Origin of the sequence: Actinomadura darangshiensis, assembly GCF_004349235.1 — a bacterium.
GTDB classification, from domain to species: domain Bacteria; phylum Actinomycetota; class Actinomycetes; order Streptosporangiales; family Streptosporangiaceae; genus Spirillospora; species Spirillospora darangshiensis.
Genome location: NZ_SMKY01000011.1, coordinates 1 through 57671 on the forward strand (window position 1 = coordinate 1; position 57671 = coordinate 57671).

The following is a 57671-nucleotide window of genomic DNA, read 5'->3' on the forward strand; positions in this document are numbered from 1 at the left end:
GCTGCGGCACCTCGTAGCCCTGGTAGCCGGCCGCGTACGGCGGCGGCAGCATCCCGCCGTCGAAGGGCTGCGGCATCGGGGCGCCCTCGTAGGGCGGGGGCTGCGGGGGGCCGAAGCTCTCCGGTGGCCCCTGGAAGGCGGGCGGCGCAGCCAGCCAGGGGCTGTTGTTCGGGTCGGTCTGCTCGGCCGGAGGCGGCGCGTTCTCCTGCTCCGCGGGCGCCTGCTGGGCGGGCTGCTCGCCTTCCGGAGGCGTCGTTTCGCCGCTCATCGCGTCCAGAGAGGCCAGCCGCTCCTCCAGCGAGCGCCCGTCGTGCTCGTTCCTCGCCACCGTTCTTCCCCCTCGGGCACGCCTCTGATGATCAACACGCTGATGGTGGGCAAAATGGCCCCCCGTCAGGGTACCGGTGCGCCAATACCATGTATCCCCCACGGAGATCGACGTTGCCGCGATGTTGTACTGGGACGCGGCCGGTAGCGTGGCCGGTATGCAGGCGATCGTGATTCGCGAGCCGGGGGACCCCGCCGTCCTGGAGTGGACGAAGGTGCCGGACCCCGTGGCGCGGCCGGATGAGGTGCTGATCGACGTGGCGGCGAGCGCCGTCAACCGCGCGGACGTGATGCAGCGCAAGGGCTTCTATCCGCCGCCGGACGGCGCTCCCCTGTATCCGGGCCTGGAGGTGTCCGGGCGGGTCGCGGAGCTAGGCACGGACGTCTCCGGCCTCGCCGCCGGGGACGAGGTGTGCGCGCTGCTCGCGGGCGGCGGCTACGCCGAGCGGGTGGCGGTGCCCGCCGGGCAGGTGCTTCCGGTGCCGCGCGGCGTGGACGTCGTGGACGCGGCCGGCCTGCCCGAGGTCGCCTGCACGGTGTACTCGAACGTGTTCATGCTGGCGGGCCTGCGCGAGGGCGAGACGCTCCTGGTACACGGCGGCGGCAGCGGCATCGGGACGTTCGCCATCCAGCTCGCCAAGGCCCGCGGCGCGCGTGTGGTGACGACGGTCGGGAGCCCGGAGAAGGCCGGGAGATGCCGCGAGCTGGGCGCGGACGTGGCCGTCGACTACCGCGAGGAAGACTTCGTGGAGAGCGGCCCCTACGACGTGATCCTCGACCTGATCGGCGCCAAGTACCTGGAGCGGAACGTCGACGCGCTCGCGACCGGCGGGCGGCTGATGGTGATCGGGCTCCAGGGCGGCGCGAAGGCGGAGCTGGACCTCGGCACGATGCTGCGCAAGCGGGCGCGGGTGCACGCGACGGCGCTGCGGAGCCGTCCGCTGGCGGAGAAGGCGGAGATCGTGGCGGGCGTCCGGGAGCACGTGTGGCCGCTGCTGGAGTCGGGGGACGTCCGGCCCGTGGTGGACCGGCGGATCCCCATGGCGGACGCGTCGCGCGCGCACGAGTTGCTCGAAGAAAGCGGTCACGTCGGCAAGATCCTGCTGACCGTGTGAGTATGGGGGAATTATGAGCGAGCCTTCGAAGAACCAGTCCGAACAGGAACCTCAGGTGCTCGTGCTCGGCCCGAACGGCATGGCCGTCGAGGGCGGCGGTGAGGGCGAGTCCGAGGGCAAGTCGGTGACCGAGATGGTCGAGCAGCCGGCGAAGGTGATGCGGATCGGCGGGATGATCCGGCAGCTGCTGGACGAGGTCAAGGCCGCCCCGCTGGACGAGGCGAGCCGGGCCAGGCTGCGGGAGATCCACAAGTCGTCCGTCAAGGAACTCGAGGACGGCCTGGCGCCCGAGCTGGTCGAGGAGCTGGAGCGGCTGTCGCTGCCGTTCACCGAGGGCACGGTGCCGAGCGAGGCGGAGCTGCGGATCGCGCAGGCGCAGCTCGTCGGCTGGCTGGAGGGCCTGTTCCATGGCATCCAGACGACGCTGTTCGCCCAGCAGATGGCGGCCCGCGCGCAGCTTGAGCAGATGCGCCGCGCCCTGCCCGCCGGGATGATGCCGCCCGGCGCGGACGAGGAGCAGAGCTCCGGCCCGCGCTCGTCCGGCCCCTACCTGTAACGACGCCCCGGACCGGCCGCACCCGCCACCCGGGGGTGCGGCCGTTGTCACGGGAAGAGGCGTTCCAGGACCTCGGCCACGCCGTCGTCGTCGTTGCGGGACGTCTTGTGCGTCACGGCCGCGAGCACCAGCGGATGCGCGTTCGCGACCCCGTACGAGATGCCCGCCCAGGTCAGCATCGGCAGGTCGTTGGGCATGTCGCCGAAGGCGGTGACGTGGTCGGACGCGATGCCGTGCTCGGTGCAGAGCGTCGCCAGCGCGCTCGCCTTCGTGACGCCCAGCGCGCTCATCTCCAGCAGCGCCGCCTTGGACGAATGCGTGACGGTCACGAGGTCGCCCACGGCCTGGATCGCCTTCTCGGAGAGCGTGTCGGGGTCGGCGTCCGGGTGGAAGGCGAGCAGCTTGGTGCCGCCGCGGCTGACGAGTTCGGCCGCGTCGACGGGACGTCCGCCGAGCGCCGCCGCGTTCGCGTCCCACCGGCCGACGTCGTAGCTGGCCTCGAACACGAACCCCTCGGGGTACTCCACCGAGAACCGCAGCTCCGGGGAGATGCCGCGCAGCCGCCCGATCGCCTCGGCGATCACGTCCGGCGGGATCTCGCTGGCGTGCAGGACGTCCTCGGTGTGCAGGTCGTACAGGACGGCGCCGTTCGCGCAGATCGCGACGCCGCGGTGGCCGACGGCCGCGGCGATCTCCGTCATCCAGCGCGGCGGCCGGCCGGTGACCATGACGAGCATCGCCCCGGCGCGCTCGACCCGGGCGAGGGCGGCGACGGTCCGGGCGGAGATCGTTCCGTCGGAGCGCACGATCGTCCCGTCGAGGTCGGTGGCGATCACGCGCGGCGAAGACTTGGACATGTCACCTTCCAGGGCAGATGAGACAAACCCTAGGCCAGCCGCGCACACCGTCCGACCGGGGCCCCTGGACTGAACGCCCTTCAACGGCAAGGGCCCGTCCTAGGACAGGACGGGCCCTTGTACGAGAAGGTCATCGCTTGACGGGCTCCAGGACGTCCTGCCCCAGGAACTTCTGCAGCGCCTCAGGGACGCGCACCGAACCGTCGGCCTGCTGGTGGTTCTCCAGGATCGCGACCATCCAGCGGGTCGTCGCCAGCGTCCCGTTGAGCGTCGCGACCGGCTGGTTCTTGCCGTCCGCGTCGCGGTGCCGCACCGACAGGCGCCGCGCCTGGAACTCGGTGCAGTTCGACGTCGAGGTGACCTCGCGGTAGGTGTTCTGCGTCGGCACCCACGCCTCGCAGTCGTACTTGCGGGCCGCGCTGGAGCCGAGGTCGCCCGCCGCCACGTCGATCACCCGGTACGGGAGCTCGACCTTCGCGAGCATCTCCTTCTCCCACTCCAGCAGCCGCAGGTGCTCGGCGTGCGAGTCGGCCGGGTCGCAGTAGGAGAACATCTCCACCTTGTCGAACTGGTGGACGCGGATGATGCCGCGCGTGTCCTTGCCGTACGAGCCGGCCTCCCGGCGGAAGCACGACGACCACGCCACGTACCGCCGCGGCAGCTCGTCGATGATCTCGTTCATGTGGTACGCGGCGAGCGGGACCTCCGACGTCCCGACCAGGTACAGCTCGTCCTGCGGGAGCTGGTACACCTCGGCGGCGTGCGCGCCGAGGAACCCGGTGCCCTCCATCGCCTCCGGCTTCACCAGGACCGGCGGGTACATCGGGACGAATCCGCTCGCGACGGCCTGCTCCATGGCGAGGTTCAGCAGCGCGTACTGCAGCCGCGCGCCCACGCCCGTCAGGTAGTAGAACCGCGCGCCCGACACCTTCGCGCCGCGCTCCATGTCGATGGCGCCGAGGCTCTCGCCCAGCTCCAGGTGGTCCTTCGGCTCGAAGCCGAACGCGGTCGGCTCGCCGACGTGCTCCAGGACGACGAAGTCCTGCTCGCCGCCGGGCGGGGCACCGTCCTCGATCAGGTTCGGGACGCCCTTCAGCAGCGCGTCCAGCTCCTCGCCGAGCCGGTCGGCCTCGGCCTCGCGCTCCTTCACCTGCTGCGCCAGCTCCTTGGCGCGGGCCAGCAGCGCCTGCCGCTCGTCGCCCTGCGCCTTGGACACCGACTTGCCGAAACTCTTCTGCTCCGCGCGCAGCCGCTCGAACGACGTGAGCGCCGACCGGCGCCTCCCGTCCAGGTCGATCAGCTTGCCGACGACGGCGTCATCCTCACCGCGGGCGTGCTGCGAGGCGCGCAGCCGCTCGGGATCCTCTCGAAGAGCTCGCAGGTCAATCACAGACCCGAGGCTACCGGCCCGGACCCCGCTGCGCGCGCGAGTATCGCCGCTTCTACCGGACTCCGCCGGCCAGCAGCGCGTGCGCGGGCAGCGCGACCTTCCCGTCGGCGACCGCATACCCAGCGATGATCTTGTCGTACTCGGCCTTGATGCGGGCGACGGTCGCCGCGTCCTGCCGTCCGACGATGACGCCGTTCGTGCCGACCCCTGACAGCGCGCCCGTCTCCCACCAGTGCTCTGCGTCGGTGACGTGCTCCCAGGTGACCTCCTCGACCGCCACCTCGGTGAGCCCCGCCGCCGCGACCAGCCGCCGGAACGCCGCCGGCTCGCCGTGCTCCAGGAAGGGCGGCTCGGGGATGTCGTCCGGCCACGGCACCCCGGCCGCCAGGATCGCCTCCCTGACGATCGCGAGCGCCCCGCTGCCCGGCATCACCCAGCAGGTCAGCGCCAGCCGCCCGCCGCCGCGCAGGACGCGCCGCAGCGCGCCGATCGCCGCCGCCGGGTCGCCCACGTGGTTGATGACGAAGTTGCCGGCGACCGCGTCGAACGTCCCGTCCTCGAACGGGACCTCCGGCAGGACGGCGACCCGCACGTCCAGCCCGGGGACGTTCCGCCGCGCCGTCTCCGCCATGCCGGGCTCGGCGTCCAGCGCCGACACCCGCGCGCCGCGCTCGACCGCCGCCCGCGACACGAACCCGGGGCCGGTCCCGACGTCCAGGAACCGCGTCCCGTCCGTCACCCCGGCCGCGTCCAGCAGCGGACCGACCATGTACCGCGTGACATGGGCGAACCCCCGCTCGTACGCGGGGGCCCGCCCGGCCCACAACTCCCGCTCGTAAAGATCGAACTCCTCGGCCACCCCCGCAGCCTACGTCAGCGGACGTCCACGTAGTCGTCCCGATACGTCTTGATGTAGCTGGTCGCGGCGCCGCTGTACGCACGCCAGGTGCCGTCCTTGGACGCCTTGAAGCCCTTGCGGAAGCGACCGAGCCCGTCGGTCTTCTGCGAGCCCAGGTAAGTCCAGGTGGACGAGCCCTTGGGCAGGAAGTAGAACTTGATCGTCTTCGAGGCGTAGGTCTTCCACTTGTCGGTCTCCCGGTAGAGCGACCCCATCACGGTGACGGTGCCCCCCTTCTTCACCGGCTCGGGCGCCGCGTTGAAGTCAAGGATCTTGGTGCGGTACCTGACGTCGATGTAGTCGGTGCCGCTGACGGACGGCTCGGCGTAGTCGCCCCGCGGGACGACCAGCCGCCAGTACCCGTCCCGGTCCGCGCGTCCCTGGACGTTGAAAGTGCCGTCGCCGTCGACGTTCACGAGACCCTTGGCGCTCCACTTCTTGCGATCGGTGGAGAACTGCAGCTGCACGGTCGCGTTCGCCGGGGCGCCCACCCATCGGCCGTCCGCCAGCTTGTTCATCACGCGCCCGTACCCGGTGACGAGGTTGCCTCTGCCGACCGGCTCGGGTCCCGCGTTGCCCCCGGTGATGGACGTCCGGTAGGCGACCATCCGGACGCTGGTGTGCGCCTCGGACGACCCATAGGAACGGTAGTCGTCGGGCTGACCGGACGGGTCGTTCGCGAACTGCACCGACCACGCGCCGTTCTCGGTGACGGTCACCTGCGTGCTGTAGGCGCCGCTGGCATCGGTCAACGGGGTCGCGACCGTCCGCCAGTCGCCGCCCGTCGCCGGGTCGAACTGGAGGACGAGCCGCTTGCCGGCCACCGGAGCCCACACGCCGTTCCGGTCCTCCCGTTCGAGCCGCCCGCTGACGGTGACCTGGTCGCCCACGATGAGGCGGTCGGGCATGCTCAGCGTGACCCGGGTCTGGAGCCGCCGCTTCAGGACCGGAAGCTCCGCGCTGCTGCTGGGCCGGTGCAGGAAATCGCCGCCGTAGCTGAGCTTGGCGTTCCCCGACCAGAGGAACTTCGCGGTCCCCTGCACCCGGCCGTCCGCTCCGGTCACCGCCGTGGGAGTCGACCCGCTCGCGCCGTACAGGCGCAGCGTGGCGCCCTGCACCGGTGCCAGGTCACCGTCGGCGGTGCGGCTCATCAGCCGTCCGCTGAACGTGACGTCGGGGTTGTCGACGTCGACGATGTCCGGGTTGACCGCGAAGCCGTCGATCACCGTGTCGAGGCCGTTGTCGATGGTGGCGCGCTGGGGCCACAGCTTGGTCTCGTCGGCGGTGGTCAGCTCGACGTCCATCATCCAGCGGCCCTGCTCGACGGTGACGGCGGACTTCGTCCGCCACACCCCGTCCACCGCCGTCCCCTCGACCAGCTCGAAGTCGTCGACGCTGAGCGTCTGCGGGGAGCCGTGCGAGTACGCGTACACGACGGCGCGCACCTTGGTGATGTCGGTGGCGGCGTAGGCCGCCACTTCGATCTTCGTCGTGGCGCCGGGCGTCAGGACCCGGACGGCACGAATCCGCGGCGGAACCGCCGCGTCCGCGGGAACCGCGGCGAGCGAGAACGTCACGGCGAGAACCGTGAGTAAAGCGAGCAACCGGCGCACCGGAACCTCCATTGGCAGGTACATCAGAAAACGACAGTTAGCGGACGTCGACGTAGTCGCCCTGGGATGTGGACTTCAGGTAGCCGGTGGTCTCCGTGTAGACCGCCATCCAGGTGCCGTCCCCGGACGCCTTGAAGGTCTTCTTGAACCAGCCGTTGGAGTCGGTCGTCGCGGTGGCGACCTGCTTGTAGGTCGTCGTGCCCGCCTTCTTGAAGTAGACGAACACCGGCGCGTGCGGCCCCGGACCGGCCTCGGCCCGGAACCGGTAGAGCTGCCCCTTGACCGTGATGGTCCCGCCCTTTTTCACGGGCTCGGGCGAAGCGTTGAAGTTGTACCACTGCGTCCGGTACTTGATGTCGATGTAGTCGGTACCGCTCACGGCCGGCATGTACTCGGCGCTGCCCGCGTAGCGGGCGCGCCAGTACCCGTCCTTCTTCGAGTCGTAGGTCGTGAGGTAGAACGACCCATCGGAGTAGGTGTTGGCGGTCGCCATCTTCTTCCACGTCGTGCGGTCCGTGGAGAACTCCATGACCATCGGCACGCCGGCCAGGCCGTTCCCGCCGCTGACAAGCCGCCCGACGACGTCGAGCGCGTCACCGTAGCGTCCCGGCTCCGGGCGGGCGTTGCCGTTGGTGATCTGCACGGGCTGCCGGGCGTCCAGCGTGCCCGCCGGCGCCTGGCTGCCCGTCAGGAACGCCGTGTCCGCGGCCACCACGGTCAGCGGACCCGACTTCTGAACCGTCGGCTCCAGCGTGAACGTGCCGTCCGTGCTCGTCCACCCTCGTGCCACGAGCTTCTGCTCGGGCTTGCCGTGGTCGAGGTATCCCTCGACCGTGACGCCTGCGGCCGCGACGAGGCCCGCAGCCCCGTGGCGGAGCACCGTGCCCTGCACGGACGCCTTGGTTCCGATCGCGACGGGCTGCGGTGTCGTCAGCCGCGCGGACGTCTCCGTCGCCTGCTTGTCGATCGCGGGAGTCTTGCCGTACGCGCCCGTGTCGCAGCGCGGGGACTGCGCGGGAACCCTGACGTACAAGGGGTTGAAGGCGTTCAGGGTGACGCCGAACGATCCATCCGCCCCGGTCGTCACCTTCTGGGCGCCGCCTTCGACGACGGTGCCCGGCACGGGCGCGGGCGCGACGTCGCGCGATTTCTGCACCATGACCCTGCCGTGGAGGTCCACTTCGGGATGGTCGGCGTCGATGCCGTCCGGGCCGGTCGTGACGTCGGTGACGGACGTCTCGTAGCAGTCGAGGAAGCCCGAGTTCCCGGTCACCGTGGCGCCGTCCGCGGACGTGACCAGCAGCTCGATTCCGCTCCTGCCCGGGCGCTTGTCTATGTCCGGGTGAAACCGCGCCTGCCAGGTGCCGTCGTTGGCCGTCCCGGCAACGCGCTCGAACGTCAGCGTCGCGTACAACTCTGGCTGGGCGCCCGCATACCGGAGGTTCGCCCGGACGTCCGTCACGCCGCTTGCCGACTTGGCCGTGACCGTGAGGGTGAGAACCCGCTCCGGGTCGAGCCGGTCGAAACTCTTGGTCAGCCTGAGTTCGGTGACGTCGGCGTGGGCGGTGGCGGGGACGGTCAGGAGGCCGGCCGTGAGGGCGGCGGTGGCGAGCAGGGCTGAAGAGCGGCGCAAAGGGGGGACCTCTCCACTAATTACTGGTGTGGAGATGACGCCCAAGATCCATTAACGGTTGACCGGCCCGGCTCGGTGGACGGTCACGGTTGGGTTACGCGGGTGCGGAGCCCTTCTCGGGAGGCGCGCAGGTGTCGTCCGTGCAGGTGGCGCCGGTGTCGCCGACCATGGTGGGGGCCGGGTGGGCGTCCGCCCACACCTGGTCTAGGACCTGCGTGAACGTCTCGGTGGGCTGCGCGCCCGAGACGCCGTAGCGGCGGTCGATCACGAAGAAGGGGACGCCGGTGGCGCCGATGTCCTGCGCCGCCTGCTGCTCGGTCTTCACCTGGTCGGCGAACTCCCCGGACGCCAGGACGCCGCGCGCCTCGGCCGCGTCCAGGCCCGCCTCCGCCACGACGTCCACCAGGGAGTCGTGGTCGAACACCGAGCGCCGGTCGGTGAAGTGGGCTTTGAAGAGGGCCTCCACGACCGCGTCCTGGACGCCGCGCAGGCCCGCGAGGTGGATCAGCCGGTGCGCGTCGGCGGTGTTGCCCGCGCGGCCGCCCTCCAGGTGGTACTCCAGGCCCGCCGCGGCGGCGCGCTCCTCCATCTGCCGGTTCATCTCGACCGCCTGCTCGCGCGACCTGCCGTACTTCTCCGCCAGCATGTCGGCCACGTCGACGGTCTCGCCGGGCGGGAAGGACGGGTCGAGCTGGAACGCGCGGTGGACGACTTCGACCCGGTCGCGGTGCGCGAACCCGTCCAGCGCCTGCTCGAAATGCCGCTTGCCGACATAGCACCAGGGGCAGACGACGTCGGACCAGATCTCAACACGCACGGGGACACCTCTCTCGGGGACGGTCCACCGTGCAACAAGCGTCCGCCGCGAATGATTTCCGGTGCTCAGGCGTGGCCGTTGCGGATGGCCCGCACCCAGGCGGCGGCCTCGGTGAAGTCGTTGTCGTGGGTGCCGCGGCGGATCTCGGGACGGGCCTGGTCGGCGCGCGTGTAGGAGCCGACGAAGCGGACGTCGGAGCAGACGCGGCGCAGTCCCATCAGGGCCTCGGCCACGCGGGAGTCGGCGACGTGGCCCTCGAAGTCCATCCAGAAGAGGTAGGAGCCGAGCCCGGCGCCGGTGGGGCGGGACTGGATCAGCGTCAGGTTGATGCCGCGGACGGAGAACTCGGTGAGGATCTCCAGGAGGGCGCCCGGGTGGTCCTCGCCGATGAACGCGACGACGGTCGTCTTGTCCATGCCGGTGGGGGCGGGCGGCGTGCAGGGGCGGTGCAGGACGACGAAGCGGGTGACGGCGTCGGCGACGTCGTGGATGTCCTCGGCGAGGACGGCCAGCCCGTAGCGGGAGGCCGCGAACGAGCCGGCGAGGGCGGCGTCGTAGTGGCCGTCGGCGACGTGCTGCGCGGCCTCGGCGTTGGACGTGGCGGCCCGCCACTCGGCGTCCGGGACGTTCTCCAGCAGCCAGCGGCGGCACTGCGGCTGCGCGATCGGGTGGGACGCGACGGTCTTGATGTCGTCGATGCCCGTGCCGGGGCGGACGAGCAGCGCGAACGAGACCGGCAGGTGGATCTCGCCGACGATCTGGAGCGGCTCGCCGGTGGCCAGTTCGTCCAGCGTGGTCGGGACCGAGCCCTCGACGGAGTTCTCCAAGGCGACGACGGCGGTGTCGGCCTCTTCGCGGCGGAGGGCGTCGAGGACGGCCGGGACGGTCGCGTACGGGATGTGCTCGGCGCCGGCCGCGCCCGGCAGGGTGAGGAGCGCGGCCTCGGTGAACGTGCCCTGCGGACCCAGGTAGGCGTAGCGCGCTGTCCTGTCGTCTGCGGTCACGAAGTCCCCCGGGTGCGTCTGGTTCAGGTGTGCGCAAGGCGCCTTGAGGTAGCCGAGTTTACTTCCCGGCAGCGTAAGGCGTGCGTCGCACCGTCAAGCGCGGGGCGCGGTCAAGCCCGTGCGGTGGGGGTGCGCTCGCTGCTGCCGAAGTCGGGCAGCGGGTCGTCCATCGAGATGACGGGGCCCTTGCCGAGCCGGGCCGCCCGCAGGACCTGGTTCTCCTCGGGGGAGAGCGTCTCGACGGCGTGCCCGGCCTGGACGGCCTTGGCATAGGTCCGCGTCTCGGTCCGCCCGTTGATGGAGCTGACGACGACCCCGTCCCCGACCGCGTTGATCAGGGCGAGGGAGAAGGACCGGTGCCCGGACATCTCCTTGAGGGCGTCGTAGTGGACGATGGCGAGATCGCGCAGCGCGCGTTCGTCCATCGCCCCCGAGCCGCTCGCTACCTGGAGCTGGCGCCTGAGCATTTCCCCGCACTCGTCGACGACCTGGTTCACCCGGTTGTGCGCGACCACCGCGATGGACAGCCCCGCGACACCGGCGACCACACCCGCGACGGCCACCGCGACAAGCATCACGCGCCGAGCGTACCCATCCCGACCTGCCGTTGCGAAGGATCTTCGCGCTCGGTGACCGGATCGAGCCGTTTCACGAGCCACGTCCCGAGCAGGAGGATCGAGCCGAGGGCGGCGATCCCGAACGCGTCGCGGAGCACGCCGCCCGCGAAAACCTCGGCCACGGAGTGATCCGGGCCGATCAGCGCCCGCGCCCACCACGGGATCGGGAACAGGAACAGCAGCCAGAGGCCGAACGCGAAAAGACATCTTCGCGTGTCCCGGCCATCACCGGCCAAAGCACCGAAGACCGCGATCATCCACACAAGGTGGTGGATCCACCCCACCGGGGACAGGACGACCGACAGCAGCCCGACGATCGCGACGCCCGCGAGGAGCAGGCTGGACGAGGCGGTCCCGGTCGCGGCGTCGGCGGCGAGGGTGGCGCGGCGGGCCCACGTGAAGCCGAACCAGGCGACGGCCGCGGCGAGGACGAGCCACACCAGCGTCCGGGCCGGCCCCTCGTCGATGATCCGGGCGACGATGCCCTGGATCGCCTGGTTGGTGGTGCCGTCGACCGCGCCCGTCCGGTCGCCGCCCTCCAGCAGCGCGCCGAACCAGTAGCCGGACGAGTCGGACGGCAGCAGCGCGAACCCGCCGAGCGTGGCGACGACGGCGGTGAGCAGCGCGTTGCCGAACGCCTCCCGCCGCCCGGTGATCAGGAAGTAGATGAGGAAGACGCCCGGCACCAGCTTGACGGCGAGGGCGAGGCCGACGAGCATGCCGCGCGGCCAGCGGGGGGTGCGGGCGCAGCAGTCGGCCAGGCACATGGCGAGCAGGAACAGCCCGACCTGCCCGAATCTGACCTGGTCGCGGACGGGGTCGAGCCAGGCCGTCGCCGCGACCAGGACGCCGGCGGTGAGCGGCGCCCAGCGTCCCGTCCGGCGGATGAGGTCGCGGAAGGCGTACCAGACGACGATCGCCAGCGAGACGTAGATCAGCCCCGTCCACGCCCACTGCGCCGCGCGCCAGGGCAGCAGCGTGAACGGGACGGCCAGCGCGGCGGCGATCGGCGGATAGGTGAACGGCAGCAGCTGCGGCGGCTGGGTGAGGAAGTCGTACAGCGGCGCGCCGCGCAGGACGGCCAGCCCGCCCTCGCGGTAGACCTCCAGGTCGACGAGCCGCTGGTCGGGCTGGTTGCCGAGCCACCGGGTCACGATCGGGGCCGCCGCCGCCACGGCGACCGCGACCCCGGCCAGGATGATCAGGTAGTCGAGGGGGCCCCGCCGAGGGGTGCCGGACACGGCCTCGGCACGGGCTTCGCCGGCTTCTTGCGCCATGAGACCGTCCACAGCCGCAGGATATGGCCCCTGCCCCATGGTGCGGCTCTTGTAGCCTGAACGCCATGACGCCCCGGGGAACGAAGATCGCCATGTTCCTCGCGACCCTCGTCACGGTGCTGACCGCCGTTCTCGCGCCGTCCCCGGCGGAGGCCGCGACCCCGGCGGCGGCGCCCACCGGGCGCGTCGTGATCATCGGGGTGCCGGGGCTGATGTGGAGCGACATCACCCGGGACGGCACCCCGGCGCTGTGGGGGCTGACGTCGCAGGGCTCCGCCGCGGGCCTCAGCGTCCGCACGACCCGGGTCAACACGTGCCCGACGGACGGCTGGCTGACGCTGTCGGCCGGGCAGCGGTCCCGGCTGCCGCACGGCGACTGCGCGCTGCCGTCCGCGCCGATCCTGCCCGGCGCGGACTCCCCCACCGGGGCGCCGCCGAAGGGCGGCGCGATCGCCGCCGGCTGGCCGGCGATCAAGACCGACAACGCGGGCACCAACTACCACGCGCAGATCGGGCTGCTCGGCGACGAGGTCCACCGCGCGGGCGGCCGCACGATGGCGGTCGGGCCCGGCGCGGTGTTCGGCGCCGGCGACGGCGGCGGCCGGGTCGACCGGTACGTCGAGTCCCCCGACAAGGTCACGGCGGCCGACTGGGCGGGCTCCACGCTCGCCGCCGTCGACGTCGACGACCTGTTCCGCGCCTACATCGACGCCGGCGTCGACCCGCACGGCGACCAGGTCCCGCTGTCGGACGACAAGCGCGCCGCCGCCGCGGCCGCCGCCGACCGCCGGGTCGGCCAGGTCGTCGCCGGGCTCCCCGAGGGCACCGGCGTCCTGGTCGCGGGGCTCTCCGACACCGGCGTGAACCCGCACCTCCGGGTCGCCGTCGCCAAGGGCGACGGGTACGGGCCCGGCTACATGACCTCCAGCGCCACCCGGCAGGACGGCCTGGTCACGCTGACCGACCTCACCGCCACCACGATGAAGCTGCTCGGGCTGAAGCAGCCGAAGCAGGCCGTCGGGTCGGCGTGGAAGTCGCAGCCGTCGGCGAAGTCCGCGCACGACCGGATCGACACCCTCATGGACGAGGACGTCGCGGCGCAGGCGATCCGGGCCGTCCAGACGTCGTTCTACTGGGTGCTGTTCGCGACGCAGCTCGTCCTGTACGGGATCGCGGTGATCGCGCTGCGGCGCCTCGGCGGCGACCGCCGCTCGCGGGCGCGGATCCTCGGCGGCACCCGGGTGATCGCGCTGCTGGGCGGGGCGGCGCCGGGCGCGTCGTTCCTCGCCGGGCTGCTGCCGTGGTGGCGGGCCGACCACCCGACGCCCGTGCTGATCTGCACGGTGCTCGGCTTCGCCGGGCTGCTGACCGGGGTGGCGCTCGCCGGGCCGTGGCGCCGCTCCATCGTCGTCCCCGGGCTGGTGATCACCGGGGTGACCGCGCTGGTCCTCGCGCTGGACGTGATGACCGGGTCGTCCCTGCAGCTCAACACGCTGATGGGCTACACCGCCCTGGTCGCCGGACGGTTCTACGGCTTCGGCAACCAGGCGTTCTCGCTGTTCGCCGTCGCCGCGATCCTCACCGCGGCGTGGCTGGCGGAGTACCCGCTGCGCAAGGAGCGCAAGGCGATCGCGGTCGGGGTCGTCGCGGTGATCGGGGCGTTCACGGTCGCGGTGGACGGGCTCCCCGCGTTCGGCAGCGACTTCGGCGGCGTGCTCGCGATCGTCCCGGCGTTCGCGATGCTCGGCCTGATGGTCGCCGGGCAGCGCGTGTCGGCGCTGAAGCTCGCCCTGTTCTTCGCGGCCGGCGTCGTCATCGTGCTGGTCATCTCCTACGTGAACGCGCAGAGCGCCAACCCGACGCACCTCGGCCGGTTCTGGCAGGACCTCATGGACGGGGACGCCTGGGGCATCATCGTCCGCAAGTTCAACGCGATGGTGAACAGCCTCGGGTACTGGGCGTACACGTGGGCGCTCGCCGCCGCCGTCGTGTTCCTGTTCTTCGTCCTGGCGCGGCCCACACGGTGGCGGGTGTCGCTGCTGCAGGGCGCCTACGAGCACAGCATGACGATGCGCCCGGCCGTGATCTGCGCGCTGACGGTCGGCGTCATCGGCACGCTGGTGAACGACTCCGGCGTGGTGATCCTGTCGGTGGCGCTCAGCCTGGCGACCCCGCTGATGCTCGCCGCGGGGCTCCGGTCGCTGGAGATCGATCTGCGGAACGCAGACACGCCGCGACCAGCGCCGTCAGGATCGCCAGCAGCGTCCACGGAATCACCGTCGGCCGAACGACGGTGAACAGCCACTCCAGGTCGTCCGGGAGCCGGATGCGGGCGGGCGCGCGGGCCGGCAGGTAGGCGAGGCTGAGCGCGGTGGTGTGGGCGAGCAGGATCCAGTCGATCCGCGTCCAGGGGAGCAGCGCCAGCAGCGCCCAGCCGAACCCGTCGTACCAGGGCAGCGCGTAGGGGGCGGCGAGGAGCCACGCGAGGACGAGCGCCGCCGCGACGCGGCGGTTCTCCATCTCCGGCGACTGCGTCTCCGGTGCCTCCGCCTTGGGCAGGGCCCGGAAGAGCAGCAGGAACACGACCAGGCCGAGCAGCATCGAGCCCAGCTTGATGATGTTGCGCTGCGACCCGCGGCCGAGTGCCTCGTCGACCAGGTGCCAGGGGGTCGCGAACGACACCATGTCGCTGGCCTCGCGGACCTGGTCGAGCGCGTGCGGGCCCGCCAGCACGTAGGACAGGGCGGTGACGCCCACGCCGCCGGCCACCAGCGCGAGCAGGCCGGCGATGGGACGCGGGCTGCGCTCCGTCCACGCCCGGTGGAGGAGCGCCCAGGCGGGGCCGCCGGCGACGAGGCCGGCCGGCAGCTTGATCGCCGTCCCGACGCCGGCGAGGGCGCCCGCGGCGAGGCCGCGCAGCCAGCCCGCCCGCCCGCCGGCGACGGCCAGCGCGGCCACCATCGGCGCGATCGCGAGGACGTCGTTGTGGGCCCCCGCGATCAGGTGGAACAGCACGAGGGGGTTGCACGTCCACAGCAGCGCCGTGCGGAGCCGCCGCTTCTCGCTCTTGGACGTCCGGTAGAGGATCAGCGACGTCACCGCGAACGCGAGCGTGTTCAGCACCGACAGGACGAACACGGTCAGCCGCACCGACCCGCTGCCGATCCACGCGGCGAACGCCTGCCCGCCCGTCGCGATCGGCCCGTACACCGACGGCGTCTTCCGCCATTCCTCGGGCGCCCCGGCGACGGGGTCCTTCGGCAGGTCGTCGGCGCTCGTCCTGTACGGGTCGTGGCCGGTCGCCGCCATCCGCCCGTAGGAGGCGTAGTTAAGGTGGTCGGTGGACCCGACCGGCGGCATGAACATGAACGCGACCGCCGCCAGCAGCCCCGCGACCACCAGCGGCAGGGCCCGCACGCGCCAGCCCTTGCGGACGGCGGCGAGGCAGAGCCCGAGGCCGAGCGCGCTCGCGATGATGCCCGCGACGACGAGGCCGATGACCAGGTACGGCGACGGGTGGACGTCCAGCGCGTAGGGCGGTTCGGCGCGCGGCCCCTCCAGGGCGGGCTCGAACACCGACGGGCCCAGCAGGGCGGTGACGGCGAAACACGCGGTGCCGACCCCGATTCCGCAGAGCCCGCCCGTCCCGAGACGGGTCACGGGCGGCTGCCGCGCACGCGGTCCAGGTTCCGGGCGACCGCCGGTTCGCGCACGGCCAGCGCTCTGGCCACGTCGCGGAACTGCCGGGCGCGGTGCATCTGGGCGCGCCAGTCGGTGCCGGTGGCGCGGTGCGCCAGCGGGACCTCCACCTCCGCGACCCGGAAGTTCTGCCGGATCAGGTCGATGGTGAGCGCGGTCTCCACGCCGAATCCGGCGGCGAGCGGCAGCGCGGCGTCGAACGCGGCGCGGGTCAGGCAGCGCTGCCCGTTGAGCGGGGCGGTCGCCTCCCAGCCGGTGGCGCGGCGGATGCCCTCCCGGGACAGCCGGACCACGAACCCGTGCCCGCCGAGCTTCACCGTCGTGCTGAACACGGCGATCGTCATGTCGGCGTCACCGGACCGGACCGGCTCGACGAGCGGCGCGGCCCCGCTCGCGGTCTCGGCCAGGTCGGCGTCGAGGAACAGCAGGTGGCGGGGCTGGTCGCGGCCCTCGTCCAGCAGCCGGACGGCCTCGGCGGCGCTCTCCATCGCGGCGCCCTTGCCCCGGTTGCGGCTGTGCCGCACGACCCGGGCCCCGGCGCCGCGCGCCACGCGGCCGGTGCCGTCGGACGAGCCGTCGTCGACGACCACGACGAGGTCGGTGCCGGGAAGGTCTTGGGCGGCCTTGACGGTGGCCGCGATGCGGTCGGCTTCGTCCTTGGCCGGGATGCATACCGCTACGTCCTGCATATCCGCGATCGTAGTCGGGGACGGGTGTGCGATGCCGCATGGCGCCGGGAACGACCGGTGCCGGTTGCCCCCGCGACCGGGCGGCGACCCCCGGGGTTCACCCGCGGGTCACCGACCGGGCGCGAGGTCGGTCGCCTGATCGGTTCAGCCTGCGTCGAGGACCGGTGCGGCCTCCGTCACGGTGAACACGGTGTCGAGCCCGGTGACCTGCAGGATCCGCTTCACGGCCGGGCGCGGGGCGGCGAGCTCCAGCGAGCCGCCCTGCTCCTTGAGGCGCTTCATGGCCGCAAGCAGCACGTTCATGCCCGTCGAGTCGCAGAACTCGACGCCGCTCAGGTCGACCACGATGTGGTCGGCCTGGTCGCGCAGCAGGCCCGCGAGGGCCGCCTGCAGCCTGGGCGCGGTGTACAGGTCGAGCTCACCCGTCGCCGTGACGACGGCGTGACCTCCCTGAGACGCGGTCGAGACGTTTAGCTCCACGTGCGGCACACTATCTCGCGAACGGCCCGGGGGCCAGGCGGTTCGCCAAGTCCCCTGCGCCCTGGGTGTTTCCGGGGCGTGTCGCCGCCTTGCCAGTCCCGTACGCTTTGAGAACTACGCACCGTAATGTCGTGATCTCGGGCCGGCGGCGGCCCGCCGATCTCGCGAGTTCACCCCGCATGGAGGGCCGGAGTAGGAGAGGCTGAGCAGGTGCAACAGCGGCATGGCCGACTGCGTGAGCGGCTGGAGACGATCCGGGCGCGCTCCGCGAAGTCCAGCTCGTGGCGGACGTCCACCCAGGTCCTGTCCCGCCTGGTGAACAAGAACGGCTTCGTCCCCATCAGGACGCGCCTCTCCCGCGAGGACCTCGCCTTCCTCACCGGCGCCCGGGAAGAGGTCATCGCCTTCGCCGACCTCGGCCTCCGCCTCATCGACCTGCACCGCCCGCAGGAGGCCGGCGGCATCACCAGCGACCCCGACCGCCCCATCCGCCGCTGCCGCGCCTGCATGTCCCGCTGGCCCTGCCCCACCTACCGCGCCATCAGCGAGGCCATCGACCCCTGACCGCCGGGTCAGGCCATGAGGGGCAAGCGGACCTCGAAGCGGCAGCCGGGGCCGTCGTTGGCGACGCCGATCCGGCCGGCGTGGGCCTCCACGATGCCGCGGGCGATGGCGAGGCCGAGGCCGGCGCCGCCGCCCGGGGTGCGGGCCGCCTCACCGCGGAACGCCACGTCGAACACCCGCGGCAGGTCGCCCTCGGGGATGCCGCCGCACGCGTCCGCCACCGTCACCCGCGCCTCGCCGCCGCGGACCTCGCCGATGATCTCGACCGAGCCGTCGCCCGGCGTGTGCCGGATCGCGTTCACCACGAGGTTGCGCAGCGCGCGGCCCAGCTCGCCCGCGTCCACCTGGACGGGCAGCCCCTCCCGGACGTCGCCGCGCAGCCGGACGCCCTTGGCGCGGGCCAGGGCCTCGGCGCCCGCGACCGCCTCCTCGACCAGGTCCGCGAGGCCGACGCGCTGCCGGGACAGCCGCAGCGCCCCCGCATGGATGCGGGACAGCTCGAACAGGTCGTCCACCATCTCCGTCAGCCGCTCCACCTCGACGCGGATGCGGCCGTGGTAGCGGTGGATCGTCTCCTCGTCGGCGACGACCTCGTCCTCCAGCGCCTCGGCCATCGCGCGGAGCCCGGCCAGCGGGGTGCGCAGGTCGTGGCTCACCCAGGCGACCAGCTCGCGGCGGCTCGTTTCGAGGGCCTGCTCGCGCTCGTGGGACGCGGCCAGCCGGTCATAGGCGGCCTCCAGCTCGCGCGACAGCTCCGCCAGCTCGGCCGGGAGGTGCGCGGCCGGGCGGCGGAACTCGTCCGCCCGGACGGCCTCCACGAGCGTCCGGTTCGCGGCCGCCAGGCGGCGGCCGAGCAGCACCGACACCGCCATCGCGACCAGCCCGGCGGACGTCACCACGGCGAGCACGACGGACCGGTCATGGTCGTTCAGCAGCATCAGATACGAGATCACGAGGATGCCGGAGATCGTCGCCAGCACCGTCGCCGCCCCGACGACGATCAGCTGCGTGCCGACCGAGCGCCCGCGCAGCCCGTGCAGGACGGCGAGGGCCGCGCCCGCGACGACGAGCGCGGCCAGCGCCGCGTAGAAGACGACCCAGAGCAGGTCCTCGAAGGGGATCATCAGTCGTTCCCGGCGGGCTCGTAGCGGTATCCGACGCCCCACACGGTGACGATCCGGCGCGGCGCGGTCGGGTCGTCCTCGATCTTCTCGCGCAGCCGCCGGACGTGCACGGTCACCGTGGAGGAGTCGCCGAACGTCCAATCCCAGACGCGTTCGAGCAGCTCGTCGCGGGTGAACGCCTGCCGGGGATGGCGCAGCAGGAACGCCAGGAGGTCGAACTCCCGGGACGTGAGCGCGAGCCGGTCGCCGTCCAGCCCGGCCTCGTGCGCGCTGACGTCCACGACCAGGCCGCCGTCCCGCAGCGGCCCGGACGGGCCCGTCGGAACCAGCGCCCCGCGCGCCCGGCGCAGCACCGACCGGACGCGCAGCGCCAGCTCGCGCGGGCTGAACGGCTTGGTCACGTAGTCGTCGGCGCCGGTCTCCAGCCCGACGAGCCGGTCGGTCTCCGCGCCGAGCGCCGTCAGCATCACGATCGGGACGGTCGAGGTCTCGCGGAGCCGCCGGCACACCTCCAGGCCGTCCATCCCGGGCAGCATCAGGTCCAGGACGACGAGGTCCGGCGGACGGTCGCGGGCCGCGCGGAGGGCGGTCCGGCCGTCCGCGACGCACACGACGTCGTGCCCGTCGCGGGCCAGGTAGCGGGCGACGACCTCGGCCACCGTCGGATCGTCGTCGACCACCAGGACGCGGCCGGCATGCGTCACGGAGTTCACCCCCCTCACGCTACGGCGCGGACGCCGTGGGCACCGCGTCCGTCATCACCTCGTAAGAACCGGGCGCGGTGAGAACCGGGCGCGGCGCATCGCCCCGGTCGGCCTGCGCAACCGGACGATCGTCGCTTTAATGGCACGATGGCACAAACACGTACCGCGACCTCCGCCGGCGGGGTCATCATGCTCATCCTGTTCGGCGGCGCGGTGGCCACGGCCGTCGGGGCGGTCTGGACGTTCGCCACGTTCGTGCTGGGTTACGGAACGGCCTTCTTCTACGCCCTGGAGTGCCTGGCCGTCGGCTTCTTCACCGCGATCGGCCTCATGCTGACCCGGCCGCGCGGCCCGGCCGCCCCGATCGTCGCGGTGATCTCCGGGTTCGTCGCCCTGTACGTCGGCACCCGCCTCGGCGTGCTCCTCTACACGCTGACCCATGGCGGGATTCCCGGCGGCCGCTTCCTCACCGAGGTGGTGAAGCCGCACTTCGCCTGGCAGGACCTGCTGGCGCCGCTCGCCGCCGGCGCCATCGCCGGGCTGCGGGTCCTGATGGTCACGAGCAGTCTCGCGCCCCGGCAGCCGGGCGGCGCGGCGTTCCCCCCGCCGGGCGGCGCCGGGTACGGTCAGCCCTACCAGCCCGGTCCCGGCCAGTTCCCTGCCCCGGGCCAGCCCCCGTACCCTGGCCAGCCTCCGTACGCCGGCCAGCCGCCCTACCCGGGCCAGCCGCCAGGCCCCTACCAGCCGCCGTCCGGGCCGGGTCAGGGTCCGCCCCTGGGAGGCCCTCAGGGTGCCCCTCCGCCGAACGGCGGGTTCTAGGTCGTCCCCGAGGCTGATGACCGCCGCGGGACGAACGCATACGGTGGGGTCATGGGTAAGACGATTCTGACCGTCCTCGGCGTGATCCTCGCGGTCTGGCTGCTGTTCACCATCGTCGGCGCGATCTTCGCGATGCTGAAGTTCTTCTTCTTCATCGGACTCGTCGCCGTCGTGGTGGTACTCGCCGTGACCGCCGTGTCCAAGATGTCGAAAAGCCACTAGCCAAGCGGCCGATTCCCTTGCCGCGATGTCGCCGGTGACCGCATGATGCCGGAACAACCAGGCGGTCATCGGCGAAGGGGCCCATCGTGCCAGGTCTTGACGAAGTGCTGCGCGAGCGCGCGCTGGCGAATCCCGACCGCGTCGCGTTCATCGCGGGCGACAGAGAGATCTCCTACGGCGACTTCGACCGCCGCGCCGACCGGGTCGGCGCGGCCCTCGCCGCCGCCGGGGTAGGGCCCGGCGACCGGGTCGCGATCCTCGACAAGAACTCCCTCGAATACGCCGAGCTGCTCTTCGGCGCCGCCCGGATCGGTGCCGCGCAGGTCCCGGTGAACTACCGGCTCGCGCCCGACGAGGTCGCCTACATCGTCAACAACGCGCAGGCGAAGGTCTTCGTCGTCGGCCCCGAGTTCGTCCCCGTCCTGGACGCGATCGCCGGCAAGCTCGAACACACCACCCGCACCGTCGTCATCGACGGCGCCGACGGCGCCCAGGACGGCGCCCGCCAGGACTATGCCGCCTGGATCGACGCGGCCCCCGCCACCCCGCCCGCCTACGCGGTCGACACCGCGGACGTGTTCGTCCAGCTCTACTCGTCCGGCACCACGGGCCTGCCCAAGGGCGTGATGCTGACGCACGACAACTTCCTCGCCGCCCTGGCGGTCACCAACGACGTCTGGGACATCGAGGAGTCGTCCGTCCTGATGATCGCGATGCCGATGTACCACGTGGCCGGCAACGTACTCACCGTCTCCACCATCTACAACGGCCTGACCGGCGTCATCACGCGCGAGCCCGACCCGACCGCCATCGCGCGGGGCATCGAGCGGCACCGCGTCACGCACATCTTCCTCGTCCCGGTGCTGCTGCAGTTCATGCAGCTGATCCCGGAGGTCGGCGCCTGCGACCTGTCCAGCCTCAAGCTGCTGCTGTACGGCGCGTCCCCGATCAGCGAGGACGTCCTGCGCGGTGCCATGGCGATGCTGCCGGGCACCGAGTTCATGCAGGTGTACGGCCTGACGGAGGTCACCGGCGCGATCACGATGCTGCCCGCCGCCGACCACGACCCCGACGGACCGAACACCCGTCGGCTGCGCAGCGCCGGCCTCGCGAACGCCACCACGACACTCAAGATCGTCGATCCGGCCACGCAGGAGGAGGTCCCGGCGGGCCAGGTCGGCGAGATCCTCTGCCGGACGCCGCAGAACATGAAGGGCTACTGGGGCATGCCCGAGGCGACGGCGACCGCCCTGTCGGAGGACAACTGGTTCCGCACGGGCGACGCCGGCTACCTCGACGAGGACGGCTACCTCTTCATCCACGACCGCGTCAAAGACATGATCATCTCCGGCGGCGAGAACATCTACCCCGCCGAGGTCGAGAACGTCCTGATGAGCCACCCGGACGTCGCCGACTGCGCCGTCATCGGCGTCCCGGACGAGAAGTGGGGCGAGACCCCGAAGGCCATCGTCGTGGCGTCAGACGCCATCACCGACCAGGACATCATCGACTACTGCCGCGACCGCCTCGCCCACTTCAAGTGCCCCACGTCAGTGGAACGCCGCACCGAAATCCCCCGGAACCCCACCGGCAAGATCCTCAAGCGCGACCTCCGCGCCCCCTACTGGCAGGGCAAGGACAGAGCGGTCTAGCCGGCTACCGGTACCGGACCACCGCGGAAAGGGGGCGGTGGTCCGAGGTCTTGGTGCGGGCGGTGGGGACGCTGCAGGAGACGGACGCCGACCTGGTGATGAACAGGTAGTCGGTCTTGCCGATCGCGGTGCCCTGCCAGCTCTGCCGCGTCTTCGCGCCCGTCCTGGACGAGCCGGTCTGGTCGCATTCCGCGTAGGCCTTGTAGAGCGGGTCGAGCGCCGCGCTCTCCGGGCGGTCGGCGAGGTCACCGCCGACGAGGACGCGGCCGGTGCCGGCGAGGGTCGTGAGCGCGCCGGCCTCCTTGCGGCGCCACGCGGCGTCCTCGGACGTGCTGAGCTGCGTGACGCACACGCGGGTCGCCCACGACGGGACCTCGCCGCACAGGGCGATCCGCGTCCGGCCGGCGGGTGCGGGGAGCTTGGTCTGCTCGTGCTGGACGAGCGGCGCGTCGGTGCCGATGGCGACGCCCACGCGGCCCTGCCCGTGGGAGCACGCCGCGCCGCCCGGAGACGGGGCGAACGCCCAGCTCCACCGGCCGAGCGTCTTCTTGAAGGTGCGCACCTGGCCCTCGCAGACCTCCTGGAGGAGGACGGCGTCGGTGCTGACCGTCCGTCCGCCGACCTCGGTCGCGCCCATCCGCTGGACGATCTCCTTCGCGAGCTCGGCGGGGGCGGCGCCGGACGGGCAGCCGGGGCCGCCGCACACGTTCCAGCTCATCGCGTTGATCGTCACGGCGGCGGGGCGGGGGGCGTCCGCACCGTCGGCGTGGGCGGGGCCTCCGCCGCCGGGAAGGCCCTCGATGCTGGCACCGGTGGCCGCGGCGGCGACGACCGCGGCGGCCGCACAGACCGAGAGGAGGGGAATCAGGGCGCGGGGGGATCGCACACATTCTCCAGATTGGGGGTATCTGCGGGGTGATGCCGGAATCCCACCACATCAAGATCGCATTCGCCAGCGGTTCACGACCACACGGTCACCCAGCGCAGAAGAATTTACCCGGACAAGGCGGAGCGGACCCGGCGGATGATTCCGCCGGGCCCGCCCGGGACCTAGTCGAGCAGCGCCGTGACCGTCCCGGCGCCGACCGTGCGCCCGCCCTCGCGTATGGCGAAGCCGAGGCCCTCGGTCATCGCGACCGGCTTGCCGAGCTCGACCGCCATCTCGACGGAGTCGCCCGGCAGCGCCATGCCGCCCTCACCGAGGTCGATGCCGCCGACCACGTCCGTCGTCCGGAAGTGGAACTGCGGCCGGTACCCATGGAAGAACGGCCTGCTCCGGCCGCCCTCGTCGGCGGTCAGCACCCGGACCCGCGCCCGGAACCGCAGATGCGGCCGGATCGCGCCCGGCGCGCTCACCACCTGGCCGCGCCGCACCTGGTCCCGCTTGACGCCGCGCAGCAGCATGGCCGTGTTGTCACCGGCCTCCGCGTGGTCCATCGACTGCCCGAACGTCTCCAGCCCCGTCGCGACGGAGCCGAACGTGTCGCCGAGCCCGACGACCTCCACGGCGTCCCCGAGCCGGACCGCGCCCTGCGCCACGACCCCGGTCACGACCGTCCCGCGCCCGGTGATCGTGAGCACGCTCTCGACCGGCATCAGGAACGGCCTGTCGAGCACCCGCCGCGGGACGGGCACGTACCCGTCGATCGCGTCGAGCAGGTCGGCGATCCGGGCCGTCCAGTACGGGTCGCCCTCCAGCGCCCGCAGGCCGGACACCCGCACGATCGGCACCTCCTCCCCCGGGAACCCGTACTCGGTGAGCAGGTCCCTGACCTCCAGCTCGACGAGGTCGAGGAGCTCGGTGTCCTCGACCATGTCGGCCTTGTTCAGCGCGACCACGATGTGCCCGACGCCGACCTGCCGCGCCAGCACGATGTGCTCGCGCGTCTGCGGCATGGCCCCGTCCTGCGCCGACACGACGAGAACGGCCCCGTCCACCTGCGCGGCACCCGAGATCATGTTCTTCACGTAGTCGGCATGGCCGGGCATGTCGACGTGGGCGTAGTGCCTGGTCGCGGTCGCGTACTGGACGTGCGCGACGTTGATCGTGATGCCGCGGTCGCGCTCCTCGGGGGCGCGGTCGATCCGCTCGAACGGCACCGGGGACGCCAGCCCGCGGTCGGCGAGCACCTTCGTGATCGCCGCGGTCAGCGTCGTCTTGCCGTGGTCGACGTGCCCCATCGTCCCGATGTTGAGGTGGGGCTTGTCGCGCTCGTAGAGCTGCTTGGCCATCGGCCTTGTCCTCACTGGTGGATCCGGTGAGAACCATGCGCTGGTCCACCCCCCTCCGCTGGTTCTCCGGAAGGGACGGAGAGGGGTCAGCTTCGCAGGCCGCCGGTGGCGGCTGCGTTCGCTGCCACTGCCGAGAAGGCAGCCGGCACCGCGCTCAGCAGGCTGAAGCCTGCGAGCGTGCGGGTGCCGGCTGCGAGGAACATGCTCCGGACACTACGGCCGCCCCTTGTGGAAGTCGACCGGTTTTCCGGCCCGCGCCGGCAGCCGCAGCAGGAGCAGGCCGACCAGGGCGCCGACCAGCTGGAACGAGGCGATGCCGAGCACCAGGCCGACCGGGCCGACCGCGTCGGCGGAGGCCGCGGTCAGAGCGGCACCGACGGCGGACGCGCCGATCTTGAGGCTGCCCGCGGTGGTGTTGACCTGGCCGAGCCGGTCCGGCGGCGACTCGCGCTGGCGGAGCATGAGCGTGGCCGCGAACACCGGCCCCTCGCTGATCCCGGCCGCGACGAACGCGGCCGTCGCCCACGGCAGGGACGGCGTCACGGCGAGGGCCGCGAGCGACGCCCCGAACGCGAAGAGCCCGGCGAGCATGACCGGTTCGGCGTGCTTCGGTGTCAGCCACCGGCTGGACGCGAGCGAGCCGATCAGCGAGCCGACCGCCATCGCCACGAGCAGCCGCCCGCCCGCGCTGGGCGCCGCGCCGATGTGCTCGGCCAGCAGGACCGCCGTGACGGCGACGCCCCCGAACCCCATCCACGCGAGCGTCGTCGCCGCCGTCAGCGCCCGCAGCACCCGCCCCTCGGCGAGCACCGTCAGCCCACCCGTGATCACCGACAGCGTCCCGGCGCCCGCCCTCGCCCCCGCATCGATGGCGGGACCACCGACCGCGCCGGTGTCGGCGGTGGCCTCCACACTGGCCGGCCCCGGGGCTGCGTCGTCCCCGCTCGCGGACGGGCGGGGGAAAGGGAGAAGCGGCAGGGTCGCTAGGCCCAGAACGCCGACGGCGACCACGGCGGCGCCCGAATACTGGCCGCCTGCCAGCGCGGCGAGACCGGCGGCCAGGCCAGGGCCCGCGATGCCGGCCAGGTTGTAGCTGGACGCCTCCAGGCCGTACGCCCGCGAAAGCCGTCCGGCCGGGACGAAGCGCGGCAGCAGGCTGGTCAGCGCCACGACGATCGGCTCGGTGCAGCCGATCACCGCGGCGACGCACAGCGCGAGGACGAGCGGCGACCGTCCCGCCATCGTCAGCAGCAGCGCGGTCGAGGCGGCGTAGCAGGCGGCGAGGACGACGGCGATCCGGCGCGGACGCCCCACCCGGTCCAGCGCGTTCCCGATCACCGGGCCGCTCAGCACGTACGGCAGGGTCATCGCGGTCTGCAGGAAGCCGGCCGTGGCGGCGTCGCCCGTCCGCGCCTGGACGGTCAGGACCAGCGCGGTGGCGACGCCCTCCGCGGACACCCGCAGCATCGTCGCCGACGTGAGGTGGAGCGGCAGCGCCGCCGTCCTGCCGATCACCCCCGAATCGTGGCATATCTCCGCCGCCTAGACTGCGGAGGGTGACGGCAGCGAAGACAGCGCACGAGCACCGGGTCACCAGCGAGGTCGGACGGCTGCGGACCGTCCTGCTGCACCGTCCGGGGGCGGAGCTGAAACGGCTCACCCCGCGCAACAGCGACAAGCTGCTGTTCGACGCGATCCCGTGGGCGGGCCGGGCGCAGGAGGAGCACGACGCGTTCGCCGAGGCACTGCGCTCACGCGGCGTCGAGGTCCTGTACGTGACGGAGCTCCTCCAGGACGCCCTGGAGTACGAGGCCGCCCGCGAACAGGCGATCGCGGACGCCATCGTCGACCTCCGCCTCGGCGACCAGCTCCGCCGCGTCGTCCAGGACTACCTGCGCGACCTCGACCCGGAGAACCTCGCGCACACCCTGATCGCCGGCCTGGCGCACGAGGAGCTGAAGTCGGGGCACGGCCTCGTCTACCGCCTCATGGACCGGCTCGACTTCATCGTCGACCCGCTGCCCGGCCTGCTGTTCACCCGCGACAACAGCACCTGGATCGGCGACCGCGTGGCGGTGACCAGCCTGGCGATGGAGGCGCGCCGCCGTGAGTCGGCTCTGACCGGCCTGGTCTACGCGCACCATCCCCGTTTCGCCGGGGTGGACCCGGTGTACACGCCGTCCCTGGAACACCTTGAGGGCGGGGACGTCCTCCTGCTGCGCCCCGGAGTGATCGCCGTCGGAACCGGCGAGCGGACCACCCCCGCGGGCGTCGAGCGCCTGGCCCGCCAGGTGATCGGCGCGGGCCTGGCGCACACCGTCCTGGCCGTCCCGATCGCGCAGGAACGCGCCACGATGCACCTCGACACCGTCTGCACGATGGTCGACGTCGACACCGTCGTCATGTACCCGCCGGTGGCGCACTCCCTGACGGCCCACACCGTCACCCTGGACAACGGCGACCTGCGCGTGACCGAACCGCGCCCCTTCCTGGACGCCGCCGCCGAGGCGATGGGCCTCGACCGCCTCAAGGTCATCGACACCGGCCTGGACCCGGTCACCGCCGAACGCGAGCAGTGGGACGACGGCAACAACACCCTCGCCGTGGCTCCCCGCCTCTGCGTCGCCTACGAGCGCAACATCGAGACGAACGCCCAGCTGGAGGCGTCGGGCATCGAGGTGATCCGCATCAGCGGCAGCGAACTGGGCACCGGCCGAGGCGGCCCCCGCTGCATGTCCTGCCCCCTCCTCCGTGACTCCCCGGCCTGACCGGCATCAGGGCGGCGACGCCCCGGCGGCCGCGCGGGCGGCGTCCGGCAGTGCGGCGGCGACGCGTTCGAGCGCGGCGTCGTCCAGGGCGGCCGAGACGAACCATGCCTCGAACGCCGAGGGCGGAAGGTAGACGCCCCGGTCGAGCATCGCGTGGAAGAACGCGGCGTACCGCCAGGTCTCCTGCCGCCGCGCGGCGGTGTAGTCCTTCACCGGCCCGTCGGTGAAGAAGACTGAGAAGAGGTTGCCGGCGTTCTGTACCCGATGGGCCACGCCCTCCTTGGTGAGCGCGTCCGACACCAGGTCGCGCAGGTCCGCGGAGACCCGGTCGAGATGGGCGTACACGCCGGGGGTCGCGGCGCGCAGCGTCGCGAGGCCCGCCGCGGTGGCCACCGGATTGCCGGACAGGGTGCCCGCCTGGTAGACGGGCCCGGCCGGCGCGATCCGCTCCATGATCGCCGCGGGCCCGCCGAACCCGGCCGCGGGGAACCCGCCGCCCATCACCTTCCCGAAGGTGACGAGGTCGGGGCGGACGCCCTCCAGCCCGAACCAGCCCGCCGGGCTGAGCCGGAAGCCGGTCATGACCTCGTCCGAGACCAGCAGGGCCCCGTGGTCGCGGCAGACCGTCGCGAGCGCCGCGGTGAACCCGGGTTCGGGCGGCACCACGCCCATGTTGCCCGGCACCGCCTCGGCGATGACGCAGGCGATCCGCTCGCCCTGCCCGGCGAAGGCCGCGGCGAGCGCCGCCGGGTCGTTGTAGGGGAGCACGATGGTGTCGGACGCCTGCGCGCCGGTGACCCCCGGCGTGTCCGGGATGGCGAGCGTGGCGACGCCCGACCCGGCGGCCACGAGGAGCCCGTCGGCGTGCCCGTGGTAGCACCCGGCGAACTTCACGATCTTGTCGCGTCCCGTGTGGGCCCGCGCCAGGCGGATCGCGGCCGTCGTCGCCTCGGTGCCCGAGTTGACGAGCCGGACCCGCTCCACCGGCCGGACCCTGGCGATGATCTCGGCGGCGAGCAGCACCTCGTCCTCGGTGGGCGCGCCGAACGAGGTGCCCAGCGCCATCGCCGCGGCGGCGGCCTCGATCACCGCCGGATGCGCGTGCCCGAGCAGCAGCGCGCCCCAGGAGCAGACGAGGTCAACGTACTCGCGGCCGTCCGCGTCGGTCAGGTAGGCGCCGCGGCCGGACGTGACGAACCGGGGCGTGCCGCCGACCGCGCCGAACGCGCGGACCGGTGAGTTGACGCCGCCGGGGATGACCGCGAGCGCCCGTTCGAACAGGGCCCGCGACGCGGGTGCCGCGCTCATCGGCCGAGCCTCTGCGCGACCTCGGTGGCCCAGTAGGACAGGACGACCGACGCGCCCGCGCGGCGGATCGACGTCAGCGTCTCCAGCACCGTCCGGTCGCGGTCCAGCCAGCCGCGGGCCGCGGCCGCCTCGACCATCGCGTACTCGCCGGACACCTGGTAGGCGGCGACCGGCACCTCGGTGGCCTCCCGGATCCGGCGGACGATGTCCAGGTAGGCGGTGGCCGGCTTGACCATGACGATGTCGGCGCCCTCGGCCAGGTCGAGAGCCAGCTCGCGCATCGCCTCGCCGCCGTTGGGCGGATCCTGCTGGTAAGTCTTGCGGTCGCCGGCGAGGTCGCTCTCCACCGCGTCGCGGAACGGGCCGTAGAAGGCGGAGGCGTACTTCGCGGTGTAGGCGAGGATCGCCACGTCCGCGAAGCCCGCCGCGTCGAGCGCGCTCCGGATCGCCCCGACCTGGCCGTCCATCATGCCGCTCGGCCCGACCACGTGGACGCCCGCCTCCGCCTGGGCCACCGCCATCGCCGCGTACCGCTCCAGCGTCGCGTCGTTGTCCACCGCGCCGGACGGGGTCAGCACCCCGCAGTGCCCGTGGTCGGTGAACTCGTCGAGGCACAGGTCGGCCATGACGACCGCGTCATCGCCGGTCTCCGCCACCGTCGTGCGGATCGCGCGCTGCAGGACGCCGTCCGGCTCGGTGGCCTGCGTCCCCAGCGCGTCCCGGTGCTCCGGGACGGCGAACAGCATGAGGCCCCCCACCCCGGCGGAGACGGCCTCCGCCGCGGCCTTCGCCAGCGACGCCGGCGTGTGCTGCACGACGCCGGGCATGGAGGGGATCGGCTGCGGCTCGGTGAGGCCCTCCTTGACGAACATCGGCAGCACGAGGTCGCTCCCCGCCAGCCGGGTCTCCCGGACCAGCGACCGCATCGCCTCGGTCCGCCGCAGCCGGCGCGGCCGCGCGGCGGGGAAGGCCGCTCCGTCGATCGTCATCGGACGCCTCCCAGCAACTCGGCCGCTCCGTCGGCGAGCAACTCGTCCGCCACGGTCCGCCCCGTCTCCACCGCCTGGACGGCCGGACCCCGGTGGCTGCGCACCAGCCGGCGCGAGCCGTCGAGCGCGGTGACCGCGACGGTCAGCTCCAGCGAGTCGTCGCGGACCACGGCGTGCGCCCCGACCGGGGCGCTGCAGCCGCCTTCCAGCCGGGCCAGCGCGGCACGCTCCGCGGTGGCCGCGGCCCGGGTTCCGGCGTCGTCGAGCCGCGCGAGCAGCGCCGCGACCGGCCCGTCGGCGGAGCGGCACTCCACGGCGAGCGCGCCCTGCGCCGGGGACGGCAGCAGCCGCTCCGGCGCGAACCGCTCCACCGCCCGGTCGCCGAGACCGAGCCGGTCCAGCCCGGCCGCGGCGAGGACGACGCCGTCCAGCTCCCCCGAGTCCACCTTGTGCAGCCGGGTGTCGACGTTCCCCCGGATCGGGACGATCTTCAGGTCGGGGCGCAGCGCGAGCAGCTGGCTCGTCCGCCGCGGCGACCCGGTGCCGATCGCGGCGCCCGCGGGCAGCGCGTCGAAGGTCGCGCCCGTGGCGGTGACCAGCGCGTCGCGCGGGTCCTCACGGGCCGGGATCGCGGCGGTCAGGATCCCCTCGGCGGGCGCGGTCGGCAGGTCCTTGCACGAGTGGACGGCGAAGTCGACCCGGCCGCTCAGCAGCGCGCCGCGCACCGCCTGCACGAACACGCCGAGGCCGCCGAACGAGGTGATGGGCGCGCCGTTGACATCGCCCTCGGTCACGACGCCGACGGTCTCGACGTCGGTCCCGGTGCGGTACGCCAGGCTCTCCGCGAACCCGGTCGACTGGATCATCGCGAGCGCGCTCTTGCGCGTGCCCATCCGCAGGACGCGGACGGTGGTCCGGACGGTCATGGTCATCCTTTGGACTCGACGTTTCCGGGGATTCCCCCGGCCGGGTGGTCGGGGTCGAACAGGTCGCGCAGGACCTGGACGTACACCGGGTTCTCCGCGGCGGCCATGCTCTTGACCCGCACCGTCGGCCGGTGCAGGAACTTGTCGACCAGCCGCCGCGCCATGCTGTCGACCTCGCTGCGGGTGTCGGCGGACAGCGACGGCACCCGCTGGTGGAACCTGGTCAGCTCCGTCTCCAGCGCGGCGAGGGCGGTGGTGCGCATGGCGACGATCGCGGGCTTGGCCGCGGCCGCCCGCTCCCGCCGCGCGTACTCCTCGACCTCGGCGTCGACCATCCGCTCGGCCGACTCCGCCGGGAGCTCGGCGCGCTCGCCGCGGAGCCGCTCGCCGAGCGCCTCCAGGTCGACGAGGAGGATCCCGTCGCCCTTGCCGACCTCGGGTTCGGCGCTGCGCGGCATCGACAGGTCGAGGACGAACATCGGCCGCCCGGACGGGAACATGCCGGCGGTCAGCAGCGCCTCGCCGGCCGCGGCGGTCGCCACGACCACGTCGCTGCGGGCGATCGCCTCGTCCAGCCCGGCCAGCCCGCGCGCCCGGCCGCCCACCTGCGCGGCGACCCGGCGGGCCCGCGCGGGCGTGCGGTTGGCGATGACGATCTCGGCGACGTCCGCGTCCGCCAGCGCGGTCGCGGCGAGGGCCCCCATGGCGCCGGCCCCGACGACGAGGGCGCGCCGGCCGCGCAGGGTGCCGAGGTGCCCGCCGCCGGCGCGCAGCCCGACCTCGACCAGGGACGCGCCCATCCGGCCGATCCCGAGTTCGCTCTCCGCGCGTTTGCCCAGCCGGAACGCCTGCTGGAACAGGTCGTGCAGGACGGGACCGACGGCCGCCTCCGCCCGCGCGTCGGCGTAGGCGTCGCGGACCTGGCCGCGGATCTGGGCCTCGCCTACGAGCATCGAGTCCAGGCCGCACGCGACCCGGAACAGGTGCCGCACCGCGTCCCGGCCGCGCCTGCCGTAGAGGTGCGGCGCCAGGGCCAGCTCGTCGGCACCGGTGATCTCGGCCAGTTCCGCCCGGATCCGGCCGAGTGCGCCGCCGGGGTCGGCGGTATCGGCGTACACCTCGACCCGGTTGCAGGTGGCGAGCACCACGACCTCGCCGATCTCGCCGGCGGCCGACAGCTTCCCGCGCAGGCCCGCCGTCTGCGCGCGGTCGAGGGCGAATTGTTCGAGCATGCCGATGTCCGTGCTGCGATGGCTCAGTCCCGTTGCGACGAGGGTCATGACGGAATCCAGTCTCGGGGGCGCAGATATCCGGCCACCGCCGCCTCCGGGCTCCCGGGTTCGGGCGTCGCGTCGAAATTCCAGCCCACCATCGGCGGCAGCGACATCAGCACGGAATCGATGTGGCCCTTGGCTTGCAGGCCGAACTTCGTCCCGTTGTCGTAGACGAGGTTGAACTCGACATAGCGGCCGCGCCGGGTGAGCTGCCAGGCGCGTTCCCGATCCGAGTAGGGAAGGTCCTTGCGCCGTTCCACGATGGGCGCGTAGGCGGGGACGATGGCGTCGAGGCCGGCGCCGATGAAGTCGAGGGCGCGGTTCCAGCCGCCCGCTCCGTCCGGATGCAGCTCGACGAAGAAGATGCCGCCGACACCGCGCGTCTCGTCGCGGTGCGGAATGTAGAAGTACTCGTCGCACTCCCGCTTGGCCTTGGCGTAGAAGCCGGGGTCGTAGGCATCGCAGTAGTCCTTCAGGACGCTGTGGAAGTGCTCCGCGTCCTCCTCGAACACGTACGCCGGCGTCAGGTCGGCGCCGCCGCCGAACCACCAGATGGATCCGCCGTCGACCTCGAAATAGCGGTAGTTCGCGTGGAACGAGGGGACGTAGGGATTCCGGCCGTGCACCACCATCGAGACACCGGTGGCGAAGTAGCCCGAGTCGTGGTCGATGTCCTCACGGTCGGCGATCGCCGGCGGCACCCGTTTCCCGTGCACCGCGGCGACGTTGATGCCCGCGCGTTCGAACACGTCCCCGTTCTCGAGGATCCGGGCCCAGCCTCCACCGCCGTCCGGCTGCTCCCAGCTCCGCTCCTGGAACTCCGCCTCCTTCTCGAACTGCGAGAAGGCTTCGACGAGCGTCGCCTGCTTGGCGAGCATGAGGTCGACGACAGCCTTCCGGTTCATAGCGCATCGACCTCTCTCTCGTTCGGCGCGGCGGGAGGCGTGGGGGCGACCGCCCCGTCCGCGGCCCCGTGCGCCGCCTCGGCCGTCCGGTCGAAGTCCCGCACCGCCTCCAGTACCGCGTGGACGCCGGCCTCCGGCGTGTGCAGGTCGACGCCGTGCCCGAGGTTGAAGATGTGCGGGCCGCCGAGCCCGTCCCGCAGGACCCGCTCCGTCTCGCGGCGGACCACGTCGGGGGCGGCCAGCAGCACGGCCGGGTCGAGGTTGCCCTGCAGGACGCGGGTCGGGCAGGTGGTGCGCGCGACCCGCAGCGGAGTCCGCCAGTCCACCCCGATGATCTCCGCGGGCAGGTCGGCCACGGCGTCCATCAGGTGCGCGGCGTGCACCGCGAAGTAGCCGCGCGGCACCTCGGGGCGGACCAGTGCGCCCAGCACCGCGGCGGCGGAGGGGGCGCCGAACTCGCGGTAGGACGCGATGTCGTGCAGCCCGGCCCACGAGTCGAAGAGCTGCACCGCCTGGGCTCCCGCGGCGACCTGTGCGCGCAGATACCGGATGGTCACCTCGGTGAGCTTTCCGAGCAGTTCCGAAGCGAGCGCGGGATCGGTGCGGAGCCAGCTTCTGAACTCCATGAAATGCTTGCTTCCCGACCCCTGGACCAGATAGGTGGCGAGCGTCAGCGGGGCCGCCGCGAAACCGATCAAAGGTACCGGTGAATCCGCTCGGATCAGCTGGATCGCAGCACTGACGAAAGGCGCGATCTCGTCCTGTTCGGGGACGCGCAGGCGGCGTACGTCGGCTGCGGTCCGGACCGGGTCGGCGATGACCGGGGCCGGCGTGAAATCGACCTGGACCCCCATATCGAAGAGCGGCGTCATGATGTCGCTGAACAGAATCGCCGCGTCCATTCCGAAGCGCCGCACCGGCTGAAGCGTGATCTCGGCGGCGAGCTCCGGGGTCCGGCACATCGTCCAGAAGTCGTACTTTTCCTTGACCGCCCGGTATTCCGGCAGGTAGCGGCCCGCCTGGCGCATCATCCAAACCGGCGCGCGCGCCGAATTCCCACCGAGTGCCGTTTCCAGATACGAACTCACCGGCAGACCTTTCACGTCGAGGTCGAACGCTTCCCGGAGCGTCCGGGGCCGACTCTAGCCGCGCGGTTTTTTAGCCACCAGGGCCGTCCGGTGAGTGTCGGACACCACTGCACATAACCGATGAACGGCACCTCTCACCGCAGTTAGCCAGTGATTCTCGAAAAGAACTCTGGTACACCGGCCGGAACGCATCCGAACGGAAGGGGCACCCATGCCCGATCTCAGTGAGCAGACCCGCACAATGATGAGGGAACGACTCAACCGCTATCTGCGGCTACGCGACGAGCACGGCGACGAGAAGGCGCGCGAGATCCTGCTGGAGGGTTATCCCGAGCGGCAGGCCGAGCGCATGGGGCCGCGCATCGAGGGCCGTCCGCTGATCGAGGGCTTCCGGGAGGCGCTGGCCGTCTTCGCGCAGATGGGCTTCCAGGAAGAGTCACTGGACATGTCGCGGGACGGCGTGGACGCCGTGATGCAGGTCTGCCGCACCTGCATGTGCGTGACGGCTGCCGCGGAGCTGGACGTCGAGCCGACCCCCGTGCTGTGCGAGCTGGACTTCGAGGCCACCCGCCGGGCCTTCCCCGACATGACCGTCGAGGGCCTGCTCCACCAGGCCGAGGGCCGGCACGTCTGCGTGTTCCGCTACGCGCGTCCCGAATCGGCGGCCAACGGAGCGAAGGCGTCCGAGGCCGACGCCGAGACCGCCTGACACCCCGGCCACGTCAACGGTCCCAGGACGGCTTCCCGTCCTGGGACCTCATGACGTCCGGTGGCCGCGGCCTTCAGCGCGTCATTTGCGGAGGCCGCGCAACCCGACGGCGGCGCCGACCGCCGCCGCCACCGACAGCCCCGCGCCCACGAGGAACGCCGCGTGGTAGCCGCCCAGCTGGGCGGAGAGCGCGTCCTGTCCCGGGAGGTGCCGGGTCCAGGCGGCGGCGACCGCGACGTAGAGCGCGAGGGCCAGCGCCCCGCCGATCTGCAGGGCGGCGTTGAACACGCCCGCGGCCAGGCCCGAGAACTCGGGCTTCGCCCGGTCCACCGCGGCGATCGTGACCGGGATGAAGGTCCAGCCGGCGCCGAACCCGATCAGGGCCAGGCCCGGCACGATGTCGCTCAGATAGGACGCGTGCTCGGGCAGCCGGACGAAGGTCAGCGACCCCGCCGCCATGATCAGCAGTCCCATGGCGAGCACCCACCGCGGCCCGAGCTTCGGCACCAGCGTCTGGGTCGCCAGCGGGATGGCGATCAGCATGCCCGCCACCAGGGTGAGGTAGGCGAACCCGGTGCGCAGCGCACTGTATCCCCCGGCCGTCTGCAGATAGATCGTCAGGATGAAGAACGTGCCCGCGAACGCGGACGGGACGACCAGGGCGAGCGCGTTCGCCACGGCCGTGGTGCGCACCCGGAGGAACGCGGCCGGGATGAGCGGGTTCTCGGCCCGCCGCTCGATCAGCACGAAGGCCGCCACCAGCACTGCGGCCGCGACCAGCATCGAGACCGTTCGCGCCGAGCCCCAGCCGTTGTGGCCGGCCTGCAGGGCCGCGTAGACGAGCGCGGTCAGGCCGCCGGTGATGGTCAGCGCACCGGGCAGGTCGAACCGTCCCGACCGTTCGGGCGGGTCGGCCCGGATCATGCGCGGCAGGACGAGCAGGACGGCGATGCCGATCGGCACGTTGATGAAGAAGATCCAGCGCCAGGAGAGCAGGTCCGTCAGCGCCCCGCCGAGCAGCAGCCCGGCGGCCCCGCCCATGCCGGAGATGCCGCCCCAGATGCCGAGCGCCCGGGTGCGCTCCCCGGACTCCGGGAAGAGGATCTGGATCAGCGCCAGCGAGGTGGGGGCGGTGAACGCCGCACCGAGGCCCTGCACGGCGCGGAACAGGATCAGCACGGTGCCGTTCGGCGCCAGCCCGTTGATCAGGGACGCGACGGTGAAGAGGGTCAGCCCGGCGAGGAACAGCCGGCGCCGGCCGAGCAGGTCGCCGGCGCGTCCGCCGAGCAGCAGGAAGCCGCCGTAGAGCAGCCAGTACCCGTCGGCGACCCAGGCGAGGCTGGACAGCGAGAGCCCGAGACCGTCCCGCATGGAGGGCATCGCCACGTTGACCACGGTCTCGTCGATGACCAGCATGAAGTCGACGAAGCACAGGACGGCGAGGGCCCGCCATCGGCCGATGGCGCCCTGCGCCGTGCCCGGCGGCTCCTCCGCCGGCTCTCCCGGGGGCCGTTCGGGGAGGCCGGTCTTCGCGTGCCGTCGCTTCCGGGCGGCGCGCGGGCGCATGTCCGAGCCGCTCATGGCGCGGGCCGTCCGAGTTCGCTTGCGGCCACGGCTTCGAGCCGTTCCAGCATCTGGTCGTAAATGCGGCGGATCCCGATGGGGGCGAAGGTGCGCTCCGCCACGCCGGCGATGCCGGTGGCCCCGGTCCAGGAGACTGTGACGCTCACCTCGCTGCCCGCTCCTGACGGCGCCACCGTCCAGGCGACGAGTTGGTCGGCCTCCGCCGTCCGCTCCTGGACCTCGCGGTCGGCGGCGGAGACGTGCACCGTGGCCTGGGTCGGCCGGATCCGCTTCTTGGTGGCGTGCAGGAGGTAGCCGATCCGGGTGCCGGTGCCCGCGTCGCCGCCGTCCAGCACCTCGTAACCGGTGATCGCGTCCGGCAGGTAGCGCGGCCGCGCTTCGCGGAAGTCGCTGAGCAGCCCGAAGACCTCGTCGGCGGGCGCCGGGAGGACCCGGCGGGTCGTGACCGTGATGGTCGGCATGAGCACCTCCCTCATCAGGTGAACAAAGTGTCCACCTGCTAGTCAGTATGTCTGATGTCCCGCCGCTATGTCACCCACCCGAACGCGTTCTAGAGTCGGAACATGGTTCAGCAGATCTGGCCGGAGATGATGGAGAGCGCGCGGCAGCAGCTGGCCCTGCACATCGGCCGCACCGCGCTCGGCCTGGTCTCCGAGCGCGGCCTGGGCGGCACCACGATGAGCCAGCTCGCCAAGTCGGCGGGCGTGGCGCGGGCCACCCTGTACAAGTACTTCCCCGACGTCGAGACGGCCGTCGTCTCCTACATCAGCGCCGAGGTGCGCCGTTTCCAGGACGAGCTGGCGGCGCAGCTGGCGCGGGAGAGCGACCCCCGGCGCGCCATCGACCTCTACATCGACCGCCAGGTCGACTACCTCGACGGCGCCGAGCACCGCGACGCCGGACGGCTGGAGTCGGCCGGGCTCTCGCCCGCCGCGCACGCCGACCTCGCCGGCCATCTCGCCTCGATGCGCGGGATGCTGGCGGAGCTGCTGACCGCGGGCGTGGCGGCGGGCGCGCTCCGCCCCGACCTCGACGTCGAGGTGCAGACCACGCTGCTGCTCAATCTCATGAACGGCGCCCGTGCGGCGCTCGCCGGTGAGCAGATCACGTCCGGGCGAGTCAAGGCGGCTGTCAAGGATCTGGTGCACCGCGGTCTCGTCGCGCCGGACACTTTGTCCAGTGACTGACCAAACTGCCTTAAAGGCGGTCACTATGCTATGCCCTGAACAGTTTCTCCGGCGCGAGAGCGGAGGCCGGGTGACAGCAACCGTGCACCCCGGTGCAAATCGCTCAATGCCACACAATCGACGGCCGCCATCGCGAGCGTCACATGCCGGTACCACGCGGTCCAGAGCCTGACCTCATAGTGATCGAGCCCCACCCGCTTCTGCAGGTCCCGGAATGCGCCGATGACCTGGTCGGTGCGGGACGTCAGTCGAATGAGCTCCACCGGGTGCACGTCGCGCGGCTGGAAACAGAGGCAGTAGCGAAGCCGGAAGGGCCCGCCGAGCCCGCGGCGGATGAGCAGCCACCGGCCGAACGCGTCATTTTCCGAATGGAGCTGCGCCCAGGCCCACGATGACGTCGCCGTCCCGGCGCCGGAGGTGAGCCGAAGCCATAGATCATGCGGGACGCGCGCCGCGATCTGCCCGGCCGTGACCTGGACCACCCTGTTCGCCTGCGGCAACGCGACCGGATGCCGCTCCGGGACGCCGAGCACGTACGGGACGCCGAGTTCCTCCAGGCGCTCCCGCAGCGCCCGGTCGGCGCCGTACATCTGGTCCGAAACGACCCCGCTCGCCGGCACCCGGGCCGCGATGGCGCGTTCCAGCATCGTTGTGGCGAGCTGCGCCTTCGGTGCATAGGAAAGGCCCGACGGAACCCGTGCCCGGGCGCGCCGCACATGATTGTCCGCCCATTCCTTCGGCAGGTAGAGCTCGCGATCGATGGGGGCCACGTTCTGACTGCTGTCGGCATAGAGGAGAAAGGCGCCGGTCTGGCTGTTCTCCAGCTTCCGGGTCTCGCTGGAGAACTGCCGGTGCACACCGACGGACTTGTTGCCCTTCTTGATGAAATCGCATTCGGTGGCGATCATCAGGTTATTTCCGTCGTACAGATTCTCCACCATGAGCTGCCGCAGATCGTCCCGGACGAGATTCTCGTCCCAACGCGCGGCGGCGAGTAACCGCTGCATTCCGTCAGGGCGCGCTTCACCGGCTTGCCGGGCAATTTGCCAGCTATTCTTCCGGCCCAGATGACTGAGCAGTCCACGGACATAGCGGTAGGCGCGGGCGCGCGGCTCCGAACGCGAGAACCGGTATTCGATCTGCCGGTGTATGTGGTGCAGCCAGGGTTCGTGAGCCGGGTCGAGCGGCTCATGCCCATCGAGATCGTGCCTGTTCGGAGCCATGATTGTCCCCCTCTTCGGGCGCGGTGGCCGGCCCGGGACGTGCGTAGCGGATATGGGAGCGGGCCACGGCCGCCGTCACTGAATTTTCAACGGTCCACGCCGAGTGGCCATATTTTTGAAATCTAACACCGGCCTGAAGGGCGATCCAGGGCCCGCTATTGACCGAGACCGGCCAGTCGGCGGCGCACTCTCGGCGCCATTTCCGCAGCTACTCGAACGGATGATCACCTAAATGCGTTTATGCGCGATATCAATTGCACTCCGGCATCGGCGGGTGGCGCAGCGTCGATATGGATTCGACTTAAGTTTGCCTAACCTTACCTGCCGCGGTCCTGCTGGGTGCCCGGGGCCGTGCGGTGGGTAACTGCCGTAGCCGCCGCTCGACTGCGGAAGTGGTACACAATGCGCGGCGGGCCATTGGAGCGGCGGATGGGCGAGGTTAGCCTCACCTCATGCATTTCAGCTGGGCATTGGCTTTCCCGAATCTGCTGATCGGGCTGCGTGAGGGCCTGGAGGCCGGCCTCATCGTCTCCATCCTCGTGGCCACCGTGCGGAGGCTCGCACCGGAGCGCTCGCTCACCGGGGTCTGGCTCGGGGTCGCCGCGGCGGCCGCGACCAGCCTGAGCGCGGGCGCCGTCCTGACCTTCGCGGAGGCGTCGCTGCCGGGCACCGCACAGGAGGGCTTCGCCGGCGGGCTCAGCCTCCTCGCCGTCGCCCTGGTCACCTTCATGGTCTTCTGGATGCGGCGGGCCGCCCGCTCCATCAGCGGCGAACTGAAGGAGAAGGTCGGCTCCGCGCTCACCATGGGCGGCCTCGCGCTCACGGTCACCGCGTTCGTCGCGGTCGCCCGCGAGGGCCTGGAGACCGCCCTGTTCATCTGGACCAACACGCAGGCCGCGGGCTCGAACCCTGCCCCGCTGACCGGGGCGGCGATCGGCCTGGCCATCGCCGTCGCCTTGTGCGCCGGCATGTACAAGCGCGTGCTCAAGCTCAACCTGGGCAAAGTCTTCACCTCCACGGGGGCCGTGCTCATCGTCATCGCGGGCGGGGTCCTCGCGTACGGCATCCGGGACCTGCAGGAGGCCGGCCTCGTCCCCGGACGCGACTCCTCGGCCTACGACGTCAGCGCGCACATCTCGGCCGGCGCCTGGTGGATGGAGATCGTCCGCGGATTGACCAACATCACCGTCCAGATGACGTGGGCTCAGGTCATCGCCTACGTGGGCTTCATCGGCGTCGTGATGTCCCTGTTCCTCCGGCGGAGCCGGCCGCCCGCGGCGCGCGAGGCGAGGCCGGCACCGGAGGCCGCCGGCACCGGTGGCGAGGCACGCGGCCGGAACCGCCGGCCGGTCATCGCCGCGGCGGCCGTCACGCTGGTCCCCGCGGTGGTCGCCGGAGCCGTGGTGCTGACCGGACGCAAGTCCGGCGGCGCGCAGCGGATCGAACTCTCGCCGGCCGCGTGCGCCGGCGACTGGACGCCACCCAGCGCAGGCCGTGTCAGGTTCTCCATCTCCAACCCGACCCGCCGGCCGGTGGACATCGAGCTGATCCAGGAGTCCAGCCGGGCGATCGCCGCCGAGATAGAGATGCTCGCGCCGGGCACCACCAGGGACCTTCCCGTCTCGCTGGCGCCGGGCCGCTACGCCTGGCGGTGCGCCTTCGACGGCGGCCGCACAACGGTGTCGGCGGCGGCCGCGGTCACCGGCTCGGGCGGGGGCGGCGAGGTCAGGCTTCCGGTCACCGAGGCGGACATGGCTCCGGTGCTCGCAGGCTACCGCGGCCACGTCGCCGACGGGCTTGGCGAGCTGGACGAACGGGTGGCCGAGCTGCGCTCCGACCTCGCCGACGGTGACCTCGGCGCCGCCCGCTCCGACTGGCTCACCGCCCACCAGGCCTACCACCGGCTGGGCGCCGCCTACGGTGCCTTCGGCGACGCCGGGGACGCGATCGACGGGCTGGCCTCCGGCCTTCCCGGCGGCGTGCGGGACAAGGGCTTCACCGGCTTCCACAAGATCGAATACGGGCTGTGGCACGGCCGGGACGCCGCCGAGACCGAGCGGGCCGCCGCCGCGCTCGCGTCCGCCGTGGCGGGCCTCCGCGACGGGGCCGCCGGGCTGGAGCTCGATCCCGCCGACGTCGCGACCCGCGCGCACGAGATCCTGGAGGACACCCTCCGGTTCGAGCTCACCGGCCAGGACGACTACGGCAGCCATAGCGCGAAGGCCACCGCGACCGCCGACATCGAGGGCGACCGCGCCGTGCTCCGCTTCCTCACCCCGCTGATCGAGGCGCGCGCCCCCGGGCTCACCGCCCGCTGCACCGCCGCGCTCGACGACTTCCAGAACGCGCTCGACACCGTCCTGGACGGGCACCGGCACAAGGCCGTCCAGGAACTGCCGCTCGCCGTCCGGCAGCGTGTGAACGCCAAGGCCGGCCGCGCCGCCGAGACGCTCGCCCCCATTCCCGACCTGCTGGAGATCCAGAGATGAACGCCGGAGTCCCGACCCGTCGCACGTTCCTCGCCGGCACCGGCGCGCTCGGCGCGCTGGCCGCGGCGTCCTGCTCGGCCGCGGGCGCCGCGGAGCCCGGGGCCGCGGCCGCGGTGCCGTTCCACGGCCGGCACCAGGCCGGGATCCTCACCCCGCCGCCGGACAGCGCCGCCTTCGCGGTCTTCGACATCGTGGCGGAACGCCGTGCGGAGCTGACCGGCCTGTTCCGCACCCTCACCGAGCAGGCCCGCTTCATGACCAGCGGCGGGACCCCGCCGGACCTCGGACCCGCCGCGCCGCCGTCCGACTCGGGCATCGTCGGCCCGGTGGTCATGCCCGACGCCCTGACGATCACCGTCGGGCTCGGCGCCTCGTTCTTCGACGACCGGTTCGGCCTCGCCGGCCGCCGGCCGCGGCGGCTGACCCGGATGCCCACGTTCCCCGACGACCACCTCGACCCGGCGCAGTGCCACGGCGACCTGCTCCTGCAGATCTGCTCCGCGCACCCCGACACCACGGCGCACGCGCTGCGCATCATCGCCAAGCACACGCGCGGCGCCATGCAGCTGCGGTACCGCATCGACGGCTTCCACGGCCCGGCGCGACCGTCCGGAACGCCCCGCAACCTGCTCGGGTTCAAGGACGGCATCGCCAACCCGCCGGTCGCCGAAGCGGCGACCGGGCGGCGGCTGCTGTGGGCGGGTCCCGGCGAGCCCGCCTGGGCGGCGGGCGGGACCTACCACGTGTTCCGCGTCATCCGGATGTTCGTCGAGTTCTGGGACCGGGTCTCGCTGGCCGAGCAGGAGGCGATGTTCGGCCGGCGCCGGGACACCGGCGCGCCGCTGGACGGCGCGGCCGAGGACGACGAGCCGGACTACGCCAGGGACCCGGACGGGCACGTCATCCCGCTCGACGCGCACATCCGGCTCGCCAACCCGCGGACGCCGCGCACCGACGGCGACCGGATCCTGCGCCGGGGCTACAACTACGACCGCGGGATCGACGTCAACGGCGACCTCGACGCCGGGCTGGTCTTCAGCTGTTTCCAGCGGGATCCGGTCGCGCAGTTCGAGGCGACCCAGCGCCGGCTGGCCGGCGAACCGCTCGTCGACTACATCAGCCCCACCGGCGGCGGGTACTTCTTCGACCTGCCCGGCGTGCGCGACAAGCACGAATGGTACGCGCGGGCGCTGCTCGCCTGACGACCCGCCGGCCGGTCAGCCGGTGTCCCGGAACCGGCCGGCCGGCTCGGCCTGCTGCCGGGTGATATAGCTCGCGACCTGCACCCGGGACGAGCAGTCGAGCTTGCGCATCACCTTGCGCAGGTGATTGATCACCGTCCATTCGGCGATGCCGAGCCGGCGGCCGACCTCCCGGTTGGTCAGCCCCTGCGCGACGAGTGCGGCGACCTGCTGCTCCCGCCGGGTGAGCGGGCCGCTGCGCCGGCTCACCCGGGGCTCGCCCAGGTCGGCGAGCACCGCCTGCGGCGGGCGAGCCTCGTCCCGGGCCCGGACCTTGGCGCAAGCCTCGGCCCCGAGGCGCGCCTCGGCCTCCGCGAGGACGGCCCGGACCGCCGCCGCGCGCGCCGCGGGCCGGACCATGCCGGTGGCGTCGCGCATCCTCTCGGCGGCCGCGACCAGCCGCAGCGACTGCTCCCAGCCCGCGTTGCCGGACGCGGCGCCGGCCCGCATGACGGCCTGCCACTCCATCCGGCAGGCGAGTTCGGTGCGTTCGCCGAGCGCGTGCAGCGAGCGCAGCGCGTCGAGGCCCGCCCGCCGCGCCCTGTCCGTCTCGCCGAGCCGCCACAGCACGGTCGACCGGACGTGCTCGGCCAGCGCCGACTCGCGGAGGTCGCCCGCGCGGGCGGCCGCCGCCGCGGCATCCTCGGCGAGCGACATGGCGCGCTGCAGGTCGTCGAGGTCGCGGACCACCTCGGCCGCCTCGCGCAGCAGCTCCGGGCCCGCCGCCCCCGTCGCGCGGCCCTCGGTGAGGACGCGCTCGGCCCCGGCCAGGTCGCCGCGCAGGTGCAGCAGCGCGCCCAGCCGGCTCAGCACCTCGATCTCCCCCAGCAGGTCGTCCGCGGCACGGTAGATCGCCCGCGCGGCGGCGAGCCTGATCCACGCGCTGCGCTGCACGCCGTCATCGTCCGGCTCCTCGCCGAGCAGGGCCGACAACTCACCGGCCAGCAGCAGCGCACGGGCCTTGCCGGGACCGTCCTGCCCGCCCGCCACGAGCGCCCGCTCGACGCTGACCAGCCCCTCCCGCAGCCGGCCGGCGGCGATCCAGTACCGGCGCAGCGCGACCGCGATCTCGGCGGCCGTGCCGCCCTCGGCGAGGTCGAGGTGGAAGCGGATCGCGGCCCGAAGCTCGGCGTCCTGGCGCGCCAGCCGGCGCAGCCACCGTGCCTGGTCGGGGCCGCTGAGGGCGGGCTCGGCGGTGCGCACGAGCGCACGGAAGTAGGACGCGTGGTCGCGCCGCGCCCGCGCGTGGTCGGCCGAGCCCGCGTAGGAGCCGAGGACGTAGTCGCGCGTCGTGCGCAGCATCGCCAGCCACAGCTCGCCGCCCGACCGCTCGCGGGCGATCAGCAGGTTCCGGTCGATCAGCGACTCGGAGACGTCGTGGATCTCCGCCTGGTCGAGGCCCGACACGGCCCGCGCGTCCGCCAGCGTGAACTCGCCCTCGAACACCGCGAGCCTGGACAGGAGCGCGCCCTCCTTTCCGGTCAGCCCGGCGCAGGCCCAGTCGAGCGCTTCGCGCATGCTCCGGTGCCGGGAGAACGACTGGGCGGTCCCGCTGTCGTGCAGCAGGTCGATCCCCTGGTCGAGCAGCTCCACCAGGGTCGGCGGGCTGACCAGCCGGGTGCGCTTCGCGGCGAACTCGATCGCGAGGGGCAGGCCGTCCAGCATGTCGGACAATTTCAGGACGGCCGTGACATTTTCCGGGGTCAATGAGAACTGCGGCCGGACGGACAGCGCCCGCTGCACGAACAGTTCCACGGCCGGAATCCGCTCCGGGGTCCTTAAGTGCGATTCGGGAACGTCCGATGGCGTGGGAAGCGGCCGGAGCGGAAACACGTTCTCGCCATAGAGCCCCAGCGATTCGACACCGGACATCAGTACCCGGACCTTCGGGCACCGGCTCAGCAATGCCGAGACCAGCGGCGCCACCACGTCCACGACGTGCTCGTAGTGGTCGATCGCCAGGACGAACTCCAGGCCCGCGAGACGTGAGACCGCCAGGCCGGTCTCCTCCTGCGTACCCGCCCCGGCCGTCCCCAGGATCCTGGCGGCCGCGGTCTCCGGCTCGGCCGGCGCGAGGTCGACGAACCGGCCGCCGTCGGCGAGCGCGTCGCTGACCTGCTGGAACAGGGCCATGGTGAACCGGCTCTTGCCGACCCCGACGGTCCCGGTCACGGTGAAGAGCCGCAGCGGGGCGGCCGTGTCGAGCATGCGGTCGCGCAGCGCGCGGAGCTCGGCGTCCCGCCCGACCAGCGGCGTCAGCACCGTTGGAGGCGGTGCGGGCGCGCCGAAATCGGGCATGCGCGAATCATCGTCTGAATCCATGGTGCCCCCGGCGCGCCCGAGAGCACGCCACAACTCATAAAAAGCCGTGTCGAACTGCTAAAAACACCTGATCGACTTATGAGTATCCGGACAAAACTCTACCTTGGCCGCATGGCGCCACCGGCTCCGGCAGGTGAACTGTCCGGGTCCGGCCAGATCTCCTTGCCGTTTCACGAGTTCTCCCGCGTCCTTTCCCGAGTCCGGATGAGGCGCATCAACCGGCGGCCGTGGAGCACCGCCTCGGCGGGGTGCCCGGCCCCGGCCGGCCGCCGGTCCGGCAGCCCGGTCCCGATCGACAGGGACCCGCCGTACCCCTGCTCGGCCAGCAGCGACAGGCATTCGGGAACGCGGCAGATCCCGTCCCCCGGCAGCGTGCGCACCGGGGTCTTCAGGCCGGGGAGGCCGTCGGCTACGCGGACGTGCCCGACCCGCTCGGGGGCCCGCCGGAGGTCGTCGTAGCTGTCGCGGCCGTCGGCGAGCCGGGCCCCGGTGTCGAAGAGCGTCCGGAGCGCCGGGCTGGCGACCTCGTCCAGCAGGTCCGGCACGAGGGTCCCGTCGCCGTCGTGGTCGTACACGAGCGTGAGCCCGGCCTCGGCCGCGCGGAGCGCCAGGATCCGCAACCGGCCGAGCAGCCCGTACCGGTCGAGCGTTCCGTCCCCGGCCCGTGTCCCGGACGGGACGGAGCGGGCGAGCCGGACCCGGTCGGCGCCGAGGACCGCGCATCTGGCCGCCAGGATCCGCAACCGGTCCAGATCTTCGAAGAACGGTCCGCCGTCCGGCCGGTCCCAGCCGGTGAGGCCCGAGTCCACGCACGTCACGCGCACCTCCCGGGCGGCGAGGAGGTCGGCGAGCCGGCGGAAGCCATGGCCCGGCAGATCCGCCAGCGGCAGGCCGCCGGCGCGGTGGAGGTCGATGGCGTCCCATCCCAGCCACTGCGCCGCGGCGAGCTGGCGTGTGACCGCGGGATCCGCCCGGTCCCCGCCGACCGAGCAGCGGAACCCTAGACCGTCCGGCTGTTCCCGACCCATCGCCGCCCCCTTCTCGCGCACCGCTCCTGCGTCCGGAATACCACCGCGGCCGCCCCCGGCGACCTGGCATCTTGCTGCCTGCCCCGGCAATCGGCTGATCATTGTCACGGATTTCGGACGGCCATGGCAGGGTCCTGTCATGTCTTTTCTCGACAACCTGTGGAGAAAATCTGTTGTTCTCGACACTGAGTTGATAAGAAGGGGCTCCACGAAGCCCCGCGCCCTCCGAGGAAGACGAAACCGATGTGGCACTCACTCGTTCACGCCGTCGCGGCGACCCGTCGCCGCGCCCTCGTCACCGTCTGCGCAGCGGTACTGCTGGCGATCGTGGTCCCCCAGCTCGCACCGAAACTCTCCGCCGTGCAGGACGATCGCGAGGCCAACGATCCGCCGGCCGCCGCCGAGTCCGTCCACGCCCGCGACCTGCTACGGCGCGCCTTCCCCGACGAGCGGGGCACCCCCGCGGTCATCGTGGTGCGCGACGCGCACGGCCTGACGGCGGCGGACATGGCCGAGGTCGGGCGGATCGGCACCGCCCTGTCCGGGCCGAACCGTCCCGCCGAGGTGGCGGGCGCGGTGTCGGCGGTCACCGACCCGGCCCAGCGCACCGCGCTGACGTCCGCGGACGGCACGACCACCATGATCATGGTCGCGATGAAGGCGGCCCGCGGCGACGAGGCGTTCCAGCAGGGCATCGACCAGGTCCGCGATCTGACCGGCGGCAGGCGCGGCGACCTGCGGATCAAGGTCACCGGCCCGGCGGCCATCGCCCGGGACACCAACAAGGTCTTCGCCAGCGCCAACGTCGTGCTGTTCCTGGCGACCCTGGCGCTGGTCCTCGTGCTGCTCCTGGTCATCTACCGGTCGCCGCTGCTGGCCGCGGTCTCGCTGGTCGCGGTGGGGGTGGCGCTGCAGCTCACACAGGCCATCGGCGCCGCGCTGGTGAAGGCCGGGCTGTTCCAGGTCACCTCCGAGACACCGTCGATCATGACGGTGGTCCTCTTCGGCATCGGCACCGACTACTGCCTGTTCGTGATCAGCAGGTACCGGGAGGAACTGGCCGCCGACCCCGACCGGCAGGCGGCCATGGGACGGGCGATGGCCGGGGTCGGCGAGGCCATCGCGTCCAGCGCCACCACGATCGTGCTCGCGCTGCTCGCCCTGCTGCTGGCCACGCTGCCCGCGCTGCGCGGCTTCGGGCCGCTGCTGGCGCTCTCGGTCGCGCTGATGTTCGCCGTCACCGTCCTGCTCGTGCCCGCCCTGCTCATCCTGCTCGGCGGGGCGGCCTTCTGGCCCGGGAAGCCTCCTGCCGGGCACGGCTTCACCGGCGGGTTCGGGCTCGGCCACGCGCTCTTCGACCGCATCGCCGCGCTCGTGATCCGCCGTCCGGCGGGCGCGGCGCTGATCGTCCTGGCGCTGGTCGGTACCCTGTCGGCGGGCCTCGCCGGGTACAAGGAAAGCTACAACTGGATCGCGGGCTTCCGGGTCGGCACCGACTCCCAGCAGGGGCAGCGGATGCTCCAGGAGGCCTTCCCGGCCGGGCGGCTCGCGCCCACCACCGTCCTCGTCCGCGCGGAGGGCGGCCGGGTCGACGCCCAGGCCCGGGCCATCGACGCCGTCGCCTCGGCGGTGGCGGGCGTCCCGGGCGTGCGGGAGGTCTCCGGCCCCACCCGGCCCGGTGGCAGCCCGTCCGGCCCGGAGATCACCCCGGCCGGGCGGCCGTTCGTCTCCCCGTCCGGGCAGGTGGCACGGCTCACCGTGGTGTACGCGGACGACCCCTACGGCGCCGCCGCCCTGGACCGGACCGACCGGGTGCGCGACACGGCGCGGGCCGCCGCGCGGGGCGCGCCCGTCCAGGTCCTGGTGGGCGGGGAGACGGCGATCACGCACGACATCAGGGCCGCGAGCAACCGCGACCTGCTGCTGATCGCGCCGGTGACCCTGCTGCTGATCCTGCTCGTCCTCGGGCTGCTGTTCCGCTCGCTGCTCGCCCCGCTCTACCTGGTGGCGACGATCGTGGCGACGGTCTTCGCGGCGCTGGGCCTGACCTCCATCGTGATGCTGACGCTCGGGCACCAGGACGGCATGGGCGAGCTGGTCACCACCTACACCTTCGTGCTACTGGTCGCGCTGGGCGTCGACTACAACATCTTCCTCGCCACCCGGCTGCGCGAGGAGATCCGGGCCCGCGGGGTCGAGGACGGCATCCGGCGGGCGGTCGGCCGGACCGGCGGGGTGATCAGCGCGGCCGGCGTGATCCTGGCCGGCACCTTCACCATCCTGATGTCGCAGCCGACCGACGGCCTGCTGCAGTTCGGCTTCGCCGTCAGCCTGGGCATCCTGCTGGACACGTTCCTGATCCGCGCCGTCCTGGTGCCCGCGACCGTGCGGCTGCTCGGCGAGCGCGCCTGGTGGCCGGCGAGGCTCGCCCCCGCGCCGGACGCGGCCGGGCCGGTACGGGACGGCACCCCGGCCCGGCGCGGCTGAGCCGGGGTGCGGCCGATCCCCGCCGAGGGTGCGGACTTGTCTGTGCCCCCGCAGGCTCCGCGCCCTCGGCGGCCCTTCCGGCGGGAGCCGGCGGACATAGCATGGTCAGATGCCGAAGATAAGTGCCCCGTCCCTTGCCGAGCACCGCGCGAGGCAGCGCGCGGCGCTCATCAGCGCGGCGCGGGACCTGCTGCTGGAAGGCGGCTACCAGGCACTCAGCTTCGGGGCCGTGGCCGAGCGCGCCGAGCTGGCCCGGCCGAGCGTGTACTGGTACTTCAAGTCGAAGGACGACATCATCGCGGCGATCTGCGAGGAGTCGCTGCCCGCCTTCCTCGCGCGCGTGCACGAGGCCATGTCGCACGCCGAGACCCCGCGCGACCGGCTGGCCGCCTACGTCCGCAGCCAGCTCGAGGCCGTCGCCGACGGTGAGCACCGGCTCGGGCAGATCGTCGCCCTGGTGCCGCTGGAGCCCGAGGTGCGCGAGCGGATCGCGGTGCTGCACGAGGGCCTGGCCGCGGAGATCACCGATGCGGTCGACGCGCTCGGCACGGTGCCGGGGCATCTCGGCGCCGCGCTCGCGCAGGGCGTGGTGGAGGCCGGCGTACAGCGCATCGAGGCCGGCGTCGACCCCGAACTCGTGATCGAGAGTGCGATGCGCATGGTCCTGTCCGGGCTGGTCGCCGGCTGACCGCCCGGTGACGCTCCCTACAACCGCGCTTCGCCGGCGACATCCCGACGCCGCGTCGGTAACGTCCGCCCCCGGCGACGCATCGAAACGTGAGGAGCACGGTGTGCACGGGGTGAGATCACGCGCGGTCCTGTCAGTGGTGAGCCTGGTCCTAGCGGGGGTGTCGGTCGCCTATCCGGCGTCGGCGGCGTCCTGCAGGATCACCTTCCGAGACGAGTCCTGGCGCTTCGGCGCCTTCACCAAGCCGGACGGCACGTCCACCAACGACGTCAGCCTCGTCGACGTCGACGGCGACGGGCACCTGGACGTGTTCGTGAGCGAGGGCACGGCCACGTTCGAGGGCAGGCAGAGCCATCTGCTGATGAACGACGGGCACGGCCGCTTCCGGGACGAGACCACGCGCCGGCTGCCCGCGATCTCCATCAACAGCGGCAAGGTCGCGTGGGGCGACATCGACGGCACCGGCCGCCTGAGCGCGCTCGTGTCGGGCTCCGGGGACCGGCCCGGGCAGCTCCTCCTGAACGATGGGCACGGCTACTTCCGCGACGCCACCGACCGGCTGCCCGCGGAACCGCAGACGGTGAGCGCCAACGTCACGCTGGTGGACATCGACGGGAACCGCACGCTGGACGCGCTCGTCTCCAACGAGAACCCGTTCGACCCGAGCGACGACCACGGCGCCCAGAACTGGCTGTGGATCAACGACGGGCACGGCCGCTTCACCGACGAGACCGCCACCCGGTTACCGCAGCGGCTGGACCAGACCACGGCCGTCCGGGCCGGAAGGTTCACCGGCCACCGCCTCCCCGACCTGGTCGTCATCAACCGGGGGCAGAAACGCGTCCTCGTCAACGACGGGCACGGCCGCTTCACCGACGAGACGGCGGAGCGCTTCCCCGTCACCACCGACCCGAGCCGGGACGGGGCGCTCCACGACTTCCGCGGCGCCGGCGTCCTCGACCTCCTGGTCTCCAACAGCCAGAACGCCCCGATGACCTACTACCGCAACGACGGCCGCGGGCACTTCACCGCGGTCCCCGTCGGCATCCCGCAACTGAAGGACGAGGTCGACTCGGCCATCGCGCTCGGCGACCTGAACCGCGACGGCCACATCGACGTGTTCCAGACCAACGCCGGGCCGCGCAGCAACGGCTCGCACACCTTCCAGGGCGGTCCCAGCCGGTTCTTCGCCGGCGACGGGCACGGGCACTTCGCCGACCGGACGGCGGACCACTTCCCGCCGATGCCCGACGACCCGTCCATCTCGGTGGCGCTCGGCGACATCAACGGCGACGGCGTCCAGGACGTCCTGCTCGGCAACGGCAGCGACGACACCATCACGGGCGAGGTACCGCTGCGCCTCTACATGAGCCACCGCACGCGCCGCTGACGTGATCCCGCTCCCAGAGCAGCCGGACATCGACGTGACGGTGCCCAACGTGGCCCGCATGTACGACTACGCCCTCGGCGGCAAGGAGAACTTCCCCGCCGACCGGATCGCCGCCGAGCGGGCCATGGCCATGGTCCCGGACGCCCGCGCCGCCTTCTTCGCCAACCGGTCGTTCCTGCGCCGGAGCGTGGCGTACCTCCTGGACCGCGGCGTCCGGCAGTTCCTGGACATCGGGACGGGGCTGCCGACGCAGGGCAACGTCCACGAGTTGGTGCCGCCCGACGCCCAGGTCGTCTATGTCGACTACGACCCCGTAGTCGTCAGCCACGCGAGCATGCTCCTCGCCGGCGTCGGGAACGCCGTCACGCTGGCGGGCGACCTGCGCCGGCCCGACGAGATCCTCGCCGCCGCGCCGCTGGACTTCCGGCGCCCGGTCGGCGTCCTGCTCGTCGCGGTGCTCCATTTCCTCCCGGACGGGGAGCGGCCGTTCGCGCACGTGGCCCGGCTGCGGGAGGCCATGGCACCCGGCAGCCACCTGGTGCTCTCGCACGGCACCACCGGCGACCGGGCGGCGCGGATGAACCAGGTCGCCAAGGTGTACGACTCGGCGACGGCGCCGCTGGTGCTGCGCGGCGCCGCTGAGCTGATGCCGTTCTTCGCGGGGCTGGAGCTGCTCGATCCGGGGCTGGTGCCGGTCACCGACTGGCGTCCGGACGCGGCCGAGCGCCCGGTCTCGATCATTCTCGCCGGAGTCGGCCGCAAGGACTGAGCCGCCACCCGCCTCAGTCCACTCCGGCCGCGCTGTGCGGCTGGGCGGCGAGGCCGTGGAAGCGGCCCATGTGCCGGACCAGCGGGGAATCGTCCCCGCCCAGCTCCGTCCCGACCACCAGCCCGACCACGTGCAGGTGGTCGCCGAGCCGCCGCACCTGCCGCCGCCGGCAGGTGAGGCGTGCGATGTCCCCGGCCAGGAAGGGCAGGCCGAGGTCGCCGCGGTGCCACTCGGTCGGCGTCGCGAACCGTGCCGCACCGCGCTGGGCGAAGCGGTGGGCCAGGTCCTCCTGCCCCGCCGCGAGGATGTTGATCCCGAAGTGGCGGTGCCGCCGCAGCCCGGCCCAGCTCGCCGAGCCGGTGCGCACGCAGAACGAGACCAGCGGCGGCTCCAGGCTGACCGAGGTGAACGAGGTGGCGGTGAAGCCGACCGGGGCGTCCGGCGCGCCGCCCGTCACGATCACCACCCCGCTGGCGTGCCGGCGCAGCGCCGACCGGAAGGTGTCGGCCCGGACGCCGGCGAGGTCGCGCTCACCGGCGCTCACCGGTCGCCCGCCCAGTCGCGCGGCTGGAGGAACGACGACAGCCGTTCCTCGGCCGAGCCCGGCTCCGGCACGACCCCGCGCGACCAGCGCACGACCGGAGGCAGCGAGGCGAGCACGTTGTCGGCGTCGACGCCGGTATTGAGCCCGAACGTCGTCCCGATGTCGTACACCAGGTTGAACTCGACGTACCGGCCGCGCCGGGCGAGCTGCCAGTTCCGCTGCGCGTCCCCGTACGGCGTGCCCATCCGGCGCCGGACGATCGGAAGGTACGCCTCGGAGATCGCTGTGAGCGCCCCGCCCGTGAACGCGGCGAGCGCCGTGCGGTCCGCGCCCGAACCCGTCAGGTGGTCGAAGAAGACGCCGCCGACGCCGCGCATCTCGCCGCGGTGCTTGACGTAGAAGTACTCGTCGCAGTTCTTCTTCCATTCCTGGTACGCGCCGATCTCGTGTTCGTCGCAGCACCGCTTGATCGCTTTGTGGAAGGACTCCGCGTCCGTTTCGAAACCGTAGGACGGTGTCATGTCCATCCCGCCGCCCAGCCACCATTCGCCGTCCGCGTCGCTCACCTCGAAATACCGGAAGTTGGCGTGGAAAGACGGCACATAGGGATTCACCGCGTGCAGGACCATGGAGATGGACGCCGCCGAGTACTCCCGGCCCGCCAGCTCCGGGCCGGGCGCGGCCACCGGGTGCAGGTCGCGGCTGCGCAGCACCGAGACGTTGACCGCCGCGCGCTCGAACACGCCGCCGTCCTCCAGCGTCCGGGCCTCGCCATGGCCGAGCCCCGGCGATCGCCAGGGATGCCGGGCGAACCGGCCGCCCGGGTCCAGGTCCTCGAACTCCGCGACGAGGCGCCGCTGGTGCCCGGTCATGAGCTCGGCGAACCGATCGACAGCCGACACGGAGGACCTCCGGAGTTCAGTTGGGTTGGGTGAAGCCGGCGACGGTGTCGACGACGGCGGCGACGGCGTCGACCGGGGTCCGCGGCAGGATGCTGTGCCCGAGGTTGAAGATGTGCGGGCCGCCCGCGCCGTCCCGCAGCACGCGCAGCGTCTTGGCACGGGCCTGGCCGGCCCCGCCGAGCAGCGCCGCCGGATCGAGGTTGCCCTGCAGGGTCTTGCCGCCGAGCAGGGCCCGGCTGCGGCCGAGCGGCATCCGCCAGTCCACGCTCACCACCTCGGCGGGCAGCGTCGCGATCGACGGGTAGAGATGCGCCGCGCAGGTCGCCAGGTAGACGCGCGGCACCTCCAGCTCGCCGAGCGCGGCCAGCAGCCGGTTCAGGTAGGGCAGCCCGAACTCGGTGTACGCCTGCTGTTCGAGGATGCCCGCCCAGCTGTCGTAGATCTGGATCACGTCGGCGCCCGCGGCCACCTGCTCGCACACCTGGCGCAGCGCCACCTCGGTGAGCAGTTCCAGCAGCCGGTGCGCGAGGCCGGGCTCGGCGTGCAGCCAGCCGCGGAAGTCGGCCTGCTCGCCGCGCGCGTACCCCTGGACGAGGTAGGTGGCGAGGGTGAGCGGCCCGCCGCAGAACCCGATGATGGGCAGCGCCGTCCGGTCGCGGACCATCCGGAGCGCGGCGACGGCGGCCGGGGTGATCTCCTCCGGTTCCGGCAGCCGCAGCCGGCCGATCGCCGCCGCGGTGCGCACCGGGTCCTGGATGATCGGCCCGGGGGTGAACTCGACGGGCACGCCCATCGCGGTGACCGGGGACATGATGTCGGCGAACAGCAGCGCCGCGTCCAGCGGGAACCGGGCGAGCGGCTGCAGGGTCGCCGTCGCGGTCAGCTCCGGATCCTCCAGCATGGCCTTCAGGCCGTGCCGCTCGCGCAGCTCGCGGTGCTCGGGCAGGTACTGGCCGGCCTGGCGCATCAGCCACACCGGCGGCCGCGACGTGCGGATCCCGCGGACCGCGCGGAGGAGCAGTGCGGCGTCCGGCGCCACCGGCGCGGTCCCGGGCCGGGTCAGTTCGCTGGTCATCGCAGCGTCGCCGTCGGCTCGGTGGTGTCGTAGCCGCCGGCCACCGAGTGGACGACGGTGCGGCACAGCGCGTTGTCGCAGCCCAGGCACTGGACGGGGTACTGGGCGCTCGCCGCTTCGCCCGACTTCAGGTGCCCGGCGACGATTTCGGCGAGGGCGGTGACGAAGGCGGGCCGCACGTTCGGCGCCGGCGCCCGCCGGATCTCGCGGATACCAGCCGCTTCGGCCCGCCGGAAGAGGTCGACGTCGATCTCGTACAGGGTCTCGATGTGGTCGGACGTGAACGCGACGCAGACGACCAGGACCTTGGTGACGCCCTGTCCGGCGAGCTTCTCGACCGCCGCGATCGTGCTCGGGCCGAGCCACGGCACCGGGCCGACCTTCGACTGGAACGACACCCGGTACGCGTTCGGCACGTCGAGCTCGTCCATGATCGCGTCCACCGACGCGTGGATCTCGTGCGGGTACGGGTCGCCCTTGTTGATCACCTTCATCGGCATGGAGTGCGCGCTGAACAGCAGCAGGACCCGGTCCCGATCGCCGGCGTCGAAGTCGGCCAGGCCGGCCCGGACCGTCTCGGCCATCGAGGCGACGTAGGCCGGGTGCCGGTACCAGCGGTCGAGGACGCTCCAGGTGAAGGCGGAGTGCAGCCCGGTCCGCTCGACCCCGCGCCACAGCTCGTTCAGGCTGGATCCGGAGGTCGTGCAGGAGAACTGCGGAAACTGCGGCATCGCGACGGCGCGGCGGACGCCGTCCGCCTTCATCCGTCGCAGGGTCGCGTCGGTGGACGGGTCCGAATAGCGCAAGGCGAGATAGTGCCGGTGCGGTGCGGTCGCAGGCGACAGGTCGTCCAGTGCCCGCACCATGGCCTCGCCCTGCCGCTCCAGCCAGCCCTTCAGCCGGGGCCCGCCGACCTCCGCGTGCTGCCGGCGCGCGCCGGGCGCGGACATGCGCGCCATCAGCGGGGACAGCCGCTTCTGCATCGGGAGCTGCATCAGCTCCCGGTCCATCAGCAGGGCGGAGAAGTAGCGCCGCACGTCGTCGAGATCGTTCGGTTCTCCCATGCTCAGCATGACCACCGCGGTGGGATCCGCCATTTTCTGCACCCCTCCCTGAGCGATTGCCGAAAGGTTAGCCTCGCGTTCGCCACGGCGGCCATGAACAAGTGCAGTAATGGCCCTGATCTCGATAAGTGCGTTAAAGGAGTGCGGCCCGTCCACGACCATTGACCGCGTCCCCGGGGCATCGCATAGTTTCGCCCGGACAGCCCGACATTCGTACTCCGGCCGCAATTTCGTGCGGGTGGATCGCGGGGGATACGGCGGACCGACGAGAGGCCGGTGGCCATGGGTACCGAAGTCATCGACGTGCTGGTGGTGGGGGGCGGGCCGGCCGGGCTCACGCTGGCCCGCGCCCTCACCGCCGGCCACCCCGGGCTGTCGGTCACGGTGCTGGAGGGTGCCGGCCGGGTCGGCGGCAAGGCCCGTACCGAGATCCGGGACGGCTACACCTTCGAGCACGGCCCGAGCGACTACACCCGCAACCCGGAGATGGTCCGGCTCATCGAGGACTCCGGGCTGGGCGACCGGGTCGAGGTGGCGCCGCTGCGCTCGCTCACCCGGATGGCGATCGTCCGCGACGGCCGGCTCCTGCCCACCCCGCGCTCGCCGCTCGGCGCGCTGACGACGCCGCTGCTCTCCCCGGCCGCGAAGGCCCGGATGCTGCTGGAGCCGCTGTTCGCCCGGCGTCCGGGACCCGAGGGCGACGAGAGCGTGCACGACATGGCCGCCCGGCACTTCGGCGCCGAGGTCGCCGACCGGGTCGTCCGGAACATGCTGCTCGGCACCGCGGCCTGCGACGCGCGCACCACGAGCGTCCGCGCACTGGCGCCGGCGCTGTGGGACTTCGAACGGGACGCCGGGCGCGCCGGGCTGCTGGCCCACGCCGTGCGGTCGGCGCTGCGGCGGCGTGGCGGGGACCGGATGCGCGCCCCGGACGTGATGCACCTCGTCCCCGGCGGTGTGGCGGCGCTCTGGGAGCGGCTCGCCACGGACCTGGACGGACGGGTCGTCACCGGCGCGCCCGCCGTGTCCCTGGAGGTCGACGAGGACCGGCGGTACGCCGTGACGGTGACGGACGGCACCCGGTACGTGGCGCGGACGGTCGTCCTGGCGGTCCCGGCGTACACGGCGGCCGCCCTGGTCGCCGGGATGGCGCCGCGCGCCGCCGAGATCCTGCGCGGGATCACCTACAGCGGGCTGCGGGTCTTCGGGCTCGGCTACCGGGACGACGAGCTCGCGCGCTTCCCGGACGGCATCGGCTTCCTCGTCCCCCGCGGCGAGGGCGCCCGGATGTTCGCGGTGGCCGCCGTCTCCCGGATCGTCGCCGCGCACGCGCCGGACGGCCACGTCCTGCTCCGCGTCTTCATGGGGGGCAGCGAGGACCCGGGCGTCTTCGACCTCACCCGCGACGAGGCGGTGGAGGAGATCCGCCGGGACCTGCGCAGGTTCACCGGCATGACCGCCGAGCCGGGCTTCGTCGCCGAGGCGTCCGACCGGCGCGCGATCCCGCGGTACGAGGTGGGGCACGCGGCGCGGCTGGAGCAGGCCGAGGCGGCACTGCTGGAGTACCCGGGGCTGTTCCTCGCGGGCAACTCCTACCGCTCGCTCGGGCTGACCGCCACGGTGCTGCGCGCCGCGCGGCTCGCGCCGGTCGTGGCGGAACGGGCCCGCCGGGCGGCGCGGAGCGAACGCCGTCCGGGGCCGCGCGGCCCGGCGCGGTCGCGGCGCGGCCCTTCGGGAACACAGCACGGTCCATCGGAAACGAGGTCGGAATGAAAGATCCCATCCTGGTCGTCGGAGCGACCAGCAGGAACGGCTCGGCGCTGCTGCACCGGCTCGCCGCCCGGAACGTCGCGGCCCGGGCGGCGAGCCGCCGTCCGGAGGCCGTGGACGCACCGGCCGGCGACATCGCGCCCTTCGACCTGCACGCGCCGGAGACGTTCCCCGGCGCCGTCGAGGGCGTGGAGCGCATGTACCTGATCGTCCCGGAGCGGCTGCGCGACATGGCGCGGCTCACCGGCCGGTTCCTGGAGTACGCCGCCGAGGCCGGGGTGCGGCGCGTGGTGTACCTGTCCGGGCTCGGCATGGACGAGCTGGAGAAGGCGCCGCCCCGGCAGGTGGAGGACCTGGTGCGGACGGCGTTCCCGGAATGGGCCCTGCTCCGTCCCAACTGGTTCATGCAGAACTTCAGCCACGGCCGGTTCCGCGAGGACATCGTCCGGCACGACCGCATCGTCGCGCCGGTGGCCGACAGCAGGATCAGCTTCATCGACGTGGCGGACATCGCCGCGTGCGCCGAGGCGGCGCTGACCGCCGACCGGCCGGCCAACGCCGCGCTGCCCCTCACCGGCGCGGAGGCGCTGACGTTCGGCCAGGTGGCCGAGCACATCGGCGCGGCCGCCGGGCGCCGGATCGGCTACGAACCGGTGGACGTGGACGACCCGGACCTGCTGGCCAAGATGGGGATTCCGGCGGGCGGCGCCAGTGAGGCCATGGTCCGCCTCCTCTACGGGCGGGTGCTGAGCGGCAAGGAGGCGCCGGTGCACGACACGTTCACCGCGCTGACCGGCGCCGCCCCGTCGACGTTCGCCGACTTCGCGGCCCGCAACGCCGAACGATGGTCGACGGAGAACGGCGCCGGCCGGTAGGGGACGGGGAGACGGGCGAGAGCGGCGGGCGTCACCCCGCCGCTCTTCGCTATCCGACCTTCTCGGAGGCCGGCGGGGGCACCTGGTCCGGCAGCTCCGGCGGGACGCCCGTCAGCGCGCTCTCGTGCAGCGCTTTGTTGCTCACCGAGACCAGCGCGATCACGGCGGCCAGGAAGGCGAGCACCGCGCACAGGGCCATGGTCTGGTGGAAGGCGTCGGTGAAGGCCGCGCGCCCGTCCGCGACCAGGTCCGCCGCCGTCCCGGGCGGCGCCGACCCCGCCACCGCGTCGATGTTCCCCGCGCTGATCGCGGAACCGGCCTCCGTCGCCCCCGGCCCCAGCCGGGCGCCGGCCGCGGAGTCGCGGAAGGCGGCGATCACCCGGTTCTCGAAGAACGCCCCGGCGACCGCCAGGCCGAGCGCGATGCCCACCTGCTGGAACGTCTCGTTGATTCCGGACGCCACTCCCGCGCGCTCCGGTTCGAAGACGCCGATGGACAGCGCCGCGCGGGTCGGCATGAACAGGCCGATGCCCACGCCCGTCACGACGAGCGCCGGGATCAGCGACGTCCAGCCCGATCCCGCGTCGCTGAGGGACGTCAGCAGCGCGCCCGCGCCGACCGCGGCGACCGCGACCGCGAGCAGGGCCCGGAACGGGACCTTCCGCGGCAGGGCGCCGGCCAGCGCGCCGCAGCAGAACATCGCGATGGTCATGGGCAGGAACCGGAGCCCCGCCTGCCATGCCGAGCCGTTCAGGACGCTCTGCAGGTAGGTCGTCG

Annotated in this window: 50 protein-coding genes and 2 pseudogenes (1 of these 52 running past the window's edge); 18 read left to right on the plus strand and 34 right to left on the minus strand. The window is 72.6% G+C overall.

Translation table 11 applies throughout. The annotated features are described in order from the left end of the window. Positions 1-328: pseudogene (locus E1293_RS04300) on the minus strand (hypothetical protein); the annotation flags it as partial. A gap of 157 nt (positions 329-485) precedes the next feature. On the opposite strand from E1293_RS04300, the gene E1293_RS04305 reads away from it, so the two are divergent. Together E1293_RS04305 and E1293_RS04310 are read left to right on the plus strand one after the other, a co-directional pair. Continuing rightward, a complete protein-coding gene (locus tag E1293_RS04305; RefSeq protein WP_132194022.1) occupies positions 486-1442 on the plus strand; it encodes an NAD(P)H-quinone oxidoreductase in 957 nt (318 codons plus the stop codon). 13 nt (positions 1443-1455) lie between these two features. Continuing rightward, positions 1456-1998: a bacterial proteasome activator family protein gene (locus tag E1293_RS04310; RefSeq protein WP_132194024.1), complete on the plus strand. Its 543-nt coding sequence runs from the start codon at positions 1456-1458 to the stop codon at positions 1996-1998. Positions 1999-2045: 47 nt separating this feature from the next. Here the strand turns inward: E1293_RS04310 and E1293_RS04315 are convergent, their stop codons facing one another. The 9 genes from E1293_RS04315 to E1293_RS04355 form a co-directional block, all read right to left on the minus strand. Continuing rightward, on the minus strand, positions 2046-2855 hold the full coding sequence (locus E1293_RS04315; protein ID WP_132194026.1) for a Cof-type HAD-IIB family hydrolase: 810 nt from the start codon (positions 2853-2855) through the stop codon (positions 2046-2048). A 130-nt stretch (positions 2856-2985) separates the two neighbouring features. Then, entirely contained in the window at positions 2986-4245 is a 1260-nt protein-coding gene (serS, locus tag E1293_RS04320) for a serine--tRNA ligase (RefSeq protein WP_132194028.1), read from the minus strand. A 52-nt stretch (positions 4246-4297) separates the two neighbouring features. After that, positions 4298-5104, minus strand: coding sequence for a class I SAM-dependent methyltransferase (locus E1293_RS04325; protein WP_207938663.1), 807 nt, complete (start codon positions 5102-5104; stop codon positions 4298-4300). A 14-nt stretch (positions 5105-5118) separates the two neighbouring features. Continuing rightward, complete coding sequence (locus tag E1293_RS04330; protein ID WP_132194030.1) at positions 5119-6720, minus strand: hypothetical protein; 1602 nt, start codon at positions 6718-6720, stop codon at positions 5119-5121. A gap of 73 nt (positions 6721-6793) precedes the next feature. Continuing rightward, positions 6794-8389, minus strand: a complete 1596-nt coding sequence (locus tag E1293_RS04335) for a hypothetical protein (RefSeq protein ID WP_132194032.1) — start codon at positions 8387-8389, stop codon at positions 6794-6796. A 94-nt stretch (positions 8390-8483) separates the two neighbouring features. Continuing rightward, the gene (locus E1293_RS04340) at positions 8484-9206 is read right to left on the minus strand and encodes a DsbA family oxidoreductase (RefSeq protein WP_132194034.1); all 723 of its coding nucleotides are present in this window, start codon (positions 9204-9206) and stop codon (positions 8484-8486) included. A 65-nt stretch (positions 9207-9271) separates the two neighbouring features. Then, positions 9272-10210 carry a prephenate dehydratase gene (gene pheA / locus E1293_RS04345; protein WP_132194036.1) on the minus strand — a complete coding sequence of 313 codons (939 nt, stop codon included), beginning with the start codon at positions 10208-10210 and terminating at the stop codon, positions 9272-9274. Between the two features lie 110 nt (positions 10211-10320). Further along, positions 10321-10785, minus strand: a complete 465-nt coding sequence (locus E1293_RS04350; RefSeq protein ID WP_132194124.1) for a DUF4446 family protein — start codon at positions 10783-10785, stop codon at positions 10321-10323. Next, the gene (locus E1293_RS04355; RefSeq protein ID WP_243716013.1) at positions 10785-12116 is read right to left on the minus strand and encodes a glycosyltransferase 87 family protein; all 1332 of its coding nucleotides are present in this window, start codon (positions 12114-12116) and stop codon (positions 10785-10787) included. Before E1293_RS04355 ends, E1293_RS04350 begins: the two co-directional genes overlap by 1 nt. 53 nt (positions 12117-12169) lie before the next feature. Here E1293_RS04355 and E1293_RS49250 point away from each other — a divergent pair, with 53 nt between their 5' ends. Further along, a complete protein-coding gene (locus E1293_RS49250) occupies positions 12170-14401 on the plus strand; it encodes a hypothetical protein (RefSeq protein ID WP_243716014.1) in 2232 nt (743 codons plus the stop codon). A 541-nt stretch (positions 14402-14942) separates the two neighbouring features. Here E1293_RS49250 and mptB read toward each other — a convergent pair. From mptB to E1293_RS04375, 3 genes and pseudogenes are all read right to left on the minus strand, one after another. Next, positions 14943-15764: pseudogene (mptB, locus tag E1293_RS50960) on the minus strand (polyprenol phosphomannose-dependent alpha 1,6 mannosyltransferase MptB); the annotation flags it as partial. Further along, positions 15761-16492, minus strand: coding sequence for a glycosyltransferase family 2 protein (locus E1293_RS04370; RefSeq protein ID WP_132194040.1), 732 nt, complete (start codon positions 16490-16492; stop codon positions 15761-15763). The pseudogene mptB and the gene E1293_RS04370, both read right to left, overlap by 4 nt. Positions 16493-16636: 144 nt before the next feature. Continuing rightward, positions 16637-16972 carry an STAS domain-containing protein gene (locus E1293_RS04375; protein WP_132194042.1) on the minus strand — a complete coding sequence of 112 codons (336 nt, stop codon included), beginning with the start codon at positions 16970-16972 and terminating at the stop codon, positions 16637-16639. 210 nt (positions 16973-17182) lie between these two features. On the opposite strand from E1293_RS04375, the gene E1293_RS04380 reads away from it, so the two are divergent. Further along, on the plus strand, positions 17183-17536 hold the full coding sequence (locus E1293_RS04380; protein WP_132194044.1) for a hypothetical protein: 354 nt from the start codon (positions 17183-17185) through the stop codon (positions 17534-17536). A gap of 8 nt (positions 17537-17544) precedes the next feature. On the opposite strand, the gene E1293_RS04385 is transcribed toward E1293_RS04380, so the two are convergent. After that, positions 17545-18660: a sensor histidine kinase gene (locus tag E1293_RS04385; RefSeq protein ID WP_132194046.1), complete on the minus strand. Its 1116-nt coding sequence runs from the start codon at positions 18658-18660 to the stop codon at positions 17545-17547. Continuing rightward, positions 18660-19373 carry a response regulator transcription factor gene (locus E1293_RS04390; protein ID WP_279472931.1) on the minus strand — a complete coding sequence of 238 codons (714 nt, stop codon included), beginning with the start codon at positions 19371-19373 and terminating at the stop codon, positions 18660-18662. Before E1293_RS04390 ends, E1293_RS04385 begins: the two co-directional genes overlap by 1 nt. Before the next feature lie 138 nt (positions 19374-19511). On the opposite strand from E1293_RS04390, the gene E1293_RS04395 reads away from it, so the two are divergent. The 3 genes from E1293_RS04395 (at position 19512) to E1293_RS04400 (ending at position 22057) form a co-directional block, all read left to right on the plus strand. Further along, positions 19512-20183 carry a hypothetical protein gene (locus tag E1293_RS04395; protein ID WP_132194048.1) on the plus strand — a complete coding sequence of 224 codons (672 nt, stop codon included), beginning with the start codon at positions 19512-19514 and terminating at the stop codon, positions 20181-20183. Between the two features lie 51 nt (positions 20184-20234). Then, on the plus strand, positions 20235-20405 hold the full coding sequence (locus tag E1293_RS47270; protein WP_165978070.1) for a hypothetical protein: 171 nt from the start codon (positions 20235-20237) through the stop codon (positions 20403-20405). An 86-nt stretch (positions 20406-20491) separates the two neighbouring features. Next, positions 20492-22057: a long-chain-fatty-acid--CoA ligase gene (locus E1293_RS04400; RefSeq protein WP_132194050.1), complete on the plus strand. Its 1566-nt coding sequence runs from the start codon at positions 20492-20494 to the stop codon at positions 22055-22057. A 4-nt stretch (positions 22058-22061) separates the two neighbouring features. Here the strand turns inward: E1293_RS04400 and E1293_RS04405 are convergent, their stop codons facing one another. The 3 genes from E1293_RS04405 to E1293_RS04415 all read right to left on the minus strand — a co-directional run bounded on the left by E1293_RS04405 (position 22062) and on the right by E1293_RS04415 (position 25804). Beyond that, positions 22062-22943 (minus strand): endonuclease/exonuclease/phosphatase family protein, encoded by an 882-nt coding sequence (locus tag E1293_RS04405; protein ID WP_132194052.1) that lies wholly within the window; start codon positions 22941-22943, stop codon positions 22062-22064. A gap of 164 nt (positions 22944-23107) precedes the next feature. Beyond that, a complete protein-coding gene (gene tuf / locus E1293_RS04410; protein WP_132194054.1) occupies positions 23108-24289 on the minus strand; it encodes an elongation factor Tu in 1182 nt (393 codons plus the stop codon). A 213-nt stretch (positions 24290-24502) separates the two neighbouring features. Then, the gene (locus tag E1293_RS04415; protein ID WP_132194056.1) at positions 24503-25804 is read right to left on the minus strand and encodes an MFS transporter; all 1302 of its coding nucleotides are present in this window, start codon (positions 25802-25804) and stop codon (positions 24503-24505) included. A 41-nt stretch (positions 25805-25845) separates the two neighbouring features. Between E1293_RS04415 and E1293_RS04420 the strand changes: the two genes are divergently transcribed. Next, positions 25846-27057 carry an arginine deiminase gene (locus E1293_RS04420; protein ID WP_132194058.1) on the plus strand — a complete coding sequence of 404 codons (1212 nt, stop codon included), beginning with the start codon at positions 25846-25848 and terminating at the stop codon, positions 27055-27057. A gap of 6 nt (positions 27058-27063) precedes the next feature. On the opposite strand, the gene hemL is transcribed toward E1293_RS04420, so the two are convergent. The 6 genes from hemL to hemE (E1293_RS04450) are packed head-to-tail and all read right to left on the minus strand — an operon-like array spanning position 27064 to position 33562. Beyond that, positions 27064-28365, minus strand: a complete 1302-nt coding sequence (gene hemL, locus E1293_RS04425; RefSeq protein ID WP_132194060.1) for a glutamate-1-semialdehyde 2,1-aminomutase — start codon at positions 28363-28365, stop codon at positions 27064-27066. After that, positions 28362-29354, minus strand: a complete 993-nt coding sequence (gene hemB, locus E1293_RS04430) for a porphobilinogen synthase (RefSeq protein WP_132194062.1) — start codon at positions 29352-29354, stop codon at positions 28362-28364. Before hemB ends, hemL begins: the two co-directional genes overlap by 4 nt. Further along, positions 29351-30280, minus strand: a complete 930-nt coding sequence (hemC, locus tag E1293_RS04435; protein WP_132194064.1) for a hydroxymethylbilane synthase — start codon at positions 30278-30280, stop codon at positions 29351-29353. Before hemC ends, hemB begins: the two co-directional genes overlap by 4 nt. A 2-nt stretch (positions 30281-30282) precedes the next feature. Next, positions 30283-31560 (minus strand): glutamyl-tRNA reductase, encoded by a 1278-nt coding sequence (gene hemA / locus E1293_RS04440; RefSeq protein WP_132194066.1) that lies wholly within the window; start codon positions 31558-31560, stop codon positions 30283-30285. Beyond that, positions 31557-32459, minus strand: a complete 903-nt coding sequence (hemF, locus tag E1293_RS04445) for an oxygen-dependent coproporphyrinogen oxidase (RefSeq protein WP_132194068.1) — start codon at positions 32457-32459, stop codon at positions 31557-31559. The genes hemA and hemF (E1293_RS04445) overlap by 4 nt, the downstream gene beginning before the upstream one ends. Further along, positions 32456-33562, minus strand: coding sequence for a uroporphyrinogen decarboxylase (gene hemE, locus E1293_RS04450; protein ID WP_341770173.1), 1107 nt, complete (start codon positions 33560-33562; stop codon positions 32456-32458). Before hemE (E1293_RS04450) ends, hemF (E1293_RS04445) begins: the two co-directional genes overlap by 4 nt. Before the next feature lie 196 nt (positions 33563-33758). Here hemE (E1293_RS04450) and E1293_RS04455 point away from each other — a divergent pair, with 196 nt between their 5' ends. Further along, positions 33759-34256 carry an L-2-amino-thiazoline-4-carboxylic acid hydrolase gene (locus E1293_RS04455; RefSeq protein ID WP_132194072.1) on the plus strand — a complete coding sequence of 166 codons (498 nt, stop codon included), beginning with the start codon at positions 33759-33761 and terminating at the stop codon, positions 34254-34256. Between the two features lie 81 nt (positions 34257-34337). On the opposite strand, the gene E1293_RS04460 is transcribed toward E1293_RS04455, so the two are convergent. Both E1293_RS04460 and E1293_RS04465 read right to left on the minus strand, forming a co-directional pair. Continuing rightward, entirely contained in the window at positions 34338-35837 is a 1500-nt protein-coding gene (locus E1293_RS04460) for a DHA2 family efflux MFS transporter permease subunit (protein WP_132194074.1), read from the minus strand. Further along, a complete protein-coding gene (locus tag E1293_RS04465; RefSeq protein ID WP_132194076.1) occupies positions 35834-36301 on the minus strand; it encodes an SRPBCC family protein in 468 nt (155 codons plus the stop codon). Before E1293_RS04465 ends, E1293_RS04460 begins: the two co-directional genes overlap by 4 nt. 102 nt (positions 36302-36403) lie before the next feature. Here E1293_RS04465 and E1293_RS04470 point away from each other — a divergent pair, with 102 nt between their 5' ends. Then, positions 36404-37027, plus strand: a complete 624-nt coding sequence (locus tag E1293_RS04470; protein ID WP_132194078.1) for a TetR/AcrR family transcriptional regulator — start codon at positions 36404-36406, stop codon at positions 37025-37027. Positions 37028-37050: 23 nt separating this feature from the next. Here E1293_RS04470 and E1293_RS04475 read toward each other — a convergent pair whose 3' ends face one another. Continuing rightward, on the minus strand, positions 37051-38250 hold the full coding sequence (locus E1293_RS04475) for an IS701 family transposase (RefSeq protein ID WP_132194080.1): 1200 nt from the start codon (positions 38248-38250) through the stop codon (positions 37051-37053). A gap of 452 nt (positions 38251-38702) precedes the next feature. On the opposite strand from E1293_RS04475, the gene efeU reads away from it, so the two are divergent. Then, a complete protein-coding gene (gene efeU / locus E1293_RS04480; RefSeq protein ID WP_132194082.1) occupies positions 38703-40739 on the plus strand; it encodes an iron uptake transporter permease EfeU in 2037 nt (678 codons plus the stop codon). Then, entirely contained in the window at positions 40736-41941 is a 1206-nt protein-coding gene (efeB, locus tag E1293_RS04485) for an iron uptake transporter deferrochelatase/peroxidase subunit (protein ID WP_132194084.1), read from the plus strand. Before efeU ends, efeB begins: the two co-directional genes overlap by 4 nt. Before the next feature lie 15 nt (positions 41942-41956). On the opposite strand, the gene E1293_RS04490 is transcribed toward efeB, so the two are convergent. Both E1293_RS04490 and E1293_RS04495 read right to left on the minus strand, forming a co-directional pair. Beyond that, positions 41957-44278, minus strand: coding sequence for an ATP-binding protein (locus E1293_RS04490; protein ID WP_132194086.1), 2322 nt, complete (start codon positions 44276-44278; stop codon positions 41957-41959). Positions 44279-44472: 194 nt separating this feature from the next. Beyond that, a complete protein-coding gene (locus tag E1293_RS04495) occupies positions 44473-45330 on the minus strand; it encodes a sugar phosphate isomerase/epimerase family protein (protein WP_165978071.1) in 858 nt (285 codons plus the stop codon). 243 nt (positions 45331-45573) lie between these two features. On the opposite strand from E1293_RS04495, the gene E1293_RS04500 reads away from it, so the two are divergent. The 4 genes from E1293_RS04500 (at position 45574) to E1293_RS04515 (ending at position 50664) form a co-directional block, all read left to right on the plus strand. Next, positions 45574-47817, plus strand: a complete 2244-nt coding sequence (locus E1293_RS04500) for an MMPL family transporter (RefSeq protein ID WP_132194090.1) — start codon at positions 45574-45576, stop codon at positions 47815-47817. Positions 47818-47926: 109 nt separating this feature from the next. Then, positions 47927-48505, plus strand: coding sequence for a TetR/AcrR family transcriptional regulator (locus E1293_RS04505; protein WP_132194092.1), 579 nt, complete (start codon positions 47927-47929; stop codon positions 48503-48505). A gap of 112 nt (positions 48506-48617) precedes the next feature. Then, the gene (locus E1293_RS04510; RefSeq protein WP_165978072.1) at positions 48618-49895 is read left to right on the plus strand and encodes an FG-GAP repeat domain-containing protein; all 1278 of its coding nucleotides are present in this window, start codon (positions 48618-48620) and stop codon (positions 49893-49895) included. 1 nt (position 49896) lies between these two features. Further along, positions 49897-50664: an SAM-dependent methyltransferase gene (locus E1293_RS04515; RefSeq protein WP_243716016.1), complete on the plus strand. Its 768-nt coding sequence runs from the start codon at positions 49897-49899 to the stop codon at positions 50662-50664. Between the two features lie 13 nt (positions 50665-50677). Here E1293_RS04515 and E1293_RS04520 read toward each other — a convergent pair whose 3' ends face one another. The 4 genes from E1293_RS04520 to hemH are packed head-to-tail and all read right to left on the minus strand — an operon-like array spanning position 50678 to position 54282. After that, complete coding sequence (locus E1293_RS04520) at positions 50678-51208, minus strand: flavin reductase family protein (RefSeq protein WP_132194096.1); 531 nt, start codon at positions 51206-51208, stop codon at positions 50678-50680. Then, positions 51205-52110: an oxygen-dependent coproporphyrinogen oxidase gene (gene hemF, locus E1293_RS04525; RefSeq protein ID WP_207938664.1), complete on the minus strand. Its 906-nt coding sequence runs from the start codon at positions 52108-52110 to the stop codon at positions 51205-51207. Before hemF (E1293_RS04525) ends, E1293_RS04520 begins: the two co-directional genes overlap by 4 nt. A 16-nt stretch (positions 52111-52126) precedes the next feature. After that, complete coding sequence (hemE, locus tag E1293_RS04530) at positions 52127-53185, minus strand: uroporphyrinogen decarboxylase (RefSeq protein ID WP_132194098.1); 1059 nt, start codon at positions 53183-53185, stop codon at positions 52127-52129. Further along, positions 53182-54282, minus strand: coding sequence for a ferrochelatase (gene hemH, locus E1293_RS04535; protein WP_132194100.1), 1101 nt, complete (start codon positions 54280-54282; stop codon positions 53182-53184). Before hemH ends, hemE (E1293_RS04530) begins: the two co-directional genes overlap by 4 nt. Before the next feature lie 249 nt (positions 54283-54531). On the opposite strand from hemH, the gene hemG reads away from it, so the two are divergent. Together hemG and E1293_RS04545 are read left to right on the plus strand one after the other, a co-directional pair. Then, complete coding sequence (gene hemG, locus E1293_RS04540) at positions 54532-56022, plus strand: protoporphyrinogen oxidase (protein WP_132194102.1); 1491 nt, start codon at positions 54532-54534, stop codon at positions 56020-56022. Continuing rightward, on the plus strand, positions 56019-56894 hold the full coding sequence (locus tag E1293_RS04545; protein WP_132194104.1) for an NmrA family NAD(P)-binding protein: 876 nt from the start codon (positions 56019-56021) through the stop codon (positions 56892-56894). Before hemG ends, E1293_RS04545 begins: the two co-directional genes overlap by 4 nt. Before the next feature lie 49 nt (positions 56895-56943). Here E1293_RS04545 and E1293_RS04550 read toward each other — a convergent pair whose 3' ends face one another. After that, positions 56944-57671 carry the end of an MFS transporter gene (locus E1293_RS04550; RefSeq protein WP_132194106.1) on the minus strand. The gene runs 865 nt beyond the window's last position, so only the last 728 of its 1593 coding nucleotides appear in the window; its start codon lies off the right edge, out of view; it ends in the stop codon at positions 56944-56946.

Bases quoted from the DNA above. Each gene is read 5' to 3' on its own strand.
- efeB (WP_132194084.1), top strand. From the start codon at position 40,736: ATGAACGCCGGAGTCCCGACCCGTCGCACGTTCCTCGCCGGCACCGGC.
- E1293_RS04305 (WP_132194022.1), top strand. From the start codon at position 486: ATGCAGGCGATCGTGATTCGCGAGCCGGGGGACCCCGCCGTCCTGGAG.
- E1293_RS04545 (WP_132194104.1), top strand. From the start codon at position 56,019: ATGAAAGATCCCATCCTGGTCGTCGGAGCGACCAGCAGGAACGGCTCG.
- hemF (WP_132194068.1), bottom strand. From the start codon at position 32,459: ATGAACCGGAAGGCTGTCGTCGACCTCATGCTCGCCAAGCAGGCGACG.
- E1293_RS04500 (WP_132194090.1), top strand. From the start codon at position 45,574: ATGTGGCACTCACTCGTTCACGCCGTCGCGGCGACCCGTCGCCGCGCC.
- E1293_RS04490 (WP_132194086.1), bottom strand. From the start codon at position 44,278: ATGCCCGATTTCGGCGCGCCCGCACCGCCTCCAACGGTGCTGACGCCG.
- hemA (WP_132194066.1), bottom strand. From the start codon at position 31,560: ATGACCCTCGTCGCAACGGGACTGAGCCATCGCAGCACGGACATCGGC.
- E1293_RS04460 (WP_132194074.1), bottom strand. From the start codon at position 35,837: ATGAGCGGCTCGGACATGCGCCCGCGCGCCGCCCGGAAGCGACGGCAC.
- E1293_RS04370 (WP_132194040.1), bottom strand. From the start codon at position 16,492: ATGCAGGACGTAGCGGTATGCATCCCGGCCAAGGACGAAGCCGACCGC.
- tuf (WP_132194054.1), bottom strand. From the start codon at position 24,289: ATGGCCAAGCAGCTCTACGAGCGCGACAAGCCCCACCTCAACATCGGG.
- hemC (WP_132194064.1), bottom strand. From the start codon at position 30,280: ATGACCGTCCGGACCACCGTCCGCGTCCTGCGGATGGGCACGCGCAAG.
- E1293_RS04385 (WP_132194046.1), bottom strand. From the start codon at position 18,660: ATGATCCCCTTCGAGGACCTGCTCTGGGTCGTCTTCTACGCGGCGCTG.
- E1293_RS47270 (WP_165978070.1), top strand. From the start codon at position 20,235: ATGGGTAAGACGATTCTGACCGTCCTCGGCGTGATCCTCGCGGTCTGG.
- hemG (WP_132194102.1), top strand. From the start codon at position 54,532: ATGGGTACCGAAGTCATCGACGTGCTGGTGGTGGGGGGCGGGCCGGCC.
- E1293_RS04505 (WP_132194092.1), top strand. From the start codon at position 47,927: ATGCCGAAGATAAGTGCCCCGTCCCTTGCCGAGCACCGCGCGAGGCAG.
- E1293_RS04495 (WP_165978071.1), bottom strand. From the start codon at position 45,330: ATGGGTCGGGAACAGCCGGACGGTCTAGGGTTCCGCTGCTCGGTCGGC.
- E1293_RS04395 (WP_132194048.1), top strand. From the start codon at position 19,512: ATGGCACAAACACGTACCGCGACCTCCGCCGGCGGGGTCATCATGCTC.
- E1293_RS04475 (WP_132194080.1), bottom strand. From the start codon at position 38,250: ATGGCTCCGAACAGGCACGATCTCGATGGGCATGAGCCGCTCGACCCG.
- E1293_RS49250 (WP_243716014.1), top strand. From the start codon at position 12,170: ATGACGCCCCGGGGAACGAAGATCGCCATGTTCCTCGCGACCCTCGTC.
- hemL (WP_132194060.1), bottom strand. From the start codon at position 28,365: ATGAGCGCGGCACCCGCGTCGCGGGCCCTGTTCGAACGGGCGCTCGCG.
- efeU (WP_132194082.1), top strand. From the start codon at position 38,703: ATGCATTTCAGCTGGGCATTGGCTTTCCCGAATCTGCTGATCGGGCTG.
- E1293_RS04455 (WP_132194072.1), top strand. From the start codon at position 33,759: ATGCCCGATCTCAGTGAGCAGACCCGCACAATGATGAGGGAACGACTC.
- E1293_RS04465 (WP_132194076.1), bottom strand. From the start codon at position 36,301: ATGCCGACCATCACGGTCACGACCCGCCGGGTCCTCCCGGCGCCCGCC.
- E1293_RS04315 (WP_132194026.1), bottom strand. From the start codon at position 2,855: ATGTCCAAGTCTTCGCCGCGCGTGATCGCCACCGACCTCGACGGGACG.
- hemH (WP_132194100.1), bottom strand. From the start codon at position 54,282: ATGGCGGATCCCACCGCGGTGGTCATGCTGAGCATGGGAGAACCGAAC.
- E1293_RS04310 (WP_132194024.1), top strand. From the start codon at position 1,456: ATGAGCGAGCCTTCGAAGAACCAGTCCGAACAGGAACCTCAGGTGCTC.
- hemB (WP_132194062.1), bottom strand. From the start codon at position 29,354: ATGACGATCGACGGAGCGGCCTTCCCCGCCGCGCGGCCGCGCCGGCTG.
- hemE (WP_132194098.1), bottom strand. From the start codon at position 53,185: ATGACCAGCGAACTGACCCGGCCCGGGACCGCGCCGGTGGCGCCGGAC.
- E1293_RS04350 (WP_132194124.1), bottom strand. From the start codon at position 10,785: ATGCTTGTCGCGGTGGCCGTCGCGGGTGTGGTCGCCGGTGTCGCGGGG.
- E1293_RS04470 (WP_132194078.1), top strand. From the start codon at position 36,404: ATGGTTCAGCAGATCTGGCCGGAGATGATGGAGAGCGCGCGGCAGCAG.